The organism is Massilia sp., assembly GCF_046293535.1.
In the GTDB taxonomy this organism is placed as follows: Bacteria; Pseudomonadota; Gammaproteobacteria; order Burkholderiales; family Burkholderiaceae_D; genus Telluria.
Map to the genome: position 1 here is coordinate 1 of NZ_JBKBOV010000025.1, position 56,054 is coordinate 56,054.

At 63.6% G+C, this 56,054-nt stretch carries 52 protein-coding genes (1 of these 52 running past the window's edge); 26 read left to right on the forward strand and 26 right to left on the reverse strand.

The features are described 5' to 3' along the window. Positions 1–482: 482 nt before the first annotated feature. On the forward strand, positions 483–1,907 hold the full coding sequence (locus ACK4S9_RS14165) for a hypothetical protein (RefSeq protein WP_409726607.1): 1,425 nt from the start codon (positions 483–485) through the stop codon (positions 1,905–1,907). Between the two features lie 40 nt (positions 1,908–1,947). On the opposite strand, the gene ACK4S9_RS14170 is transcribed toward ACK4S9_RS14165, so the two are convergent. The 3 genes from ACK4S9_RS14170 to ACK4S9_RS14180 all read right to left on the reverse strand — a co-directional run bounded on the left by ACK4S9_RS14170 (position 1,948) and on the right by ACK4S9_RS14180 (position 7,291). Beyond that, positions 1,948–2,847 (reverse strand): galactosyl transferase, encoded by a 900-nt coding sequence (locus tag ACK4S9_RS14170; protein ID WP_409726609.1) that lies wholly within the window; start codon positions 2,845–2,847, stop codon positions 1,948–1,950. A gap of 222 nt (positions 2,848–3,069) precedes the next feature. Then, positions 3,070–5,148: a M13 family metallopeptidase gene (locus ACK4S9_RS14175; protein ID WP_409726611.1), complete on the reverse strand. Its 2,079-nt coding sequence runs from the start codon at positions 5,146–5,148 to the stop codon at positions 3,070–3,072. 70 nt (positions 5,149–5,218) lie between these two features. Then, positions 5,219–7,291, reverse strand: a complete 2,073-nt coding sequence (locus ACK4S9_RS14180; protein ID WP_409726613.1) for a M13 family metallopeptidase — start codon at positions 7,289–7,291, stop codon at positions 5,219–5,221. Between the two features lie 592 nt (positions 7,292–7,883). Here ACK4S9_RS14180 and ACK4S9_RS14185 point away from each other — a divergent pair. After that, positions 7,884–9,311 (forward strand): S41 family peptidase, encoded by a 1,428-nt coding sequence (locus ACK4S9_RS14185; RefSeq protein ID WP_409726615.1) that lies wholly within the window; start codon positions 7,884–7,886, stop codon positions 9,309–9,311. 113 nt (positions 9,312–9,424) lie between these two features. Continuing rightward, the gene (locus ACK4S9_RS14190) at positions 9,425–10,546 is read left to right on the forward strand and encodes a beta-ketoacyl-ACP synthase III (protein ID WP_409726617.1); all 1,122 of its coding nucleotides are present in this window, start codon (positions 9,425–9,427) and stop codon (positions 10,544–10,546) included. Positions 10,547–10,770: 224 nt separating this feature from the next. Here ACK4S9_RS14190 and ACK4S9_RS14195 read toward each other — a convergent pair whose 3' ends face one another. The 5 genes from ACK4S9_RS14195 to ACK4S9_RS14215 are packed head-to-tail and all read right to left on the reverse strand — an operon-like array spanning position 10,771 to position 16,170. Then, entirely contained in the window at positions 10,771–12,804 is a 2,034-nt protein-coding gene (locus ACK4S9_RS14195) for an FAD-dependent oxidoreductase (protein WP_409726619.1), read from the reverse strand. A gap of 53 nt (positions 12,805–12,857) precedes the next feature. Further along, complete coding sequence (locus tag ACK4S9_RS14200) at positions 12,858–13,310, reverse strand: hypothetical protein (RefSeq protein ID WP_409726621.1); 453 nt, start codon at positions 13,308–13,310, stop codon at positions 12,858–12,860. 7 nt (positions 13,311–13,317) lie between these two features. Next, complete coding sequence (locus ACK4S9_RS14205) at positions 13,318–13,785, reverse strand: DUF2721 domain-containing protein (protein WP_409726623.1); 468 nt, start codon at positions 13,783–13,785, stop codon at positions 13,318–13,320. A 51-nt stretch (positions 13,786–13,836) separates the two neighbouring features. Then, complete coding sequence (gene pip / locus ACK4S9_RS14210; RefSeq protein ID WP_409726625.1) at positions 13,837–14,793, reverse strand: prolyl aminopeptidase; 957 nt, start codon at positions 14,791–14,793, stop codon at positions 13,837–13,839. A gap of 54 nt (positions 14,794–14,847) precedes the next feature. Continuing rightward, the gene (locus ACK4S9_RS14215) at positions 14,848–16,170 is read right to left on the reverse strand and encodes an amino acid deaminase (RefSeq protein ID WP_409726627.1); all 1,323 of its coding nucleotides are present in this window, start codon (positions 16,168–16,170) and stop codon (positions 14,848–14,850) included. 291 nt (positions 16,171–16,461) lie between these two features. Here ACK4S9_RS14215 and ACK4S9_RS14220 point away from each other — a divergent pair, with 291 nt between their 5' ends. From ACK4S9_RS14220 to ACK4S9_RS14240, 5 genes are all read left to right on the forward strand, one after another. Then, on the forward strand, positions 16,462–16,641 hold the full coding sequence (locus ACK4S9_RS14220; RefSeq protein ID WP_409726629.1) for a hypothetical protein: 180 nt from the start codon (positions 16,462–16,464) through the stop codon (positions 16,639–16,641). 1,041 nt (positions 16,642–17,682) lie between these two features. Continuing rightward, positions 17,683–17,904 carry a hypothetical protein gene (locus ACK4S9_RS14225; RefSeq protein ID WP_409726631.1) on the forward strand — a complete coding sequence of 74 codons (222 nt, stop codon included), beginning with the start codon at positions 17,683–17,685 and terminating at the stop codon, positions 17,902–17,904. 78 nt (positions 17,905–17,982) lie between these two features. Next, positions 17,983–18,477 (forward strand): hypothetical protein, encoded by a 495-nt coding sequence (locus ACK4S9_RS14230; RefSeq protein ID WP_409726633.1) that lies wholly within the window; start codon positions 17,983–17,985, stop codon positions 18,475–18,477. Between the two features lie 122 nt (positions 18,478–18,599). Continuing rightward, entirely contained in the window at positions 18,600–19,934 is a 1,335-nt protein-coding gene (locus tag ACK4S9_RS14235; RefSeq protein ID WP_409726635.1) for an HlyD family secretion protein, read from the forward strand. A gap of 134 nt (positions 19,935–20,068) precedes the next feature. Then, positions 20,069–22,156 carry a peptidase domain-containing ABC transporter gene (locus tag ACK4S9_RS14240; RefSeq protein WP_409726637.1) on the forward strand — a complete coding sequence of 696 codons (2,088 nt, stop codon included), beginning with the start codon at positions 20,069–20,071 and terminating at the stop codon, positions 22,154–22,156. 94 nt (positions 22,157–22,250) lie between these two features. Here ACK4S9_RS14240 and ACK4S9_RS14245 read toward each other — a convergent pair whose 3' ends face one another. Both ACK4S9_RS14245 and ACK4S9_RS14250 read right to left on the reverse strand, forming a co-directional pair. Then, the gene (locus ACK4S9_RS14245) at positions 22,251–22,991 is read right to left on the reverse strand and encodes a beta-ketoacyl-ACP reductase (RefSeq protein ID WP_409726639.1); all 741 of its coding nucleotides are present in this window, start codon (positions 22,989–22,991) and stop codon (positions 22,251–22,253) included. A 76-nt stretch (positions 22,992–23,067) separates the two neighbouring features. Next, positions 23,068–24,246, reverse strand: coding sequence for an acetyl-CoA C-acetyltransferase (locus ACK4S9_RS14250; RefSeq protein ID WP_409726641.1), 1,179 nt, complete (start codon positions 24,244–24,246; stop codon positions 23,068–23,070). 277 nt (positions 24,247–24,523) lie between these two features. On the opposite strand from ACK4S9_RS14250, the gene minC reads away from it, so the two are divergent. From minC to minE, 3 genes are read left to right on the forward strand one after another with little or no spacing between them, the layout of a single operon-like run. After that, positions 24,524–25,309, forward strand: a complete 786-nt coding sequence (gene minC / locus ACK4S9_RS14255; protein WP_409726643.1) for a septum site-determining protein MinC — start codon at positions 24,524–24,526, stop codon at positions 25,307–25,309. 44 nt (positions 25,310–25,353) lie between these two features. Beyond that, positions 25,354–26,169 (forward strand): septum site-determining protein MinD, encoded by an 816-nt coding sequence (minD, locus tag ACK4S9_RS14260; protein WP_409726645.1) that lies wholly within the window; start codon positions 25,354–25,356, stop codon positions 26,167–26,169. A 1-nt stretch (position 26,170) separates the two neighbouring features. Continuing rightward, positions 26,171–26,422, forward strand: a complete 252-nt coding sequence (gene minE / locus ACK4S9_RS14265) for a cell division topological specificity factor MinE (RefSeq protein WP_027864594.1) — start codon at positions 26,171–26,173, stop codon at positions 26,420–26,422. Positions 26,423–26,454: 32 nt separating this feature from the next. Here minE and ACK4S9_RS14270 read toward each other — a convergent pair whose 3' ends face one another. Then, positions 26,455–27,015 (reverse strand): hypothetical protein, encoded by a 561-nt coding sequence (locus tag ACK4S9_RS14270; protein ID WP_409726647.1) that lies wholly within the window; start codon positions 27,013–27,015, stop codon positions 26,455–26,457. A gap of 188 nt (positions 27,016–27,203) precedes the next feature. Here ACK4S9_RS14270 and ACK4S9_RS14275 point away from each other — a divergent pair, with 188 nt between their 5' ends. From ACK4S9_RS14275 to ACK4S9_RS14315, 9 genes are all read left to right on the forward strand, one after another. Next, positions 27,204–27,893, forward strand: a complete 690-nt coding sequence (locus ACK4S9_RS14275) for a response regulator transcription factor (RefSeq protein ID WP_409726649.1) — start codon at positions 27,204–27,206, stop codon at positions 27,891–27,893. Positions 27,894–28,000: 107 nt separating this feature from the next. After that, on the forward strand, positions 28,001–29,287 hold the full coding sequence (hemA, locus tag ACK4S9_RS14280) for a glutamyl-tRNA reductase (RefSeq protein ID WP_409726651.1): 1,287 nt from the start codon (positions 28,001–28,003) through the stop codon (positions 29,285–29,287). Between the two features lie 84 nt (positions 29,288–29,371). Then, positions 29,372–30,448 (forward strand): peptide chain release factor 1, encoded by a 1,077-nt coding sequence (prfA, locus tag ACK4S9_RS14285; RefSeq protein WP_409726653.1) that lies wholly within the window; start codon positions 29,372–29,374, stop codon positions 30,446–30,448. Positions 30,449–30,648: 200 nt separating this feature from the next. Beyond that, a complete protein-coding gene (locus ACK4S9_RS14290; RefSeq protein ID WP_409726738.1) occupies positions 30,649–31,122 on the forward strand; it encodes a disulfide bond formation protein B in 474 nt (157 codons plus the stop codon). Continuing rightward, positions 31,119–31,946 carry a peptide chain release factor N(5)-glutamine methyltransferase gene (gene prmC, locus ACK4S9_RS14295; RefSeq protein ID WP_409726655.1) on the forward strand — a complete coding sequence of 276 codons (828 nt, stop codon included), beginning with the start codon at positions 31,119–31,121 and terminating at the stop codon, positions 31,944–31,946. Before ACK4S9_RS14290 ends, prmC begins: the two co-directional genes overlap by 4 nt. 58 nt (positions 31,947–32,004) lie before the next feature. Beyond that, positions 32,005–33,804 (forward strand): DUF885 domain-containing protein, encoded by a 1,800-nt coding sequence (locus ACK4S9_RS14300; RefSeq protein ID WP_409726657.1) that lies wholly within the window; start codon positions 32,005–32,007, stop codon positions 33,802–33,804. Between the two features lie 84 nt (positions 33,805–33,888). Further along, positions 33,889–35,493: a glutamate--cysteine ligase gene (gene gshA, locus ACK4S9_RS14305; RefSeq protein WP_409726740.1), complete on the forward strand. Its 1,605-nt coding sequence runs from the start codon at positions 33,889–33,891 to the stop codon at positions 35,491–35,493. 30 nt (positions 35,494–35,523) lie between these two features. Beyond that, on the forward strand, positions 35,524–36,516 hold the full coding sequence (locus tag ACK4S9_RS14310) for a histone deacetylase family protein (protein WP_409726659.1): 993 nt from the start codon (positions 35,524–35,526) through the stop codon (positions 36,514–36,516). Positions 36,517–36,556: 40 nt separating this feature from the next. Next, complete coding sequence (locus ACK4S9_RS14315; RefSeq protein ID WP_409726661.1) at positions 36,557–37,009, forward strand: GNAT family N-acetyltransferase; 453 nt, start codon at positions 36,557–36,559, stop codon at positions 37,007–37,009. Here ACK4S9_RS14315 and ACK4S9_RS14320 read toward each other — a convergent pair. The 4 genes from ACK4S9_RS14320 to ACK4S9_RS14335 form a co-directional block, all read right to left on the reverse strand. Next, on the reverse strand, positions 37,006–38,067 hold the full coding sequence (locus ACK4S9_RS14320) for a DUF3466 family protein (protein WP_409726663.1): 1,062 nt from the start codon (positions 38,065–38,067) through the stop codon (positions 37,006–37,008). The genes ACK4S9_RS14315 and ACK4S9_RS14320 overlap by 4 nt on opposite strands. 155 nt (positions 38,068–38,222) lie before the next feature. Beyond that, positions 38,223–39,212, reverse strand: a complete 990-nt coding sequence (locus ACK4S9_RS14325; protein ID WP_409726665.1) for a hypothetical protein — start codon at positions 39,210–39,212, stop codon at positions 38,223–38,225. Positions 39,213–39,669: 457 nt separating this feature from the next. Further along, a complete protein-coding gene (locus ACK4S9_RS14330; RefSeq protein WP_409726667.1) occupies positions 39,670–40,107 on the reverse strand; it encodes an FKBP-type peptidyl-prolyl cis-trans isomerase in 438 nt (145 codons plus the stop codon). 128 nt (positions 40,108–40,235) lie between these two features. Further along, positions 40,236–42,113 (reverse strand): potassium transporter Kup, encoded by a 1,878-nt coding sequence (locus ACK4S9_RS14335; protein ID WP_409726669.1) that lies wholly within the window; start codon positions 42,111–42,113, stop codon positions 40,236–40,238. A 163-nt stretch (positions 42,114–42,276) separates the two neighbouring features. Here ACK4S9_RS14335 and rarD point away from each other — a divergent pair, with 163 nt between their 5' ends. From rarD to ACK4S9_RS14350, 3 genes are all read left to right on the forward strand, one after another. Next, positions 42,277–43,170, forward strand: coding sequence for an EamA family transporter RarD (gene rarD / locus ACK4S9_RS14340; RefSeq protein ID WP_409726671.1), 894 nt, complete (start codon positions 42,277–42,279; stop codon positions 43,168–43,170). Positions 43,171–43,260: 90 nt separating this feature from the next. Further along, positions 43,261–44,928, forward strand: a complete 1,668-nt coding sequence (gene ettA / locus ACK4S9_RS14345) for an energy-dependent translational throttle protein EttA (protein ID WP_409726673.1) — start codon at positions 43,261–43,263, stop codon at positions 44,926–44,928. A gap of 166 nt (positions 44,929–45,094) precedes the next feature. Beyond that, entirely contained in the window at positions 45,095–45,628 is a 534-nt protein-coding gene (locus ACK4S9_RS14350) for an REP-associated tyrosine transposase (RefSeq protein ID WP_409726675.1), read from the forward strand. 59 nt (positions 45,629–45,687) lie between these two features. Here ACK4S9_RS14350 and ACK4S9_RS14355 read toward each other — a convergent pair whose 3' ends face one another. Both ACK4S9_RS14355 and ACK4S9_RS14360 read right to left on the reverse strand, forming a co-directional pair. Next, positions 45,688–46,260, reverse strand: coding sequence for an outer membrane beta-barrel protein (locus ACK4S9_RS14355; protein WP_409726677.1), 573 nt, complete (start codon positions 46,258–46,260; stop codon positions 45,688–45,690). 172 nt (positions 46,261–46,432) lie between these two features. Then, on the reverse strand, positions 46,433–47,002 hold the full coding sequence (locus ACK4S9_RS14360; RefSeq protein ID WP_409726679.1) for an alpha-ketoglutarate-dependent dioxygenase AlkB family protein: 570 nt from the start codon (positions 47,000–47,002) through the stop codon (positions 46,433–46,435). A gap of 75 nt (positions 47,003–47,077) precedes the next feature. Here ACK4S9_RS14360 and ACK4S9_RS14365 point away from each other — a divergent pair, with 75 nt between their 5' ends. Then, entirely contained in the window at positions 47,078–47,665 is a 588-nt protein-coding gene (locus ACK4S9_RS14365) for a molybdopterin-dependent oxidoreductase (protein WP_409726681.1), read from the forward strand. On the opposite strand, the gene ACK4S9_RS14370 is transcribed toward ACK4S9_RS14365, so the two are convergent. The 7 genes from ACK4S9_RS14370 to ACK4S9_RS14400 form a co-directional block, all read right to left on the reverse strand. Further along, the gene (locus ACK4S9_RS14370; RefSeq protein ID WP_409726683.1) at positions 47,662–48,024 is read right to left on the reverse strand and encodes a hypothetical protein; all 363 of its coding nucleotides are present in this window, start codon (positions 48,022–48,024) and stop codon (positions 47,662–47,664) included. The two genes, ACK4S9_RS14365 and ACK4S9_RS14370, sit on opposite strands and share 4 nt — an antisense overlap. 122 nt (positions 48,025–48,146) lie before the next feature. Continuing rightward, on the reverse strand, positions 48,147–48,524 hold the full coding sequence (locus ACK4S9_RS14375) for an MAPEG family protein (protein WP_409726685.1): 378 nt from the start codon (positions 48,522–48,524) through the stop codon (positions 48,147–48,149). A gap of 156 nt (positions 48,525–48,680) precedes the next feature. Beyond that, on the reverse strand, positions 48,681–49,508 hold the full coding sequence (locus tag ACK4S9_RS14380; protein WP_409726687.1) for a Rossmann-like and DUF2520 domain-containing protein: 828 nt from the start codon (positions 49,506–49,508) through the stop codon (positions 48,681–48,683). Position 49,509: 1 nt separating this feature from the next. Beyond that, a complete protein-coding gene (locus ACK4S9_RS14385; protein ID WP_409726689.1) occupies positions 49,510–50,088 on the reverse strand; it encodes a DUF924 family protein in 579 nt (192 codons plus the stop codon). A gap of 49 nt (positions 50,089–50,137) precedes the next feature. Next, entirely contained in the window at positions 50,138–50,881 is a 744-nt protein-coding gene (locus tag ACK4S9_RS14390; RefSeq protein WP_409726691.1) for an MgtC/SapB family protein, read from the reverse strand. Positions 50,882–50,890: 9 nt separating this feature from the next. After that, positions 50,891–51,157, reverse strand: a complete 267-nt coding sequence (locus ACK4S9_RS14395; RefSeq protein WP_036216788.1) for a hypothetical protein — start codon at positions 51,155–51,157, stop codon at positions 50,891–50,893. Further along, complete coding sequence (locus ACK4S9_RS14400) at positions 51,157–52,983, reverse strand: aminopeptidase P family protein (protein WP_409726693.1); 1,827 nt, start codon at positions 52,981–52,983, stop codon at positions 51,157–51,159. The genes ACK4S9_RS14395 and ACK4S9_RS14400 overlap by 1 nt, the downstream gene beginning before the upstream one ends. Positions 52,984–53,094: 111 nt before the next feature. On the opposite strand from ACK4S9_RS14400, the gene ACK4S9_RS14405 reads away from it, so the two are divergent. Next, positions 53,095–53,445, forward strand: coding sequence for an MmcQ/YjbR family DNA-binding protein (locus tag ACK4S9_RS14405; RefSeq protein WP_409726695.1), 351 nt, complete (start codon positions 53,095–53,097; stop codon positions 53,443–53,445). Positions 53,446–53,521: 76 nt separating this feature from the next. Next, the gene (locus tag ACK4S9_RS14410) at positions 53,522–54,148 is read left to right on the forward strand and encodes a hypoxanthine-guanine phosphoribosyltransferase (RefSeq protein WP_409726697.1); all 627 of its coding nucleotides are present in this window, start codon (positions 53,522–53,524) and stop codon (positions 54,146–54,148) included. A 33-nt stretch (positions 54,149–54,181) separates the two neighbouring features. Here the strand turns inward: ACK4S9_RS14410 and ACK4S9_RS14415 are convergent, their stop codons facing one another. Together ACK4S9_RS14415 and ACK4S9_RS14420 are read right to left on the reverse strand one after the other, a co-directional pair. Next, on the reverse strand, positions 54,182–55,138 hold the full coding sequence (locus ACK4S9_RS14415) for an NAD(P)H-dependent flavin oxidoreductase (RefSeq protein ID WP_409726699.1): 957 nt from the start codon (positions 55,136–55,138) through the stop codon (positions 54,182–54,184). Between the two features lie 84 nt (positions 55,139–55,222). After that, positions 55,223–56,054 carry the 3' portion of an MBL fold metallo-hydrolase gene (locus ACK4S9_RS14420; RefSeq protein WP_409726701.1) on the reverse strand. 80 nt of this gene lie beyond the right edge of the window, so the window shows 832 of its 912 coding nt (coding positions 81–912); its start codon lies beyond the right edge, outside the window — the gene reads right to left on this strand; the stop codon is at positions 55,223–55,225.

Sequence of the window (56,054 nt, forward strand, 5' to 3'; positions counted from 1 at the left end):
TACGCGGCCGACATCGGTGGTGCCGATGGCGCCAAGGCATGGTCGGTGTTCATGTCGCGCAGCGTGAAGCCGGACTATGCGCTCGGCCCACAGTTCGACATCGTTCCCCGCTAAGCGCCAACAACTGCCAACTGCAGTCCTGCTTCCCTGAAAAGCCCGGCGGATTCCACCGGGCTTTTTACTTTCTGCATCGCAGATGGGCCGATATCAAAGACCCGGCCTACCTTACCGCACCGATTTCAACGCATACCAAAAGTAAGCATCACTCTAGATGATGACAATAAAAAAATGCAATTTGAAAGATGTTTTGGCCATTTTATCGATTGATCATGATTGAAACTCCATCATGACCGTCCTCCATTCGATAAATTAGCGCATCCAGTTCTTACAATTGGTTACTTTATTTCTTGAACGCATAGGTTTAAGCTAGGAAAATGTTTCACAGGAAATCTGCTGCAGTTAACACTTTGTCCACGAGCTCAATGAAAGATATGTCCCAGATGCAAGTCGCACTCCGTACTTCCTTCGCCCTGCTATCCTTGGGTATCGCGGCCTCCGCTAGCGCCGCCACCTTGTCGGTTGGCCCCGGCAAGACCTATGCCCGTCCCTGCCAGGCCATTGCCGTGGCCAAGACAGGTGACATCATCGAGATTACCGGCAATACGACTTATAGCGGCGACGTCTGCGGTATCTATGCCAGCAACCTCACCATCCGCGGCGTCAATGGCCGTCCGAAGATCGATGCGGCTGGCAAGAACGCCATGGGTAAAGGTATCTGGGTTGTCGCCGGCAACAACGTAGTGGTGGAAAACGTCGAAATGTTTGGCGCCAAGGTGCCGGATCAGAACGGCGCTGCCTTGCGCCTGGAAGGAACCAATTTCACGCTGCGCTCCTCTTTCCTGCACAGCAACGAGAACGGTATTCTCACCAACGCCAACCCAAACAGCCACATTGTCATCGAGAAAAGCGAGTTCGGCTACAACGGCTACGGCACCGGCTATACCCACAACCTGTACATCGGCAACGTCGCCAGTCTGACCTTCCGCTATAACTACTCGCACGACGCCAGGGTCGGCCATAACCTGAAGTCGCGTGCTCGCGTCAATACGATCGTCTACAACCGCTTTTCAAGCCTTAACGCGGGGCAGACTGGATCGACGCCAGCCGGCAAGCCGAGCTATGAGATCGACCTGCCCAATGCTGGAACGTCCTACATCATCGGCAACGTGATCCAGCAGCCGTCGGTGCACAGCAATCCGAACCTCATCGGCTACGGCCTGGAAGGCGCCAGTAATCCGGGACATGACCTGTATATCGTCAACAATACCTTCCTGAACGATGACAGCAGCCGTGGCAATTTTGTGGCGGTCGGTAGCGGAGTTACCAAGAAGATCTTGCTACAAAACAATATTTTTGCTGGTACCGGTACCCTGACCACTCAGTCCGGCGCGATCGAGAAAACGAACTACCGCGCCGCCGCACCGGGCTTCGTGAACCGTGCCGCCTATGACCTGCGCCCGACGGCGAACGCCCTGGTGATCGACGCCGGCTCTGCTCCCGGCACCTCGGCCGCAGGCGTATCGCTGGTCCCGACCGCCCAGTACAAGCACTCGGCCATGAGCGAAACGCGGGCTGTGTCGGGGAGGCTCGACATCGGTGCCTATGAAGCTGCGGCCGCGACGACCACGGAAACGTCGAACCCGCCGGATACGAACGTGACCTGGACCGACTGCGCTCCGCAGTATGGTATTTGCGTCGTGCCCGGAACGCGTGAAGTACGCTACGGCGCCGCTGGGAGCTATGCCACCAAGATCGTGACCGGTTCGGTCTTGTGCACCGACGCCGTCTTTGGCAATCCAAAGTTTGGCTACGTCAAATCGTGCAGCTATTCCAGCATCGCACGCTGATTGCTTGCTGGGCCGCCAAGGATCGGCGCCGCGGTGCGGTTCAGGTACTGCGGTCGCTCGTCTCGTAGAGTTCGTCATCCAGCATGATCGGGGCGGCGGGGTGTTCCTGACGTCCGAGTTTCTCCATCTCCCTGTCTCGCCCGAAAAACTCGCTTTGGACTGTGCGCCCCAGATAGCGTAGGCGAAAAAGCCGACGGGTCAATTCGCCTGGGCTTTTCAACAACCAGGCATGCATGAGATAGGTCGACAGGACATCTTTTGAACGGCTATGCGCGCCAACATGCCCTGTGCGATATATAGCGCCGACGAAAGGCAGCGGTGCCAGCGGCGTGCCCTGCTGCAGCAAATACTTCGTAATGAAGATATGGCTACCCAGCATTAATTTAATGTAATCTTCGCTGGCCTCTTCAAAAGTTGCTGGAAGCTCCAAAAGATCTGCCCGAATGATATGCGAGGTTCCACACACCATGGAAAAGTCCGGATGGCGGTACAACAGATTGCCGCCCGGAGTCCAAATATACCCGTTCCGGACGAACCATCCATTCTGGCCACGGTGCTTGCCGACGAAGCCGGTTAGCGCTGTGCTGATCAGATCATCGTCATCGGTGACCATGAAGTAGTCAGTCGCGCCTGCGTCGAGCATGCCCGCCAGAATTCGGCGGCCCTTGTCGAACCTGACTGCTTCAAGAAATTGTTCATGGTGGACCGCTCCCCGTTCGTGGAAGGAATTCGGTGGAAAGTCTACCCATTTCACATGCACCCCTGATGGCAGAGGTGGCAAGTCCGAACCGTGATTGGCAACGACAATCGCGTTCCATCCTTTGTCTGCCTGGCTGCTAATCGAATGCAGAGTCAGTGCGAGGTTGCTTCTTAATTCAGCCCAATCACGTGCATTTGCGGGGTGCCTGACAGGTATGACGAACGTGAGAATTGGTTGCACGATAGATTTTATTAGAGGTCAATTCCCAGAGATTAATGTTTGATTTTCTACAAGTAAACTTATTTAGTAATTTGTGTATTTTTCACCACGATATGTAACTTGTAAAAACCTGTTTGGAACAAAAAAACTAGGGCATTCAAGACAAGGCAGGATTCCACTATTCATAGAACCCGGCCTCGCCATGCACGACACATGTCCGGCTAACAAGCAGGACCGGCATCCTTACCAGATGATCACGCGGTCCTTCGGCGCCAGGTACATCTTGTCGCCTTGCTTCACGCCGAAGGCTTCGTAGAAGCCCGGCTGGTTCTTCAGCGTGCCGTTGGCGCGGAACTGCGCCGGCGAGTGCGGATCGGTCTTGACCTGGTTGATCTGGGCCGGCTCGCGCATCTTCGCGCGCCACACCTGGCCCCAGCCCATGTAGAAGCGCTGGTCGCCCGACAGGCCGTTGATGACCGGGGCCTTCTTGCCCTTCAGGGACAGCTTGTAGGCCTTGTGGGCGATCGCCAGGCCCGAGTTGTCGCCGATGTTCTCGCCCAGGGTCAGCTCGCCGTTCACGTTATACCCGGGCAGCGGGCTGTAGGAGGCGTACTGCTGCACCAGCACCTTGGTCTTCTCGGCAAAGCGCTTGCCGTCTTCCTCGGTCCACCAGTTGCGCATGTTGCCGTCGCCGTCGTACTGCGAACCCTGGTCGTCGAAACCGTGGCTGATCTCGTGGCCGATGACCGCGCCGATGGCGCCGTAGTTCACCGCGTCGTCAGCGGCCATGTCGAAGAACGGCGGCTGCAGGATCGCGGCCGGGAACACGATTTCGTTCAATTCCGGGTTGTAGTAGGCGTTGACCGTCTGCGGCGTCATCATCCATTCATCGCGGTCGATCGGCTTGCCTAGCTTGTTCAGCTCGCGGTTGTACTCCACTTCGCGCGAACGCATCACGTTGCCGACCAGGTCATCGCGCTTGACGCTGAGCGACGAGTAATCCTTCCACTTGTTCGGGTAACCGATCTTCGGGTTGAACTTGGCCAGCTTGGCCTGGGCTTCCTTCTTGGTGGCGGGGCTCATCCAGTCCAGGGTATCGATCGACTGGCGGTAGGCTTCGAGCAGGTTCTTCACCAGGGCCTCCATGCGCACCTTGCGCTCGGCCGGGAAGTGCTCCTTCACGTACAGCTTGCCCACTGCATCGCCCAGGGCGCCCTCGACGGTCGACACGCCGCGCTTCCAGCGCGGTTCCAGCTTCGGCGCGCCGGACAGGACCGTTCCATGGAAGGCGAAGCGCTGGTCCACGAAGGCTTTCGACAAGTAGCTGGCGTAGCCGTTGACCAGGTGCTGCTGCAGGTAGACCTTCCAGGTCTCGAGCGGCACGCGGTTCACGATCTCGGCCATGCCCTTCAGGTAGCTCGGCTGGCTGACGATGACGTAGTCGGTCTTGCCCCCGATGCCGGCGGCGCCCAGCCAGGCGTTCCAGTCGTAGCCCGGCGCCAGTTCGGCCAGCTTGGTCAGTTCCACCCTGTTGTAGGTCTTGATCGGATCGCGGTTCTCGACCTTGGTCCACTGCACGCGCGCCAGTTCGGTCTCCAGATCGACGATGGCCTTGGCGTTCGCGGCAGCGTTCTTGTCGCCCGACAGCACCAGCATCTTCTCGACGTGCTGCTGGTACTTGGCGCGGGTGTCGGCCAGCTTGGCATCGTCCGTCTTCAGGTAGTAATCGCGGTCCGGCATGCCCAGGCCACCCTGGTACAGGTCTGCCACGTATTTGGTCGAATCCTTGGCGTCCTGGTGGATATAGAAGCTGAAAGGCACGTTGACGCCGAGGCGGCCCAGGCGCGCGAAGACCGCCGGCAGTTCGGCCTTGTCCTTGATCGCGGCAATTTTCGCCAGCTCGCTATTCAACGGGGTGATGCCCAGCTGCTCCAGGCGCGCTTCGTCCATGTAGCTGGCGAAGAAGTCGCCGATCAGCTGCACTTCCGAACCCGTTTGGGGGTTCTTGACCGCTGCCGACTTCTCGATGATCGCGCGCAGCTGCGGCTGGGTGTCGTCATGCAGCTTGTAGAAGGCGCCCCAGCTCGACTTGTCGGCCGGAATCTCGACGGTCTTGAGCCACTTGCCGTTCAGGTGCTGGAAGAAGTCGTCCTGCGCGCGCACGGCCGGCTCGACGTATTCGAGCGCGATGCCGGCCGACAGCTTCGGCGTGGCCTTGCCGGCCGTGGTCTTGGCGGCGGCGCCGGATTCCGCCAGGGCCAGCGGCGCCGCCAGCGAAGCGGTCAATGCGAGTGCCGCGGCACTCAACAGATGTCGTCTCATGTTTTCCTCTCGTTTTTATGGGTCGATGCAAAACGGGCCGGCATGATGCCGGCCCGTTTGGGTCAGGTGCTTACCAGACCAGGACGCGCTCTTCCGGTCCGCGGTACATCTTGTCGCCCGGTTTCACGCCGAAGGCCTCGTAGAACTCAGGCATGTTCGCCACGGCGCCGTTGGCACGATACTGGCCCGGCGAATGCGGACCGTTCTTGACCTGGTTAACCATCTGCTGGTCGCGCATCTTGGTGCGCCATACCTGGCCCCAGCCCATGAAGAAGCGCTGGTCGCCGGTCAAGCCGTCGATCACCGGAGCCGGCTTGCCGTTCAGCGAGATCTTGTAGGCCTTGTAAGCGATCGACAGACCGGCGTTGTCGCCGATGTTCTCGCCCAGCGTCAGCTCGCCGTTCAGGTGATAGCCGGGCAGCGGGCTGTACGAACCGAACTGCTTGACCAGCTTGTCCGTGCGTTGCTTGAAGGCGGCGCGGTCTTCGGCCGACCACCAGTCGCGCAGGTTGCCGTCGCCGTCCGACTGGCTGCCCTTGTCGTCGAAACCGTGGCCGATCTCGTGCCCGATCACGGCGCCGATCGCGCCGTAGTTGACGGCGTCGTCGGCACGCATGTCGAAGAACGGCGGCTGCAGGATCGCGGCGGGGAAGACGATCTCATTCATCGTGCTGCGATAGTAGGCATTCACGGTCTGCGGCGTCATGCCCCATTCGGTGCGGTCGACCGGCTTGCCCAGCTTCTCGATGCGGTAGTTGTACTCGAAGGTCGAGGCACGCATCAGGTTGCCGACCAGGTCGTCACGCTTGATGGAGAGCTTCGAGTAGTCGCGCCACTTGTCCGGATAGCCGATCTTCGGGGTGAACTTCGCCAGCTTGGCACGGGCTTCCTTCTTGGTCGCAGGGCTCATCCAGTCCAGGTTGTCGATCGACTGGCCATAGGCGACGATCAGGTTCTTGACCAGTTCTTCCATGCGCGCCTTGCGCTCGGGCGGGAAGTGCTGCGCCACGTACAGCTTGCCGAGCGCCTCGCCCAGCGCGCCTTCGACGGTGGCCACGCCGCGCTTCCAGGTCGGTTCCTGCTCGGTGGTGCCGGTCAGGGCGGTGCCATAGAAGGCAAAGTTTTCGTCCTTGAAGGCCTTCGACAGGTAAGGCGCGTATTCGCGCAACAGCTGCCACTCGAAGTAGGACTTCAGGGTCGCCAGGTCGGTCTTGGCCAGCACCTCGTTCAGGCCCTGGAAGTAGCTCGGCTGGTTCACGATGATGGTGTCGAGCTTGTTGCCCACGCCGGCCGCGGCCAGCGCCGCCTTCCAGTCGTAGCCGGGAGCCAGCTTGGACAGCTCGGCCAGGCTCATCTTGTTATAGCGCTTGACCGGGTCGCGGTTCTCGACGCGGGTCCACTGCACCTTGGCCAGCTCGGTCTCGAAATCGACGATGGCCTTGGCCCGCGCCGCCGCGTCCTTCTCGCCGGCCAGCGCCAGGATCTTCTCGACGTGCACCTGGTACTTGGCGCGGATATCGGCCAGCTTGGCGTCATCCATCTTCAGGTAGTAATCGCGGTCCGGCATACCCAGGCCGCTCTGCGAGATGTACGTGGCATGCTGGGTCGATGCGCGCATGTCCTGGGTAACGTAGATGCCGTACGGGGTGGCGACGCCAATCTTCGACAGGTGGGCGACCAGTGCCGGCAAGCCCTTCTTGTCCTTCAGCGAACGGATTTTTTGCAGTTCTGCGCCCAGTGGCTTGACGCCGAGGGCATCGCGGCGCGCTTCGTCCATGTAGCTGGCGTACAAGTCGCCGATCTTCTGGGTCTCGGTCCCGGCCTTGGCCGCCTTGTCGGCCTGCGCGGCTTCGATGATGGCCTTGAGCTGCGGCGTGGTGTCGTCGCGCAGCTTCATGAAGGTGCCCCAGCTGGACTTGTCGGCCGGGATCTCGGTCTCCTTCAGCCATTTGCCGTTCACGTAGGTGAAGAAGTCGTCCTGCGGGCGCACGCTGGTGTCGATGTATTGGGTGTCGATGCCCGAGATCGGCGCGGCGACCGGCTTGGCAGTGGCAGCAACTGCGGCTGCGGCCGGCTTGTCGGCCGCGTGGGCAAAGGCTGCCGCCAGGGACAGCGTCAGGGTGCTCAGAAGGATTCGCTTCACGGAATGGTCCTCGATTGCTTGGAATACTGGGGTTGAAAAAGCGGCCGGCTCGTGGCCGGTCTGATCGTTGTGCGCCCGCAGCGTTTCACTGTTGGCCGTCTCACCCGCCGTCCTCGACGGTAAGGGCTACAAGCATTCTAGCGGGTGGGCAAGGGGCAGAAAGGGCCTGGAGGGCTTTTTTACTTTTCGATACATGCAGAGAGGGGCATATCGCATATGCATGTGTTGGTACGTCACAACAACGTTGCTGCCTCGGCAGAGCCTTACTCTTGGGAATGTACAATGCCGGGGCCGGGCAGGGAAACGGGCATAAAAAAGCCCGCGGAGGGGGCCGCGGGCAAAGACCACTTCAAAAGTGGAGAGAGAGAAAAACTGAGATTGACTATAGGACCCCTCCCCCCTGTCCGCTTCGACTCTTACAATTGCTTACCAAGCTGGGCAATCCGTAACAAGGTCTTTACATTTCTCTACAGTGTCAGCTTGTCCGCAGATGGTTTGGCCTGCTTCGCAGCGCCCCTTGGCGTTCGGGTTTATACTGGACTTGCGCTACCTCATGTGCAATTACGGCCGCAGCGCTCACATCGGGTAATCCATGGGCTCTACTTTCAAGAATTCCTGTCTCGTCGGCCTGGGCGCCATCGCCGGGGTCGCGGTGACCATGCAGTTTTCCGCGCTGGCCCAGAAGCCGGTCGAAGCCGGCATGCCCATGGCCGAGCTGCGCCAACTGGCCGACGTCTACGGCGTCATCAAGTCCACCTATGTCGAGCCGGTCGAGGACAAGGCCCTGCTGTCGGAAGCGATTTCCGGCATGGTGGCCTCGCTCGACCCGCATTCGGCCTACCTCGACCCGCGCGCCTACCGCGAGCTGCGCGAAGGCACCGAAGGCCGCTTCGTCGGCTTGGGGATAGAGATTTCCGAGAGCGAGGACGGTTTCGTGGAAATCGTCGCCCCGATCGAGGACTCCCCCGCCTGGCACGCCGGCATCAAGGAGGGCGACCTGATCACCCAGATCGACGGCCAGCCGGTGCAGGGCTTGCCGATCGACGAGGCGATCAAGCGCATGCGCGGCGAGCCCGGCACCCGGGTGACCTTGACCATCGCGCGCAAGGCTAGTGCCGTACCGCTGCGCTTCACCATCACACGCGGCGAAATCGTCCAGAAGAGCGTCAAGGCGAAAATGGTCGAGCCGGGCTACGCGTGGCTGCGTATCGCCCAGTTCCAGGAGCCCACCGTGGACGACATGGCGGCCAGGCTGCAGGCCCTGTACCGCGACAACCCCGACATGAAAGGCCTGGTGCTCGACCTGCGCAACGACCCCGGCGGCCTGCTGCAAGGTGCGATCGGGGTTGCCGCCGCCTTCCTGCCCAAGGATGCCGAGATCGTCTCGACCAACGGCCAGCTGGCGGACTCGCGCCAGCGCTTCTACGGCCGCCCCGAGTTCTACATGCTGCGCAGCGGCGCCGATCCGCTGGCCAGCCTGCCGCCCGCCTTCAAGAAGCTGCCGATGGTGGTGCTGGTGAACACCGGCTCGGCCTCGGCTTCCGAGATCGTGGCCGGCGCCCTGCAGGACTACAAGCGCGCCACCATCCTGGGCAGCCAGACCTTCGGCAAGGGCTCGGTGCAGACCATCCGCCCGATCGGCCGCGACGCCGCCGTCAAGCTGACCACGGCGCGCTACTACACCCCGGCCGGGCGTTCGATCCAGGCGCGCGGCATCATTCCCGACCTGCCGGTCGACGAAACGCTCGATGGCGACGGCCTGAATGCGCTGCGCATGCGCGAAGCCGACCTCGAGCGACATCTGTCGAACGACCGCGGGAACGAAGCCGCGACCCGCCAGGAAGACATCGAGGAGCAGATGCGCCTGTGGGCAGACGCGCGCACGCGCAAGCCGGTCGACTACGGCAGCGCCGACGACTTCCAGCTGGCCCAGGCCCTGCGCCACCTCAAGGGAGAAAAGGTGCAGTTGTCCAAGCGTGCCGGTGCGGCCGGCACCACGCTGGCGCAGCACGCACGGTGAGCTAGGTTTACCTCTCTAAACTGTCGTTTTCGACAATTCCCAGGTCCGGTCCGAGGGTGTAGAATCGGCGCATCTCGCGGGCAACTCCCGTTATTTTCTTGAAAGTCCCCCACATGAAACCTGTCGTGATCAGCGGCACCGGCCTGTTTACGCCGCCGTACTCCATCTCCAACGACGAGCTGGTAACGGCGTACAACGCCTACGTCGAGCTGTACAACCAGGAACACGCCGCCGCCATCGCCGCCGGCGACACCACCGCGCTCGAGCCGTCGAGCAGCGCCTTCATCGAAAAAGCCTCGGGCATCAAGTCGCGCTACGTGATGGAGAAGGAAGGCATCCTCGACCCGGCCCACATGACCGCGCGCATCCCCGAACGCGCCGACGAACAGGTGTCGCTGCAGGCCGAGATGTGCGTGGCCGCCGCGCGCCAAGCGCTGGAGCGCGCCGGCAAGCAGCCCTCCGACATCGACATGGTGCTGGTGGCCTGCTCGAACATGCAGCGACCCTACCCGGCCATGGCGGTCGAGGTGCAGGATGCGCTGGGCATCGATGGCTTCGGCTTCGACATGAACGTGGCCTGCTCCTCGGCCACCTTCGGCATCCAGACCGCGGTCGACGCGGTGCGCAGCGGCCGCGCGCGCGCCGTCCTGATGCTGAACCCGGAAATCACCAGCGGCCACCTGAACTTCCGCGACCGCGACAGCCACTTCATCTTTGGCGACGCCTGCACGGCCGTGATCGTCGAAGCCGCGGACACCGCGACCAGCGCCCACCAGTGGGAAATCCTGGACAGCAAGCTGAAGACCAAGTTCTCGAACAACATCCGCAACAACTTCGGCTTCATGAACCGCTTCGACGAAGCCGGCATCGGCGCGCCGGACAAGCTGTTCCGCCAGCAGGGCCGCAAGGTGTTCAAGGAAGTGTGCCCGATGGCGGCCGAGATGATCGCCGAGACTGTGCAGAACGCCGGCCTGAAGATCGCGGACGTGTCGCGCTACTGGCTGCACCAGGCCAACCTGAACATGAACCTCTTGATCGCCCGTACCCTGCTGGGCCGCGATGCCGAGCCGAACGAAGCGCCGGTGATCCTCGATACCTATGCGAATACCTCGTCGGCGGGGTCGATCATTGCGTTCCACAAGTACCAGGATGACCTGCCCTCGGGTTCGAACGGCGTGATCTGCTCGTTCGGCGCGGGTTACTCGATCGGTTGCGTGGTGGTGCGCAAGAAGTAAGGCTACGCTAAAGAACTTGGATCCCCGCCTGCGCGGGGATGACGTTGTCCGCTGCGCGGGGATGACGTTGTCCGCCTGCGCGGGGGAGTCATGGGTGCCAGTGGCGTGCATGACGTTGTTCTAGTGTGCGAGTAAGTTAAGTCAGCGCTTTAGCCCGCGCCCGTAGCACGTCGTCCCCGCGTAGGCGGGGACCAAATTTTGCCGGCGCAGCCACCAACGCAACATCACAAGCGCGCCGCCAGCACCGCCCCCTCCCGGATCGCCCGCTTCGCATCCAGCTCCGCCGCCAGCGCCGCCCCACCGATCTTGTGGAAGCGCGGCCCGCCCTGGACAGGCGCCGCCGGCATCAGCTCGGCCAGGCTTTCCTGTCCGGCGCAGATCACCACGTTGTCCACCTCCAGCAGACGGCGCTCGCCACCTACCGTGATGTGCAGGCCCGCATCGTCGATGCGCTCGTACTGCACCCCGGCCAGCATCTGCACGCCGTTGCGCACCAGCGTCGCGCGATGGACCCAGCCCGAGGTCTTGCCCAGCCCCGCGCCCGGACGCGTGCTCTTGCGTTGCAGGAGCCAGACTTCGCGCGGCGGACGCGGTTTCACGGGCGCCACCAGGCCTCCCGGCGTGGAAGACGATGAATCGACGCCCCATTCCCCCATCCAGTGCGCCTTCGGCACCGGCAGCGGCACGGCTGGGTCGTGCACCAGGAACTCGCCCATGTCGAAGCCGATGCCGCCGGCGCCGATGATGGCCACGCGCCGCCCCACCGGTTTGCCCTCGCGCAGCACGTCGAGGTAGCTCAGCACCTTCGGATGGTCGATGCCTTCGATCTTCGGCTTGCGCGTGGTGATGCCGGTGGCGACGATCACCTCGTCGTAGCCCGCCGCCAGCAGTTCTTCGCGGCTGACGCGCCGGTTCAGCTGCAGGTCGACGCCGAGCAGTTCGATCCTGCGCCCAAAATAGCGGATGGTCTCCGCGAATTCCTCCTTGCCCGGCACGCGCATGGCGACGTTGAACTGGCCGCCGATCCGGTCCAGCGCATCGAACAGCGTCACCCGGTGCCCGCGCTCGGCCGCCACGGTGGCCGCCGACAGGCCGGCCGGACCGGCGCCGACCACGGCGATGCGGCGCGGCCTGGCGCTCTTGCGGAATACCAGTTCGGTCTCGTGGCAGGCGCGCGGATTGACCAGGCAGCTGGCGCGTTTGTTGGAGAAGGTGTGGTCGAGGCAGGCCTGGTTGCAGGCGATGCAGGTGTTGATCTCGTCGGCGCGCCCGCCGGCCGCCTTCGCCACCCAGTCCGGGTCGGCGAGAAAAGGCCGCGCCATCGACACCAGGTCGGCCTCGCCCTGCGCCAGCAGCGCTTCCGCATCGATCGGCATGTTGATGCGGTTCGATGCCACCACGGGAATGCTGACTTCCCGGCGCAGGCGCCCCGCCACTTCGGCGAAGGCCGCGCGCGGCACCGAGGTAACGATGGTCGGCACGCGCGCCTCGTGCCAGCCGTAGCCGGTGTTCAGGATGGTGACGCCGGCCGCTTCGAGGGCCTTGGCCACCGCCACCACCTCGTCCCAGGTATTGCCGCCCTCGACCAGGTCGAGCACCGAATGGCGGACCATCAGGATGAAGTCCGGCCCCGCCGCGGCGCGGATGCGGCGCACCACCTCCACGGCCAGGCGCATGCGGTTCTCGATCGGGCCGCCCCATTCGTCCGTGCGCTTGTTGGTGCGCGCGCACAGGAACTGGTTGAGCAGATAGCCTTCGCTGCCCATCACCTCGACGCCGTCGTAGCCGGCCAGCTTCGCCAGCTTGGCGCAGCGCGCATAGGCGGCGATGGTGGACTCGATGCCGGCGGCGTCAAGCGCCTTTGGCTTGAACTTCGAGATCGGCGACTTCAGGCTGGAAGCGGACACCACGAAAGGCTGGTAGCCGTAGCGGCCCGCGTGCAGGATCTGCAGGACGATCTTGCCGCCCTCTTCGTGCACGGCGCGCGTGACGCGCCGGTGGTTGGGCACGTCGCCGAGAAAATTGAGGGTGCCGCCGAAGGGCAGCAGCCAGCCCTGGCGGTTCGGCGAAATGCCGCCGGTGACGATCAGGCCGACGCCGCCGCGGGCGCGTTCGCGATAGAAAGCGGCCAGCTTGCCGTAGTTGTAGAAACGGTCTTCGAGCCCGGTATGCATCGAGCCCATGATCACGCGGTTCTTCAGGGTCGTGAAACCAAGGTCGAGCGGCGCGAGGAGATGAGGATAAGTGGAGTGCGTCATCCCGGCATTACACCGGGATTTCGTGGAGGTGTGTTACTAAACGCTCGGGATACTCAGGCCAGATGGCTTTCGCGGTCGCGCAGCTCGGCGAAGCCTTCGATGCTGCCGATGTCGACGGTCACCGGGCGCAGGACCGCGCTCGGGGACATCGAGCGCCAGGCGAACTGCCATTCCTTTTCCTGGGCCTGGCCGGCGCCCTTGGTGAAGGCCGCGCCCAGGCGCGAGCGCACGCCGTACTCGACCGGCCCGTCGATGCCGGCCCAGTCGGGCAAGGTACGCTGCACCGCGCGGTGCAGGCGTTCGCCGAACAGCTCGGTGTTGTGGATCACCAGGCAGCTGTCGGCCGGGCCAAGCACGTCGAACAGGCGCTTGTCCCACACGGTCGAGAACGACACGGTCAGGAAGAAACCGCTGGGAACCAGGCGGAACTGGCCGCGCAGCGCGGCTTCGAGTTCGGGGCGCGTCGCGTAGCGGTGCAGGGTCGGGGGACGTTGGTAGTCGTGCATGTTCGGTTCAATCTTTGAGGGTGGTGCGCTGGTGCGGCTGCTGGAGCGAATACGTGTGCTGCATGCGCATGAAGCGCGAAGCGATCAGGACCTCGCGCAGGAAGTAGACGAAGCTGCTGATCAGGCCGATCATGGCGAGCACGAACAGGCCGGCGATGTACTGGTCCAGCGGGATGTTCATGGTATCTCCGAGGAACAGCATCGCGATCACCAGGCAGATCAGGAGGCCGCAGGCGGTGCTGGAGCCGATCGCCGTGTTGACCAGGTGCGAGCGGACGTACAGGATCTCGAGTTCGGCCGAGTATTCGGCGTCCGGCCCCTTGCGCAGGCGGTCTTCGAGCACGCGGGTGCGGTCGATGATGCGCGCCAGCCGGTTGGTCAGCACGGTCAGCTTGGTCGCCACGCCAGTCAGCAGGAATACCGGGGCGATCGCCAACTGGATGACGTGGCCGATGTCGCTAAGCTGGAGATTCATGGGAATGCTTCGTGTTCGTTATTCTAGGTTTTCTTCATAGTGTAACAGTCCTCAATCAAAGCGGCCGTGGCGCTTGAACTGCTCGGTGGCGTTCACCAGCGCGCGGGCGATGCCGGTCTCGAGGGCGCCGTGGCCGCCGTCCGGAATCATGTGCAGTTTCGCGCCCGGCCAGGCCTGGTGCAGGCGCCAGGCCGACAGCGGCGGGCAGATCACGTCGTAGCGGCCCTGCACGATGGAGGCCGGCAGGTGGGCAATGCGGCCAATGTCGCGCACCAGCTGGTCTTCTTCGAGAAAAGCGCCGTGCAGCATGTAGTGCGACTCCAGGCGGCCGACGCCGAGGTCGAGCGCATCCGACGAAGGCTCGTCCGGCTGCGGCAGCAAGAACACGCGCCGGCCTTCGAAGCGGCTCCAGGCGCGCGCGGCCGGCCAGTAGACGGCGGGATCGTGGCACAGCAGGCGTTCGCAATAAGCCTTGAGCAGGTCGCCTCGCTCGGCCTGCGGGATCGGCGCCACGAATTCCTCGTACAGCTCGGGATAGAACCACTTGACCCCGTTGATGAACCAGTCGACTTCGGCCTTCGTGCACAGGAAGATCCCGCGCAGCACGAAGCCGAGGCAGCGCTCCGGGTGGGCCTGGCCATAGGCCAGCGCCAGGGTCGAGCCCCAGGAGCCGCCGAACACCAGCCACTGCTTGACGCCGAACATCTGCCGCAGGCGCTCGATGTCGTCGATCAGGAGCTGGGTCGTGTTGTTGCGCCATTCGCCCAGCGGCGTCGACTTGCCGGCCCCGCGCTGATCGAACAGGATCACGCGGTAGGCGCTCGGGTCGAAGAAGCGGCGGTGCTGCGGCGACAGGCCCGCGCCCGGCCCGCCGTGCAGGAACAGCACCGGGATGCCGTTGGGGTTGCCGACTTCTTCCCAGTAGATCGTGTGCAGCTCGTCGACGGCGAGCATGCCGTGGCGGATGGGCTGGATCGGCGGGAACAGGGACGGCGGTGTGGCAGGCATGGGACTCGGCTCTCTCGGCGGGTGGAAACCGATTGTAGCGTAGAGCCTATTCTTTCAGAAGAAGGTGGTCAGCGCCTCGCGCACGTTGTAGGCGTCGTCCACCGCCAGCATGACTTGCCACTTGTCGAAAGTGGTGCACGGGTGCGAGATGCCGCAGCCGACCAGGTCGCCCACCTGCAGATTGTCGCGAATGTCTCCCTCCGGCAGCGCCAGGTAGGCATGCTGGTCGTTCATCTTGAAGATCGTGCAGCCGGGTGGCAGCGCTGCGGGCGCCGCCGCCTCGCTGCCCGGACGGTGGGTGAACAGCGGCGTCGGCAGCGCTTCGTCGTAGGAGGCGTCGCGCTTGCCCATGGTGAGGATGGCCAGGCCCGGTTCGGGGCGCGACTGCACGCTGCTCCATACTTCCAGCGCCGGGCGCAATCCTTCCACGGTGTGCGCTTCGCGCGCATCGAGCTGGGCCAGCAGGCGCTGGTAGGAACCGTGGTCGCTGGTGAGGTAGCAGCCGCTGCGCAGCACGGGGCGCACCGGGCGCGACAGGCCTTCCATGCCCGCGAACCCGCGCGCCACCAGGTCGAAATAGGACGAGCCGCCGGCCGAAATCAGGATCTCGGCAGCGCCGAACAGGCCCTCGCCATCCGCCGTTTCCACCAGGTCCACCAGCTCGGCCAGGAAGGCTTTCACGGCGCGCAGGTCGGCATCGCGGTCGTCGCTGACCAAGAGGCCTTCGTAGCCTTCGAAGCCCGCCAGGGTCAGGCCATCGGCAGCGGCAATGGCGCGTGCGACCACCATCGCTTCTTCGCTCGTCCGGCAGCCGGCGCGCTTGCCGCCCAAGCCGAGTTCGACCAGCACCGGCAGGGGACGGGCCAGGCCGCGCGCGCTCATCGCCGTCGAGAGGCGCGCCACGCCCTCGATCGAGTCGGCCAGCACGAAGCATTCGAAATCGGGGTCCTCATGCAGCAGCGCCAATACCGCCTCGATGTCGGCGCGCGCCACCAGCTGGTTGGCCAGCAGCACGCGGCGCACGTTGAAGCGGTGCGCCACCTGCACCTGCGTGGCGCTGGCCAGCGTGATGCCCCAAGCGCCGTTGGCCAGCTGGGCCGCGAACAGCTGCGGGCTCATCGTGGTCTTGCCGTGCGGCGCCAGCGTGACACCGTGGCGCGCGCAGAAGTCGCGCATCCAGGCCAGGTTGTGCTGGAGCGCCGACACCTTGAGCACGGCGACCGGGAAAGAGGTGTCGCCGCGCAGCACGTTCCAGCCCTGCACGCCGATCGCGCCCTGGCGCAACGGCTCTGTCAATGGCAAGCCCTTGGTACCGGGTAGCAAGAATTGTTCGTCGAGGCTGGACAGAGCGAGGCCGTCGCGGGGCAAGGTGTGCATGAGAATCCGTTAATTCAATAAAAGCGCTTGTCGGTTTAGTGTTAATTGCATAATTAAGAGAAAGTCTTGTTTACAAGCGATTTGCGATTACGGCAGTGTTTGATCTACTCGGCTTCTGCACACTATAAGATCATTTCTCTTTGAATTTTCTCAATATTTAAATCAACAAAAAGTTGCACTCCATCAATATAGCGATTAGATAAAATTTTATACTAGAAACTGCCAACTGACCATCTACTGATGGCAGGTCACATTGGCGCAAAATTTTAACCACTTCAAACGGAGCATAAAATGCAAAATTTAAGTTCTTCTGAAATTGATAAAATCGGCGGTGGCTATTTGCACTTGACAGATGTCGATGCATTTTTGAAATTGAATAATAATTTCAAGGGGGGCATTTTGCATGTTACACCAAACCCTCCAGTCCGTAAGGAAAGAAATTTTCCGACATCACCAGCATTACTAGATTGACTAAAGAGTGAAATCGGGTTGCGGTTGCTACCCAACCGCAATTTTTAAAGTTTTTGGAGAATTCCTTGAATGGAATTTTCATATAAATCCTAATAATCTAGAATCTACTTAGAGCTTTTATTCATTTGGGCAGTGCCTGGAGTAGTGAGATCATATCCTTCTGCGGCAGACCGTTGCCAAACTATTGAGTCCGTTCGATCCTGATGGGCTTATCGAATGATTCTGGCCGTTCCTGCTTCCATTCCTTGAGTTCAAGAATAGGCTTTTTAAGGTCGATTACATGTTACAAATCATAGTAATTGTACGACTTCAATAGTTCACCAACATGGGCTGCAGGTTGTCCCGTTCTCGAAGCAGGTCTAGTACAGCAGGTCGCATATGCGAAACGTTGAAGAGAGCTCGTTTAGTCCCGCATGTTGCGCCGTTTCACAGCGTTCGCTAATGTAATCATATAGGTCTGACGCTTAATGATTAGCCGCGCCAAATCTTGGTGTCTGCCAAACTCTCGGGTACTACGAACTTGCGCGTGACATTATGAACTCATGCTGAAAACTGCTCTTGATGCGTTTGATGCCGCGTCTATTAACCCAATAAAGTCTTTGCGTGCAAAAAGCCAGTTACAGTAAGTTGAATTAGCACGCGAAACAAATAATCTAATAGGTGAGCTTGCTCGTCAAGAATGTCCAGTCTTCAGCGGATACCTATCCGTTGCTGTTTTCCGCATCCAAATACAACTTTTTGTCAATGCTTACCAAGTCTGAAGGAAAGCCTGTCATGTGCATTGATCACATGATTTGAGCCACGTCATAATAAATACTTGATTAGACAGGAGCAATGCTAACTCGATAGATTGTTCTTTCGCAGAACGCTAACGCATATTGGAGCATGTAAAGTTGGGCTTCACATAAATTTGCATAGCGGATACATATATTGCGCAACTGCAATACCCTGTTATAAATTAGTATTATTATTATCTCAGCCGCGAATTTTATTGTTTGTCGGCTTTAGCAACCTCCCTACCAAATCGATGGAGAAATTAAAATGCAAGTACTTAATGTTGAAGAAATCCAAGAAGTTTCTGGTGGTGTCCAGGATAAAGTCGTACCAGCTGCGTTTATTTCTGCAGGCGGATACCTTGGCAGTTATCTCTCAGCAGCGCGCTTTGGTGCCACACTTGGGGCAGCAGCTGGGCCGATTGGCGCTATCGTTGGCGGCGTAGCTGCCGGCGTGTTCGTCTATTATTACTACGATCAAAAGCGCTGACCGAGAGCCGATTTAGGGCTGCGGTTAACTGAGGAGTCGGCTTAGTGTCGACTCTTCTTTCAATACGGTGAACTAATCATGACAAACTTAAAAGAAATTAATTCCATATCAAAAACCTACTTCCCACTTCCATTGTGGCGCTATATTTTAATTTTCCAATCTTGGCAACAGTTACTATCTTGGATGGTTATTGTTTCAGCAACTGCGTTTTCGGTCTACTTTTTGCTAAATATTCTCGATCCTAGGTCTGTACCAATCGAAGCAATTTTGTTGGGTGTAGCTTTTGGATCTATGTTCTCAGTTATTATGGTTATTCCTGTGGAAATTCATTTCAAAGGTAAAACTAATCGCCTCACATACATTCTAGTTGAAAAGCTTTATAGCGTAGGCTACATTCAAGATTCACAGGCAGGAGAAATTACCACATTCAAACAAAAATTCTCTTCTCGGTTAAAATGGACCGAAGGAAATGTTGTAATTAAAAAACTTGATCATGAAATCGTAGTGACTGGAGGCTGGTTTATTTTGGGAAACTTACGTCGCGCTATAAAAATATCCTATTTTAAAGATTAACCTTTTATTTGTTACTTGATAAAAATATAATATATTAGCTTTATATAACGATATTCGACCTTTTTTAATTATTTGTCACAATGAGAATCCGGCAGCCAGCTTAAAAAGTAAGGAGAGATAACTTGCGCGACGCCGACATCACTTCAGAAAAAACTCGGAAGAGCCTTCTCCCCGATCAAACTTCGGAATCCCCACCAAGAAGTTTGTTTCGTCAGCAAGCTATTGAGCATAGCAAGGTACGCCAATACGGAACGGTCATAGTAACCCGTCCTGTTAGCCATATAGTTCTTACTTTTATATCTATTTTCCTTGCTCTCCTGCTCATCTTGTTCTTCCTCTTTTTCGAAACAACTCGTAAAGTAATAATCCATGGCATGTTAGTCCCTACGGCAGGGGTAATCAGAGTTTTTCCTAATCAAGCGGGTATCATCAAGGAGGTCCGTATCAAGGAAGGCCAATTCGTGCGTGAAGGTGATATCCTTTTCATTGTCTCCAGTGAGCGTAGCAATGCCGAAGCTAGCTCTACCGAAGCCTTGATTTCTGACTTACTAATGCGACGACGCGAAAGCTTCCAAGCTGAGCTGCTCCAAGCTAAGGTGCAGGTCGGACAGCGCCGCGCGGCTCTTCGGCAGCGTACACATGATCTCCAAGAAGAACTCAAGCGACTTGAAACCCAGGCGCATATTCAGAAGCAGCGCATCGCCTTAACCGAGCAGGCAGTGGCGCGTTTTACGCAATTGAAGGCGACCAATTACATATCAGCAGCGCAACTGCAAGAGCGCGAAGCCGAGTTACTCGACCAGCACCAGCGCCTGTTCGAGATTGAGCGCATTCGCTCTAGCACCCAACGCGACCTAGCCAGCACTCAGGCGGAAGAACTTGATGTCGCAGTGCAGGCCCTGCGCGACGAAAACGTTCTCCGCCGCAATGCTTCCACGCTCGAACAGGATCTGACCGAGAACGAGGCGCGACGCGAAGTCTCAATACGGGCGCGCCAGAGCGGAACAGTTACGGCAATAGCCGCCAATCTCGGCCAAACCGTCGGTATTTCCACTGCTCTAGGATCGATCCTGCCTGAGGGAAACAAGCTGGAAGCGGAAATGTATGTGCCATCGCGCGCAGTCGGCTTTATCAAACCAAGAATAACGGCCCTGCTGCGCTACCAGGCTTTCCCATATCAGAAATTTGGCCAGCATACCGCACGCGTGCGCGAAGTAGCCACGACCTCGGTGCGGCCCGAGGAACTCCCAACTTCAGCTGCGACGTTGCCGGGCGCTGCCCAATCCGAGCCGGTATATCGTGTACGGCTCGAGCTCGACCAGCAAACTGTGCGCGCGTACGGGACTGCGATGCCGCTACGTTCTGGCATGCTAGTCGATGCCAGCATCATGCTCGAACGCCGCAAGCTCTACGAATGGGTGCTGGAACCATTGTTCAGTATTTCGGGCCGATTGTAAGCGGGCAAAGCTCGTTCCCATAAACTAGTGGCGGTAATGAGTTTTTACGGCCAGCTCATCCTGATAATAGTTAAATTATGCTATTTCCCATTCTTTCCCAGCTCACGTTCTTGAACCGCCGTAGGCTACCCGTTATGCTGCAGACCGAAGGGGCAGAATGTGGCTTGGCATGCTTGGCAATGGTCGCCAGTTATTGGGGCCATCGAATAGATATTCCAAGCATGCGTCGCCGCTTCTCGGTATCGATGAAGGGCGTTAACCTGAAGGGCATGATGGCGATGGCAAACGGCCTGTCCCTGCAGACCCGCCCGCTCAAGTTGGACCTTCAGCACTTGCCTGAATTGAAGTTACCCTGTGTAACGCACTGGGACCTGAACCACTTTGTCGTGCTCAAGTCAGTCTCGGCAAAGCATGTCGTCGTACATGATCCAAGTATCGGCGAACGGCGTATGCCACTCGAAGAATTTGCCAAGCACTTTACCGGTATCGCGCTCGAGCTGACACCGAGTGCACAGTTCGAGGCCAAGGAAGAACGTCAGCAATTTTCTCTGTTCTCGTTGATGGGAAATGTGGTCGGTCTGCGCCGCAGCTTGCTCCAAGTGCTGGCGCTCGGTCTGGCCCTTCAGATCTGCGCCCTGATCGCGCCCTTCTATATGCAGTGGATTGTCGACGAAGCCCTGCTGGCGTCGGACCGCGACCTGATCAAGGTGCTTGGCTGCGGCTTCTTGCTCCTGGTACTGCTTCAGACCACAATCGGCGCCGTCCGCTCATGGGTTACCACCGTGCTAGCCACCAGCCTGAACCTACAATGGCTGGGCAACGCCTTTGCCCATCTAATAAAGCTACCATTGCCCTACTTCGAGAAGCGCCATACCGGCGACATCGTCTCACGCTTCGGTTCAATCCAGCAGATTCAGACGAGCCTAACGACACAGTTTGTCGAAGGCATCATCGACGGTGTACTGGTGCTGGGCACCCTGATCATGATGCTGCTATATAGCCCCAAGTTGGCTGCAGTGGCCTGCGTTGCAGTACTGTTGTACGCGCTACTGCGTTTGGCAATGTTCCGCCCACTGCGCGATGCGAACGCCGAAGAGATCATCCATACCGCGAAACAGCAAAGCCACTTCATGGAAACTGTGCGCGGTATGCAAAGTATTCGCCTGTTCGGGCGCAGCGAAGAGCGTCGTTCAGCCTGGATAAACTCGCTGACCGACGAGTTCAACGCTCAGTTGCGTATCGCGAGGCTGGCCGTCTCGTACCAGACATCCAATACCCTGCTATTCAATGGGGAGCGCGTGATCGTGATCTGGCTTGCAGCCCTCTCCGTGCTCAGTAATGAATTCTCGGTCGGAATGGTATTTGCATTTATTAGCTACAAGGATCAGTTTAGCCAGCGAATGGCCAGTCTGATCGACAAACTGTTCGAATTACGGATGATGCGCTTGCATGGCGAGCGCGTGGCCGATATCGTGCTGGCCGAAGCAGAACCGGACGATGACGTCGTCGAAGTCGACGCAAACCAGATCATGCCTTCAATCGAGATCAAAAACCTGAGTTTCCGTTATTCCGACAGCGAGCCCGAAGTCATCCGTGAACTCAACCTGAGCATCCCCGCTGGGCAATGTGTGGCAATTACTGGACCTTCTGGCTGCGGGAAGACGACATTGATGAAATTGCTGCTGGGCCTGCTCGTACCAACCGGAGGTGAAATTCGCATCGGGGGAGTACCCTTGGGTACACTCGGCCTGTCGAACTATCGCCGACTGCTAGGCACGGTGATGCAGGATGATACATTGTTTGCCGGATCGATCTCAGACAACATTAGTTTTTTCGATCCCCTGATCGACATGCAACGCGTCCATGTGTGCGCTGAACTAGCCGCCATCGAGCCTGAGATCTCTACCATGCCGATGGCCTTCAACACCCTGGTCGGCGATATCGGCACCGGCCTGTCGGGCGGACAGCAGCAGCGCGTCCTTTTGGCACGTGCACTGTACAAGAACCCGAAAATCTTGGTGCTTGACGAAGCGACCAGCCACTTGGACGTGTGGAATGAACAGGCTGTCAACGCAGCCATCCAGAAGATTCCACTTACCCGAATTATCGTCGCGCACCGTCCAGAAACGATCCAAATGGCAGAGCGTGTGATCGTCCTGCATAACGGTCAAGTTGCCCAAGATGTGACTAAGTCGACTCCCGAAGATAAGCAGGCAGCTTGACGAGGACAGTCTGCTAAAAAAAATGGCCCGGACGATTACTCGTCCAGGCCAGCTTTTGCAACTCAAGCGTCTTGTCTACGCGCTTGGTCGATAATCACTGCATGTGCTGCCCACCATTGATGGCAATGTTGGCGCCAGTCACGAAGGCCGCCTCTTCCGACGACAGGTAAGCAACCAGGCCGGCGACTTCTTCCGGCTTGCCCAGGCGGCCCATCGGAATCTGCGGGATGATCTTGCTTTCCAGCACTTCGCTCGGGATGTCCATCACCATCTTGGTGCCAATGTAGCCCGGCGAGATGGTGTTGACGGTCACGCCCTTGCGCGCCACTTCCAGGGCCAGGGCCTTAGTAAAACCGTGCATGCCGGCCTTGGCCGCCGAATAGTTGGTCTGGCCGAAGGCGCCCTTCTGGCCGTTCACCGACGAGATGTTGATGATCCGGCCCCAGCCGCGCTCGACCATGCCGTCGCAGACCGGCTTGGTCATGTTGAACACGGAATCCAGGTTGGTCTTCATGACCGCATCCCAGTTCGGCTTGTCCATCTTCTTGAAGGTCATGTCGCGCGTGATGCCGGCGTTGTTCACCAGCACGTCGACCGGGCCGACTTCCTGCTCGACCTGGCGCACGCAGGCCTGGGCCGAATCGTAGTCCGACACGTCGCAGGGATAGGCCTTGAAGTCGTAGCCCTGCTCTTTCATCTGGCTCAGCCAGCTTTCCGCCTTCGTGTTCCCCGGCGAATACGTAGTGACGACCTTATAACCCAAAGCTGCCAGCTTGATGCACACCGCTTCGCCCAGACCGCCCATGCCGCCCGTCACCAATGCTACTCGTGCCATTGTCTTCTCCAGTTTTATAGTCAATCACTTCCTGCGAACCGGGCAGCCGCGCCGGGCTGCCCGGACACAAGCTTTCTTAATCGCGCTCGACCGCCAGCGCCACGCCCATGCCGCCGCCGATGCACAGGCTGGCCAGCCCGCGCTTGGCGTCGCGGCGCACCATCTCGTGCAGCAGGGTGACCAGCACGCGGCAGCCCGAGGCGCCGATCGGGTGGCCCAGCGCGATCGCGCCGCCGTTCACGTTGATCTTCGACGTATCCCAGCCCATTTCCTTGTTGACCGCGATGGCCTGGGCCGCGAAGGCCTCGTTGATTTCCATCAGGTCGACGTCTTCATGGGTCCAGCCGGCCTTCTGCAGGCACAGCTGGGTGGCCGAGACCGGGCCCATGCCCATGATCGACGGATCCAGGCCGGCCGAGGCGTAGGCCTTGATGCGCGCCAGCGGGGTCAAGCCCAGCTCTTTCGCCTTCGAGGCGCTCATCATGATGACGGCCGCGGCGCCGTCGTTGATGCCGGAGGCGTTGCCGGCGGTGACCGTGCCTTCCTTGTTGAAGGCCGGACGCAGGCTGCTCAGCGCTTCGAGCGTCGAGCCGTGCTTCGGGTATTCGTCGGTGTCGAAGACGGTCGGGCCTTTCTTGGACGGGATCTCGACGGGGATGATCTCGTCCTTGAACTTGCCTTCCTTCTGGGCCGCTTCGGCCTTGAGCTGCGACTGCAGCGCGAATTCATCCTGCTCGGCGCGCGACACCTCGTACTTGCGCGCCACGTTCTCGGCGGTCACGCCCATGTGGTACTGGTTGTACACGTCCCACAGGCCGTCGACGATCATGGTGTCGACCAGCTTGGCGTCGCCCATGCGGAAACCGTCGCGCGAGCCGTTGAGCACGTGCGGCGAGGCGCTCATGTTTTCCTGGCCGCCGGCGATGACGATCTGGGCGTCGCCGCACTTGATGGCCTGGGCCGCGAGGTGGGTGGCCTTCAGGCCGCTGCCGCACACCATGTTGATGGTCTGGGCCGGCACCATGTCGGGCAGCCCGCCCTTGATGACGGCCTGGCGGGCCGGGTTCTGGCCGGCGCCGGCGGTGAGGACCTGGCCCATGATCACCTCGCTGACCGAGGCGGGATCGATGCCGGTCTTGGCCAGCAGTTGGCGAATCACGTGCGCGCCGAGCTCGGCGGCAGGTATCTTGGCCAGCGTGCCGCCGAATTTACCGACTGGCGTGCGGCCGGCGGCCACGATGACGACGTCTTCCATGTTGCTCTCCCTAGTTCCGGTCTGGCCGGGATTGTTAAGAACCATGCATCTTACGGTTTGCGCAATGCCCATGTTTAAGCGAAATCAATCTTATCAGCTTATTCACCGATTACAACCGCACGATGACAGGCTGTCACGTTCTTGCTTACTTATTTTTGAACGTGCATCGACTGGTCGTGGCAACACCCATTTCTACTAGGAATCATGCGTACGCAAATGTCCTTTCGGTCAAATTTCACAGTAGAATGCACGAGCGCAACGCCAACCAGACCGTTTTATGCTGAAGACCCCATCCTCGCTGCCCATCGAAATCAAGATCTCCACGGTTGTCGCCATTTCGACGATCCTGCATTCGGCCGACCCGGTCACGATCGACGCGGCACTGAACCAGATGACCGGCGGGGTCTCGGATTTCTTCGAGGACGAGTTCGCGGTGATCGACATCGCCGCCATCGCCCACGAGGCACCCGTCATCGACTGGCCGGCCCTGGTGGCGCTGCTAAAGAAATACCGGCTCAATGCGGTGGCCGTGCGCGGCGCCGGACCGGAGATGGCGGAGGCGATCCGCGCCCACGGCCTGTCGCTGGACGACGGCTCGAGCGGCGTGCGTGCGCCGGAGAAGGAAGCGCCGGCCGCGCCGGCAACCGCGCCCGAACCCGAGCCCGAGACGGCCCCGGCGGCCGCGCCGCCGGCGCCCGCCCCCGCCCCGGCTTTGATTCCCGCGATGATCATCGACACCCCGGTGCGCGCCGGCCAGCGCGTCTACGCGCGCGGCACCGACCTGATCATCACCGCGGTCGTCAACAATGGCGCGGAGATCATCGCCGACGGCAGCATCCACGTGTACGCGGCCCTGAACGGCCGCGCACTGGCGGGCGCATCCGGCAATCCGGAGGCGCGCATCTTCGCCCTGTCGATGCAGCCGGAACTGGTATCGATCGCGGGCGTGTACCGCACCTTCGACGACGGCTTCCCGAATGACCTGACGCGCCAGCCGGCGCAGATCAAGCTGGTCGGCGACCGGCTGGCGATCTCGTCGCTGGCGCCGGCATCCCGCGCATAAACCCTTCGACCGCAGATACTGCTAGAACTGTAAAGGACCTTTTTGTGGCAAGAATTATTGTTGTGACGTCCGGCAAGGGCGGTGTGGGCAAAACCACTTCGAGCGCAAGTTTTTCCAGCGGCCTGGCCCTGCGCGGCCACAAGACCGCGGTCATCGACTTCGACGTCGGCCTGCGCAACCTCGACCTGATCATGGGTTGCGAACGCCGCGTGGTCTACGACCTGATCAACGTGATCAACGGCGAGGCGACCCTGAACCAGGCGCTGATCAAGGACAAGCACACCGACAACCTGTTCATCCTGCCGGCCTCGCAGACGCGCGACAAGGAAGCGCTGAGCGAAGAAGGCGTCGAGCGCGTGCTGAACGAGCTGGTCAAGATGGGCTTCGAGTTCATCATCTGCGATTCGCCCGCCGGCATCGAGCACGGCGCGCTGATGGCGCTGACCTTCGCGGACGAGGCGATCATCGTCACCAATCCGGAAGTGTCCTCGGTGCGCGACTCCGACCGCATCCTCGGCATCCTGCAAGCCAAGTCGCGCCGCGCCCAGAGCGGTTCGGAGCCGGTCAAGGAGCACCTCCTGATCACCCGCTACTCGCCGAAGCGCGTGGAAGCCGACGAAATGCTGTCCTACCAGGACGTGCAGGAAATCCTGCGCATTCCCTTGATCGGCATCATTCCGGAATCGGAATCGGTGCTGCACGCCTCGAACCAGGGCAACCCGGCGATCCATTTCAAGGGCACCGACGTGGCCGATGCCTACGAGGACGTGATCGCCCGCTTCCTGGGCGAAGAGCGTCCACTGCGTTTCACCACCTACGAAAAGCCGGGCCTGTTCCAGCGCATTTTTGGAGCCAAGTGATATGGCACTTCTCAACTTTCTGTTCCCGGAGAAAAAGAAGAGCGCGTCAGCCGCCAAGGAACGCTTGCAGATCATCATCGCCCGCGAGCGCAGCAGTGTCACCGGTCCGGACTTCTTGCCCGCCCTGCACCGCGAGCTGATCGAGGTCATCTCGAAATACACCAAGGTCAGCGCCGACGACATCAAGATCTCGCTCGACCGCCAGGGCAACCTGGAAGTGCTCGACGTGAACGTGGTGCTGCCGGACGCGTAAGCGAATCCCCACCCCGATAAACAAATGCCCGCTCAAGCGGGCATTTGTTTATCCACCTGTGCCGTTCCCGCATCGATTGCGCGCAGTTTCTGCAGTTCGCGCGCCACCTTGGCGCAGGCGTCCACGTGCTGGTAGCCCATCTTGCGAAACAGCGCGAAGCCGATCGCCGCCGATGCCACCTGTCCCGCCAGCGGCACCACCTTGGCCACCGTCTTGGCCGCGATCCTCACCCCGGCGCGCTTGAACAGCACCAGCACCAACCGCTTGGTCACCAGTTTCCCGACCAGCATGCCGCCGACCGAGGCCGCGGCCTGGTAAGCCAGGACCCGCAGGCGTGGATGCAGGCGCTCGATCTGCTGCTGGCTCAGGCCGAACTCCTTGTTGACCTCTTCCACCAGCAAGGTAAAGGTGCTCAGGTCCGACAGCACGTCCACGCCCGGCAAGGGCACCGCCGCCACTCCGGCCGAGACCAGGGCGCGCTTGCGTACCATCTCGCGGCAGCGCTCGCGCACCACCTCGATCTCGGCCCCGCTCACCGGCGTGGCTGGCGCTTCAGCCGCGACGACATCCTTCTTTTTGCGTCGAAACAACATATCGTCCCCCGGTTACTTCGTACTGACAAGTGTATCGCGGGGCCCGTGTTCTCCTGAACACAACAGAACCGCATTTCCTGAAAAAAATACCTCATTTTGCTGTAGCGCTATTTTGTGAAAGTCTGCTATATTCGGTTTAACCCTTGTAGGAGCCTTCCTACAAGGCTAACCTGACCAGTAGATGTCCCATGAAGATTGCCGTTCTCGAACAAGACCGCAGCCAGGCAGAACTCATTTGCCAGGTGCTGACCGCCGCCGGCCATAGCTGCCAGCCGTACGACAGCGCCAAGGAATGCCTCGCGCAACTGCGCAAGGAAAATGCGGACATGCTGGTCATGGACTGGAACGTCCCCGACCTCGACGGCGCCGAAGTGCTGCGCCGCGCCAAGGAAAAGATGGCGGCCAGCGCACCGGTCATTTTCCTGGTCGGTAACAATGCCGAGGACGACATCATCGCCGGCGTCACTGCGGGCGCCGACGACTACCTGGTCAAGCCGCTGCGCCGCGGCGAGCTGGTGGCGCGCGTCTCGGCCCTGCTGCGCCGCGCCTATCCGTCGCAGAACAGCGCCGAGCAGCTGCAGTTCGGTCCCTTCACTTTCGAGACCCGCCCGGGGCGCCTGCTCAAGGACGGTTCGATCATCGACGTGACCCAGAAGGAATTCTCGCTGGCGCTGCTGTTCTTCCGTAACATTGGCCGCCCGCTGTCGCGCGCCTACATCCACGAATCGGTCTGGGTGCGCGATACCGACGTGCCTTCGCGCACCATGGACACCCACGTCTCGCGCGTGCGCAACAAGCTCAGCCTGCGCCCGGAAAACGGCTTCCGCCTGGTGCCGGTCTACAGCTATGGCTACCGTCTGGAAAAACTGGGCGCCTGAGTCCTTGTTAGCCTTGCGCTAACACGGTCGGGCGGCCCCGGCGGCCCGCTGAAACCCTGCTCGCGTAAGGGTATAATGAGCGCACACCCGTTCACCCCCGCCCCACCATGCAACTGCTTGCCGTTGGCCTGAACCACACGACCGCCCCGGTCTCGCTGCGCGAGCAGCTGGCGCTTGCGCCCGACCAGCTCGGCCGGGCGGTGCAGGCGGCGCGCGGCTGGTTCGCGCGCCAGGGGGCGCACGGCGGGGCAGGCGGCGGCAACGAAGCGGCCATCCTGTCGACCTGCAACCGCACCGAGATGTATGCGGCCAGCGACATCGCCAATCCGCTCGACGCCTCGGCCCAGTTCCTGGCCCACTATCACGCGCTGAACTTCGCCGAACTGCGCCCGCACCTCTACATGCTGCCGCAAGACAGCGCGGTGCGCCACGCCTTCCGCGTCGCCTCGGGGCTCGATTCCATGGTGCTGGGCGAGCCGCAGATCCTCGGCCAGATGAAAGACGCGGTGCGCACCGCCGAGCAAGCCGGCGGCCTGGGCACCTACCTGCACCAGCTGTTCCAGCGCAGCTTTGCCGTAGCCAAGGAAGTGCGCAGCACCACCGAGATCGGCGCCCACAGCGTATCGATGGCGGCCGCCGCGGTGCGCCTGTCGCAGCGCATCTTCGACAGCATCGCCGACCAGCACGTGCTGTTCATCGGCGCCGGCGAAATGATCGAACTGTGCGCCGCCCACTTCGCCGCGCACAACCCGAAGTCCGTCACCATCGCCAACCGCAGCATGGAGCGCGGCCAGCTTCTCGCCACCCGCTACAACGGCGAAGCGATCCGCCTGGCCGAGCTGCCCGAGCGCCTGCACGGCTTCGACATCGTGATCTCCTGCACCGCCTCGACCCTGCCCCTGATCGGCCTCGGCATGGTCGAACGCGCGGTCAAGGCGCGCCGCCACCGTCCGGTGTTCATGGTCGACCTGGCGGTGCCGCGCGACATCGAACCCGAAGTCGCGCGCCTGGACGACGTGTTCCTGTACACCGTGGACGACCTGGCCCAGGTGGTCCAGACCGGCATCGAGAGCCGCCAGGCCGCCGTGGCCCAGGCCGAAGCCATTATCGAAACGCGCGTGCAGTCCTTCATGCACTGGATCGGCGACCGCGCCATGGTGCCGGTGATCCGCGACCTGCACGAGTCGAGCGAGGCGCTGCGCCTGGCCGAACTCGAACGCGCACGCAAGCTGCTGGCGCGCGGCGACGACCCCGAGGCCGTGTTAGAGGCGCTGTCCAAGGGCCTGACCGCCAAGTTCCTGCACGGCCCGCAGCAGGCGCTGCACCATGCCCAGGGCGACGAGCGCGCCCGCCTCGCCAGCCTGCTGCCCCAGCTGTACCGCGGCCGCCGTTAGCGGCCCTTCCCTTTTCTTTCGTCGTGCGCTTCGCTGGAAGCGCGTCCCGGCCGCCCCGCGGCTACCCAGACTATACGAACACCCATGAAACCATCCATGCTGGCCAAGCTGGACCAACTGGCCAACCGACTCGTCGAACTGGACGAACTCCTGATGTCCGAAGGCGCCACCGCCAACATGGACAGCTACCGCAAGATGACCCGCGAGCACGCCGAGCTCTCGCCGCTGGTCGCCCTGTACCGCCAGTACGGCGCGGCGCAGGACGACATCGCGGCCGCGCAGGAGATGGCGCAGGACCCGGAGATGAAGGACTTCGCCCAGGAAGAAATCGAAGAAGCCAAAGCACGCCTGGCCGCCCTGGAGCTTGATCTCCAAAAAATGCTGCTGCCGAAGGACGAAAACGACGAGCGCAACATCTTCCTCGAGATCCGCGCCGGCACCGGCGGCGACGAATCGGCCCTGTTCGCCGGCGACCTGCTGCGCATGTACACCCGCTTCGCGGAGCGCAACCGCTGGCAGGTCGAGCTGGTGTCGGAATCGCCCTCGGACCTGGGCGGCTACCGCGAAGTCATCGTGCGCATCATCGGCAACGGCGTGTATTCGAAGCTGAAGTTCGAATCGGGCGGCCACCGCGTGCAGCGCGTGCCCGCCACCGAGACGCAAGGCCGCATCCACACCTCGGCCTGCACGGTCGCCGTGATGCCGGAAGCCGACGAGGTCGAGGACGTGAACATCAACCCGGCCGACCTGCGCATCGACACCTACCGGGCCTCGGGCGCCGGCGGCCAGCACATCAACAAGACCGACTCCGCGGTGCGCATCACCCACCTGCCCACCGGCATCGTGGTGGAGTGCCAGGACGACCGCAGCCAGCACAAGAACAAGGCGCAGGCGCTGAAGGTGCTGGCGGCGCGCATCAAGGACGTGCAGCTGCGCGAGCAGCAATCGAAGGAGGCGGCCACCCGCAAGAGCCTGATCGGTTCGGGCGACCGCAGCGAGCGGATCCGCACCTACAACTTCCCGCAGGGCCGCCTGACCGACCACCGCATCAACCTGACCTTGTACAAGCTGGACTTCATCATGGACGGCGACCTGCTGGAACTGACCAATGCGCTGTCGGCCGAGCACCAGGCAGAGCTGCTGGCCGCCCTCGGCGACTGATGTTGTAGGGTGGACGGCTTCGCCGTCCGCGCGGTGATAGTTGTCTGCCCCGCTCTCGTGCGGGATGATCTTGCCGCTAACTATCACCGCGTGGGCGGGAAGACCCGCCCACCCTACGGTTAAGCAAAGAATAAAGTAGCCATTCGGGCTTCATGCGAGAATTGCCCCGTCTTCGTACAACACCTATAACAACCATGATGCTGCCCTCCAACCGCCAGATCCTGTTCGCCATCTCCTCGATCTGCTTCGCCCTGATCGGCGTCGCCCTCTACCTGCAGCACGTCCACGACATGCTGCCTTGTCCGCTGTGCGTGATCCAGCGCTACATGTTCCTGGGCGTCGGCGTGGCCAGCCTGGTGGGAGCCATCAGCGGGAAGGTGCGCGAAGGCACGGTGCTGGCGCTGCTGGCGGCGCTGGGCGGCCTGTATACGGTCGGCAAGCACCTGTACGTGATCGCCAACCCGGGCTTCAGCTGCGGCATCGACCCGATGGAGACCTTCCTCAACAAGATCCCCACCGCCGAATACCTGCCCTGGCTGTTCCGCGCCGACGGCCTGTGCGCAGGCGCCACCGACGGCATCATGGGCCTGGCGATCCCGCAGTGGTCGGCGATCTGGTTCGTGGTGCTGACCGTGCTGCTGGCCTTCGTCCTGCTGCGCAAGAAGCGCGCATGACGCACGCCATCCAGGCCGGGACGACCATCCGCCAGCTGCTGGCCGCCCTGCCGCTCGACCCGCTCGAAAACCGCATCCTGCTGTGCCACGCGCTGGGGATGTCGCGCGTGGCCCTGATCACCCAGTCCGAACGCACACTGGATGAGGATGAAGCGGCGCGTCTCGGCGCGCTGGTGCGGCGGCGCCTGGCCGGCGAACCGATCGCTTACATCGTCGGCGAACGCGAATTCTTCGGCCTGTCCTTCCGGGTCGGCCCGGGTGTCCTGATCCCGCGCCCCGATACCGAACTGATCGTCGAGCTCAGCCTCGAGCGCCTGCCGCCGCGCGGCCGCCTGCTCGACATGGGCACCGGCAGCGGCGCCATCGCCGTGGCCTGCGCCCACTCGCGCCGCGATGCCAGCGTCACCGCGCTCGACCTCAGCGAAGACGCGCTCGCCATCGCGCGCGCCAACGCCGCGGCCAATGGCGCGCAGGTGCGCTTCCTGCGCAGCGACTGGTTCGCCGGCGTGCAAGGGGAACGCTTCGAACTGATCGCCTCCAACCCACCCTATATCGCCGCCGGCGACGCGCACCTGTCGCAGGGCGACCTGCGCTTCGAACCCGTCGGCGCGCTCACCGACCACGCCGACGGCCTGTCGGCCCTGCGCAACATCGTCGAGGGTGCCCCCGAGCACCTGGAAGCGGGCGGCTGGCTGCTGCTCGAGCATGGCTACGACCAGGCCGGGGCCGTGCGCGCCCTGCTGGCGGCGCGCGGTTTCCTTGACGTACAAAGCTGGCGCGACCTGGCCGGCATCGAGCGTGTCAGCGGCGGCCGCCTATCCTGACGGGCGCGCCGCCGGGACCGATCTTGCTAAAATGACCAGCCCACACCTTGGGCCCGGCATGCGCAAACTGTTCGTCTCGATCGTCCTGCTCGCTCCCTTCGTCTGCGGCGCCGCCGACACGACGACCGACGCCGCGCGCCTGCTGTTCGAGCGCGAATGGCAGTGGCAGCTGCGCCAGCAGCCCGAGTTCGCGACCGCCATCGGCGAACACCGATTCGACGCCACCCTGAGCGACACCAGCCTGGCCGCACGCGCCGCGGCCGTCGAGCACACGCGCCAGGTCTTGCAGGAAGTACGCCAGCTCGACCGCGCCAAACTCGCCGACCAGGACCGGCTCTCCTACGACCTGTTCATCGCCCAGCGCGAACAGCGCCTGGCGGCCAATGCCTTCACGCCCTTCGATCCGCAAGCGCTCAACGGCGTCGACGGCCTGCATGTGCGCCTGCCCCGCCTGGTCGCCGCGATGCCCTTCACCAGCGAACCTGACTACCGCAATTACCTGGCGCGCCTCGCGGCCCTGCCCGCGCACGTGGACGGCCTGGTCGAGCAGCTGCGCGCCGCCATGCACGCCGGCTGGACCCAGCCGAAATCCGTGATGGCGCCGGTCCCGGCGGCCCTGCACGCGCTGCACGAGGAGATCGCCACCGGCGCCCTGTTCGCACCTTTCCTGCGCATTCCCGCGACGATCGAGCCGGAGGCAAGGGAAAAGCTGCTGGTGGACGGCATCTCGGCGCTGGCGAATGCCGCCCAGGCCCTGCACCGGCTGGAGGAGTTCGTGCGCCTGGAGTACTTGCCGGCGGCGCGCGAGACCATCGGCGCGTCCAGCCTGCCGGGCGGCGCCGACTGGTACGCCTTCCTGGTGCGCCATGCCACCACCACCCGCCTCACGCCGGCCCAGGTGCACGCGATCGGCCTGCGCGAAGTCGCGCGCCTGCGCGCCGAGATGGCCGCGCTGGTGCCGCGCACCGGTTTTCGCGGCAACCTGGCGCAGTTCCTGAGCTTCGCACGCACCGACCGGCGCCTGTTCTTCCAGGACCAGGAAGCCCTGCTGGCGCGCTACCGCAAGGCGGTGGCGCGCGCCAGCGCCAAGCTGCCCCAGGTCGTGACGACGGTGCCGGAGGCCGGCATCGCGGTCAAGCCGATGTCCGCGGAAGGCCCGGGCCAGCCGCTCGCCTATTACGAAGGCGGCAACGCAAGCCGCAGCGCCGCGCTGGTGGTGAACGTGGCGCAGCCCGGCCAGCGGCCGGTGTGGCAGGTCGACAGCGTGGCCCTGCACGAGGCGCTGCCGGGCCACCACCTGCAGGTGGCGCGCGCCCAGGAGCTCGCGTTGCCGGCCTTCCGCCGCCACGGCTGGTACCAGGCCTTCGGCGAAGGCTGGGCCACCTATGCCGAGGGCCTCGGCCCGGAACTGGGCTTCTTCCAGGACCCGTTCTCGCGTTTCGGCCACCTGAACGAAGAGATGCTGCGCGCGGCGCGCCTGGTGGTGGACACCGGCATCCACCTGCTTGGCTGGTCGCGCAAGGGCGCGCTCGACTACCTGAACGCCCACACCGCCAATCCGCCGCTCGACAACGAGGCGGAAGTCGAGCGCATCATCGCCCAGCCGGCGCAGGCGCTCGGCTACAAGATCGGCCAAATGCGCATCGCCGCGCTGCGCGAGCGCGCCGCCGGCGTGCTGGGGCGGCGTTTCGACCTGCGGCGCTTCCACGATACGGTGCTGGGCAGCGGCGCCCTGCCGCTGGACGAACTGCAGCGCCAGGTCGAGCGCTGGATCGCGGCCGAACAGGCGCCGGCGAAGGCGCCGGAAACAGCGAAACCGCCGTCGCCTACCCCTGTCCCCGGCTCCCCCAAAGAATGAGGCGGTCGCCGACGCTTTCCGCGTTTTTCGGTTACTCTCTGCTCCAATCGAATTGGTAGTACAAGAAAGGAAACACCCGTGGGTATGCAACCAGAGCCGAACCAACTCCAGCGCCGCCTGGCCCTGCTCGACGACGATGAGCACCGCGCCCTGCTCGGACAGGGCCTGCGCGGCATCGAACGCGAAACCCTGCGCGTCGACCACGGCGGCCACCTGGCGCGCACCCCGCATCCGGTCGAGCTCGGTTCGGCACTGACCCATCCGCAGATCACCACCGACTACGCCGAAGCCCTGCTGGAGTTCATCACGCCGGCCGAGCACGACATCTCGGTGGTACTGAACCACCTGGACGCCATCCACCGCTTCGCGCATGCGCGCCTGAAGGGCGAGATGCTGTGGAGCGTCTCGATGCCGGGCGAACTGCCGCCGGAACAAGACATCGAGATCGCCTGGTACGGCAAGTCGAACATCGGCATGCTCAAGCACGTCTACCGGCGCGGCCTGGCGCTGCGCTACGGGAAGGCGATGCAGTGCATCGCGGGCATCCATTACAACTACTCGCTGCCGGAAAAGCTGTGGCAGCTGGTGGCCGCCAGCGAAGGCATCGCGGAAGAACGCCGCCATGCGCTGCGCGACTTCCAGTCCGAGAGCTACATCGCGATGATCCGCAACTTCCGGCGCTACAGCTGGCTCTTGATGTACCTGTTCGGCGCCACCCCGGCCCTGAGCACCAGCTTCCTGCGCGGCCGCCCGCACAAGCTGGAAACGCTGTCCGACGACACCCTCTACCTGCCCTACGCGACCAGCCTGCGCATGAGCGACCTGGGTTACCAGAACGACGCCCAGTCCGGCCTGCGCCCGCACGAGAACAGCCTGGAGAGCTACGTCACCAGCCTGATGGCGGCCGTGAACACGCCCTATGAACCGTATGCGGCGCTCGGCACCAAGCGCGATGGCGAATGGATCCAGCTGTCGACCAACGTGCTGCAGATCGAGAACGAGTATTACTCGACGATCCGCCCGAAACGCGTGATCCGCACCGGCGAGCGTCCGGTGCAGGCGCTGTGCAACCGCGGGGTGCAGTACATCGAGGTGCGCTGCCTCGACGTCGACCCGTTCGAGCCGGTCGGCATCAGCCTGGAAACCGGCCGCTTCCTCGACGCCTTCCTGCTGTTCTGCGCCTTCGAAGAGAGCCCCCTGATCAGCGCCCACGAAGGCCAGGTCCATGCGCGCAACTTCGCCCGCACCGTCAAGGAAGGCCGCGACCCGGCCTTGACGCTCACCCGCGACGGCATCGAAGTGCCGCTCAAGGACTGGGCGCTGGAACTCGTCGAGCGCATCCGCCCGGTGGCGCAGCTGCTCGACGACCAGCACAACGACGGCAACGTGCACGAGTCTTCGCTCAACCTGCAGAAGGCCAAGATCATCAACCCGGCGCTGACCCCGTCGGCGCGGGTGCTGGAAGAGATCCGCAGCCTCGGCTCGGCCACCGCCTTCGGCCTGCGCCAGAGCGAGCTGCACGCCGCGAGCTTCAAGGACAGCCCCTTGATGCCGGCCGAGGAAGCCCTGTTCGACGAACTGGCCCGCAAGTCGCTGGACGAACAGGCCGCGATCGAACAGCAGGACAGCGGCAGCTTCGACGATTTCGTCGCCGCCTACAACAGCAGCAAACTGTGCAGCAACCAGTAAAAGCGCTCCAAGGCCGATATCATCCCGCGCATGCTCACGTTCTACAACGAACACCACGCCCGGCAAGGCGCCTGCGCCGAGCCGGCGCCGTGGGACGAGCAGCCTGACGCGGTCGCGCTGACGCTGGCGGAACTCGAGCGGCGCGGCCTGGGCCGCATCGTCACCCCGCACGGCGTGCCGCTGGTCTCGCTCGAGCGCGTGCACACGCCGCGCTACCTGCACTTCCTGCGCACGGCGTGGAACGCATGGAGCACCTTTGACGCGAGCGCCGATGCCGGCAAGCCGCTGCTGCCGGCCCTGTGGCCGCCGCGCGGCGCGCCGGGCGAGCCGGAGCCGGAGGACTTGTTTGCCCGCCTCGGCCTGTTCGCGTCCGACGCCCGCACGCCCATCACGGAAGGCAGCTGGAGCGCGGCCAGGCTGGGCGCCGACTGCGCCATCAATGCCGCGCACGCGCTGCGCCTGGGCGAGCGCGCCAGCTTCGCGCTGACGCGGCCGGCAGGCCAGCATGCGCGCGCCGAGGGCTTCGGCGGCGGTTGCTTCCTGAACAATGCCGCGCTGGCGGCCCAGCACCTGCTGGACGACGGCCTGGGACGGGTGGCGATCCTCGACATCGCCCGCCACCACGGCCACGGCACCCAGGACATCTTCTATGCGCGCGCCGAGGTGCTGTTCGTGTCGATCCACCTCGACCCGCGCCAGGCCTACCCCTTCTATGCCGGCCATGCCGGCGAACAGGGCGCGGGCGCGGGGCTGGGGGCCAACATGAACCTGCCGCTGGCCCCGGATTGCGGCAGCGCTTCTTGGTTCGCGGCGCTGGAAACGGCCAGCGTCAAGCTGGCGATGTTCCGGCCCGAGGCCCTGGTGGTCTCGCTGGGCGGTCCCGCACCCGGCTTCGGACTGCAGGGGGGCGACCTGCTGCGCATCGGCGAGCGCATCGCCCATCTCGGCCTGCCCACCATCTTCGTGTTCGAAGGCGGCGCCGGCACCGTCAACGTCCTCGAAGGTTTCGAAACCGCCGCGTGAGCACCCCGCCGCGCGGCCCCTCACCATCCCGACTTATCCCATGATCGACTGGCAGTTCTCCCATTTCAACGACCTCAGTCCCGCCGCGCTGTACGAGGTGCTGGCCCAGCGCCAGGACGTGTTCATCCTCGAGCAGACCTGCCTCTACCCCGACATCGACGGCCTCGACCCGGTGGCGCACCACCTGCTGGGCTGGCGCACGGTCGACGGCGAGCGCCGGCTGGCCGCCTACCTGCGCGTGCTGGGCCCGGGCGTGAAGTACCCGGAGATGTCGCTTGGCCGCGTCATCACGACCAAGGCCGCGCGCGGCAGCGGCGCCGGCCGCGCCCTGCTGGCGGAAGGCATCGCGCGGGCCGAAGCGCTGTATCCAGGCCACCGCATCCGCATCGGGGCCCAGCAATACCTGGAAAAGTTCTACCAGGGCTTCGGCTTCGAGACCGTCTCGGCGCCGTATGACGAGGACGGCATCATGCACATCGACATGCTGCGTTAAGCAGGCTGGGAAAAGCGCAGGCTGTCGCGCCTGCCCGTCCTGCGCCGCCCCGCCAGCAGGACCAGCCCGGCCGTCAGCAGCGCATAGCTGCCCGGCTCGGGCACCGCGGAGACCAGGTCGAGCCGCACCGACAGGCACTCGTCGTCCCGGCAGGCCTTGCCGAGGATCTGCCGGGCGTCGTTGATGTCGTAGGCTTCGACGATCCTCCAGCCGTCCGCGCCCTCGACCAGCCGATCCAGGCTGATCAGATCGCCGCCGGTGTAGAGAAACGCGTCCTTCGGCTCGCCCACACCGGACTGCGTCCAGCCGACTACCATCCCCGCGTTGTTGATGGCAATGGCTTCGCCTCCGGCATAGTAGTCGTAGCGGCCCAGCAGGCGCATGGCGCCGTCGGCGTAGATGAAAGGCAGCCGGTCTTGCGTTTCGTCCGTGGTCCAGCCGACGACCTGGCCGGCATCGTTGATGTCGTTGGCAAAGCTGTCCCAGCCTCCGAGAGTGCCGAGGTCGACCATGGTTCCGTCCTGGTACAGGAAGGCGTGTCCGGTCCAGCGGTCCTGGGCCCCTGCGTAGGTCGAGCCGCCCACGACCTGTCCGCGCTTGTTGATCGCCGCCGCGACCGACCAGGTCGGCATGCCGCTCAAGGTGCCGAGCATGCGTACGCTGCCATTCGCATCGACCCAGGCATGCCCGCCGCCTCCGAGGGTGGCGTATTCGCCGGCCACCTGGCCCAGGTCGTTGAGAGCGTTGGCGCGCCCGGCCTGGAATTCGTCGAGCTCGGGCCCAGCATGCCGCACCAGGCCGGAGGTATGGAGGAAGGGCCGGCCATACTCTCCGTACAGGGAGCCGGCGACATCACCACGGTTGTTGATCGCGTAGGCGTAGCTGTCCGGCCCGAGTCCGAGATCGATGAGCGCACTGCCGTTCCAGATGCCCGCGCCCGCACTGCTGTTGCCGACAATATGGCCGGCGCCGTTCATGGCCCTGCCATCGAAGCCCGCCGGCAGGAAGGACATCGAGTAGATCGGTTCCGCCAGCGCCACGAACGGGCAGGCCAGCATTGCCAGCAAGCATCCACGAAAAATTTTTCCAATCATGATCGCCTCTTGGCCTTATCGGAAGAACAAGCTTGAGGCATGCATGAATGGAGACTCTGCGCTAGCTCAGGCGGGCACGGGAAGCGCCGGCGCAGCGGCGCCTCCCGATGGCGGAGGGATCAGAGCTCGAGCAGCACCGCGCGGCATTCGCCGTACAGGGTGCAGGCATAAGCCGCGATCTGCTGGGCGTCGTTGATGCCGACCGCATCGAGCACCGTCCAGATGCCGCGCTTGGCGACCAGGTCGTTCAGGTCATGCATCACGCCGTCGCGGTACAGGAAGGCGTGCGAGAAACTCGCGCCGGGCACGTGGTTCGCCTGGGTCGAGTAGCCGACCACCATCCCGGCATTGTTCAGGGCCCGCGCGTCGGTGTAGGGACCGCCGAGCGAGCCGATGTCGACCATGGCGCCGCCGCGGTACAGGAAGGCGTGTTGGACGTCGTCGTTGACGAAGCTCATGCCGGCCACCTCGCCGCGCTCGTTGATGGCCGCGGCCGTGCTGGTGGGGCCGCCGAGCGTGCCGAGGTCCTTCATCACGCCTTTCGCGTACGTGAAGGCGTGCTGGGCCGTGAAACCGCGCAGGAAGGACATGCCGACCACCGTGCCGGCGCCGTTGATCCCGGTTGCGCGTGCGACGCCGCTGCCGAGGCTGCCGATCGCGCTCATCTTGCCGCCGGAGACCACGAAAGCACGGTCGTTGCCGTTGCGGTCCAGGGCGTAGCCGGCCACCTGGCCGCTTGCATTGATGGCCGTGCCGAAGCTCGGCCGGCCGTTCAGCATGCCGAGGTCGCGCAGCGCGCCGCCCTGGAACACGAAGGCGTGGGACACCCCGTTCTTCGCCTCCGAGGAACCGGCGACCTGGGCGTTGGCGCCGATGGCCGACGCCGTGCTGCCGGCGCCGCCGAGCGTGCCCAAGCGCGTGATCACGCCGCGCGCCCACAGGAAACCGCGCCCATCGGCCCCGACGCCCACGATGCGCCCGTTGGCATCGATCGCGTGGGGTGTGGTGTCGCGAGGGAGAAACGTCATTTTGTAGAAAGGCTGGCTGTGCGCGGTGAGCGGAGCGGCGAGCGAGGAGGACAGCAGGAGGGCGAGCAGGGAATGACGCATGACGTACCTTTGATGCTTGAGTGAAGGGGACTTTCAGCATCTCGAATAGCCGAGCCAGCAGGTTTGAGATAGATCAATGTCCAAAATCTCATTTCCTCAGGCAGTTTCAAGCACGCGTTTCATGCTCCGGCTGAGTAGCGTAATAGCTACTCAGCCGTGCCTGTGCGCCGCCAGCCTTCCCGCCATGCACACGATCAGTCCCGCCAGCAATAACCAGCCATCCGGCTCGCCTTGTGGCGCGGGCAGTACCGTGCAGGCTGGAGGCACGGTGGGGGCTGCGGCGCCGGCGAGCGGGGAACAGAAGAGGAAGACGAGGAAAAGAAAGGCTCGCATGATGCACGGGAGGCTGGTCGGGATCAGCAGCTTCGGGCATGAAGCGGACCCGGCCTGTGCGCCAGCTCAGGCGTGCGCGCGAAAAAAAACCGGGGCAGCGCCCCGGTCCTTGCATGCCCTTGTTTTATTCGATCTTGGTCAGGCTGATCTCGAAGACCAGGCCATTGTTGGGCGGAATGCGATCGGAACCGCGCTCGCCATAGGCCAGGCTGGCCGGCACCTCGATGGTACGCTTGCCGCCCACCTTCATGCCGAGCACACCCTGCTGGAAGCCGGGGATGACGTTGGTCGAGCCCAGCAGGAAGGAGAAGCTGTTCGATTCGAGCTGGACGCCCTTGTGGTCGGCGGCGCCGGCGCTGTACAGCCACAAGGTATAGGTCACGGTGGCGGTCTTGCCGTTGACGGCCTCGGCGCCGGTGCCCAGGACGTTGTCGGTCTTGACCAGGGCGGTCGGGTTGTTCGGGTTGACAGCCGGCGGGCTGGAATCGCCGCCGCCACCGCCGCAGGCGGTCAGGCTCAGGATGGCGACGAAGGCGGCGATCAGGGGGAACTTCAGTTTCATGGGGCGGATCCTCGGGTACGAAAGTGCGGAAAGTTTATGCAGCGAAACTCCGCACCTTACCCCAGCCCTCCATGGGCGTCTGTCCCCGACTGTCCGCCTTTTGTATTTTTCTGTAATGAACTACTCGCCTAGATTTCCACCTGGGTGCCGAGCTCGATGACCCGGTTGGGTGGAATCTGGTAATAGTCGGCCGCGGCGCGCGCATTGCGCGACAACATCACGAACAGGTGCTCGCGCCACGGGGCCATGCCGCCTCCCGGCGTCGAGACCACGGTCTGGCGCGCGATGAAGAACGAGGTCTCCATCATCTCGAAGTTCAAGCCCAATCCGCCGCACTGGCGCAGGATGCCGGGAATGTCCGGCTCGTCCTTGAAGCCGTACTGGACGTTGAGCTGGAAGCAGTTGTGGCCGAGTTCCACCACCTCGACCTGTTCTTCCGCCGCCACCCAGGGCACTTCGCGCATGTGCACCGTGAGGAAGACCACGCGTTCGTGCAGGACCTTGTTGTGCGACAGGTTGTGCAGCAGCGCATGCGGCACGCCGTCGCTTTCGCCGCGCAGGAACAGCGCGGTGCCGGGCACGCGCGCCGGCGGCGCCACGAACAGCGACTCCATGAAGGCGTCGAGCGGGATCGCGTGCTTTCCCAGGTTCTCGAACACCAGTTCGCGGCCGCGCTTCCAGGTCAGCATCAGGGTCAGCAGGACGGTGCCGAGCAGCAGCGGGAACCAGCCGCCGTGGAACAGCTTGAGCGTGGTCGACGAGAACAGCAGGACATCGATGACCAGGAAGAAGCCGGTCGCGCCCAGGCACACCACCAGCGGCAGCCGCCAGCGGTAGCGGGTGACGAAGAAGGTGAGGATGGTGGTCGCCATCATGGTCGCGGTCACGGCGATGCCGTAGGCGCCGGCCAGCTCGTCCGAGGAACCGAAGCCGATCACGGCGATCAGGACGATCGCCAGCTGCAGCCAGTTCACCGCCGGGATGTAGATCTGGCCGATCTCGCTTTCCGAGGTGTGCAGGATGCGCATGCGCGGCAGCAAGCCCAGCGCGATCGCCTGCTTGGTCATCGAATAGGTGCCGGAGATCGTGGCCTGCGAGGCGATCACGGCCGCCATGGTCGACAGGATCACCAGCGGGATCACGCTCCAGGTGCCGAGCTGGTGGAAGAAGGGATTTTCGACCGCGCTCGGGTCCCCGATCAACAGGCCGCCCTGGCCCAGGTAGTTCAGCACCAGCGCCGGGTAGGCGATCGCGAACCAGGCCAGGCGGATCGGCTTGCGGCCGAAGTGGCCCATGTCGGCATACAGCGCCTCGGCCCCGGTGATCGCCAGCACCACCGCGCCCAGCGCGACGAAGGCCAGCAGCTTGTTCTCGAGCATGAAGTGCAGCGCGTAATAGGGGTTGAGCGCATTCAGGATCACCGGCGTCTGGATGATGTTGATGACGCCCAGGACGGCCAGCGTGACGAACCAGACCAGCATGACCGGCCCGAAGAAGCGGCCGATGCCGGCGGTGCCGTGGCGCTGCACGCTGTAGAGAAGCACCAGCACCACCACCGCCAGCGGCACCACGTAGTGCGACATGCCAGGCGCCGCCACTTCCAGGCCCTCGATCGCGCCCAGCACCGAGATCGCGGGCGTGATCACGCTGTCGCCGTAGAACATGGTGGCGCCGACCACGCCGATCACCAGCAGCGGGAAATGCCAGCGCGAGGCGCGGGTGACGGAATTGGTGGCCAGGGCCATCAAGGCCATGATGCCGCCTTCGCCGCGGTTGTCGGCGCGCAGCACCAGCGTGACGTACTTGAGCGAGACGATGACCGTCAGGCTCCAGAAGATCAGGGAAATGACGCCGAGGATGTTGGGGGTGTTGAGGGGAAGGCCGTGCTCGTGGTGGAAGATCGCGCGCAGGGTGTAGAGAGGGCTGGTGCCGATGTCGCCGTAGACGATGCCGATGGCGGCCAGCGTCAGCGCCGCGACGCTGCTCTTCTTGTTTTCGGTACTCAAGTTTGCACCATGGTTTGTTATTGGTGCAGCGCACCATAAAATAACAGCAAGAAAATTGCAAGAAGATTTCGTATTGATAGTACACCCGCTAAAAAACCGTTTGCGCCAGCAGAGAAATTGCGCATCAGGGATAATGTCACCCCAGCAATCGCCCTCCTCTCCCATGCGCTCCGGTATCCTGTCTGCCGCCCTCGCCTTCCTGGCCTGGGGCCTGTTCCCTATTTATTTCCATGCGCTGGGCGACGTGCCGCCGGTGCAGATCCTGGCGCATCGGGTGCTGTGGTCGCTCGCTTTTCTCCTCCTGGTGCTGGGCTTCCGGCGCCAGTGGAAATGGCTGGCGCTGGTACGCCAGCCGCGCGTGTTCTGGAGCTTCGTCGCCTCGGCCCTCCTGCTCTCGGCCAACTGGCTGGTGTACATCTGGGCGGTGAAGAACGGGCACGTGATCGAGGCCAGCCTCGGCTACTTCATCAATCCGCTGGTCAACATCATGTTCGGGTTCCTGATACTGAAGGAACGCATGCGTCCGGCGCAATGGGGCGCCATCGCGATCGCCGCGCTGGGCGTGGGCTGGCTCACCTGGCAGTCGGGCTCGGTGCCCTGGATCGCGCTGTTCCTGGCCGCGTCCTTCGGCGGCTACGGCCTGCTGCGCAAGACCGCGGCGCTCGGCGCGCTCGAGGGCCTGTCCTTCGAGACGATGGTGCTGTTCCCGTTCGCGGCCGCCTATGTCGGCTGGCTGACCGTGACCGGCGACAACGTTTTCCTGAACGCGCCGCTGGACGCGACCCGCATCCTCCTGATCATGGCCGGCCCGATCACGGCGATCCCGCTGCTGCTGTTCGCCACCGGCGCGCGCAAGATCCCGCTGTCGATCCTGGGCCTGCTGCAGTACCTGTCGCCGACCATCCAGTTCCTGCTGGGCGTGTGGCTGTTCCATGAAGCCTTCAGCAGCGACCGCCTGGTCGGCTTCCTGATGATCTGGGCCGCGCTGGCGCTGTTTGCCGGCGAAGGCCTGTGGCGCAACCGGAGCGCGGCAAGCCGCGCGGCGCAGGCAGGCTGATTCCGCCCCGCGCCCGGACAGACGAAAGTCCTATCTCGGGCGCGGGTTCTGTCGTATCCTCTGCACCTTAAACAACACCAGAGTTAAAGCATGGCCAATTACGTCTATACCATGAATCGCGTGGGCAAAATCGTCCCGCCAAAACGTCAAATCCTGAAAGATATTTCCCTGTCCTTCTTCCCGGGTGCGAAGATCGGCGTGCTGGGCCTGAACGGCTCGGGCAAGTCGACCCTGCTGAAGATCATGGCCGGCATCGACACTGACATCCAGGGCGAAGCGCGCCCGATGCCGGGCCTGAACATCGGCTACCTGCCGCAGGAACCGCAGCTCGATCCGGAAAAGACCGTGCGCCAGGAAGTGGAATCGGGCCTGGGCGAAGCCTTTGAAGCGCAAGCCAAGCTGGAAGCCGTGTACGCCGCCTATGCGGAAGAAGACGCCGACTTCGACGCCCTGGCGAAAGAGCAGGAGCGCCTGGAATCGATCATCGCCGCGGCCGACGGCGGCAACCTGAACCTGCAGATGGAAATGGCCGCCGACGCGCTGCGCCTGCCGCCGTGGGACCAGAAGATCGGCGTGCTGTCGGGCGGCGAGAAGCGCCGCGTGGCGCTGTGCAAGCTGCTGCTGTCCAAGCCGGACATGCTGCTGCTGGACGAACCGACCAACCACCTGGACGCCGAATCGGTCGAGTGGCTGGAGCAATTCCTGCTGCGCTTCCCGGGCACCGTGGTGGGCATCACCCACGACCGCTACTTCCTGGACAACGCCGCCGAATGGATCCTGGAACTGGACCGCGGTTCGGGCATCCCCTGGAAGGGCAATTACTCGTCCTGGCTGGACCAGAAACAGGCGCGCCTGAAGCAGGAAGAAGCGACCGAGTCCGCGCGCCAGAAGGCGCTGGCCAAGGAACTCGAGTGGGCGCGCCAGAACCCGAAGGCACGCCAGGCCAAGTCCAAGGCGCGCCTGGCCCGCTTCAACGAGCTCTCCGAATACGAATACCAGAAGCGCAACGAGACCCAGGAGATCTTCATTCCCGTGGCCGAGCGCCTGGGCAACGAAGTCATCGAGTTCAAGAACGTCTCCAAGGCTTTCGGCGACCGCCTGCTGATCGACAACCTGTCCTTCACCGTGCCGCCGGGCGCGATCGTCGGCATCATCGGCCCGAACGGCGCCGGTAAGTCGACCCTGTTCAAGATGATCGCCGGCAAGGAACAGCCGGACAGCGGCGAAGTCGTGATCGGCAAGACCGCCAAGGTCTCGCTGGTGGACCAGAGCCGCGACGAACTGGCCAACAACAAGACCGTGTTCGAGGACGTCACCGGTGGCGCCGACATGCTCAGCGTGGGCCGCTTCGAGATGCCGTCGCGCGCCTATCTCGGCCGCTTCAACTTCAAGGGCTCGGACCAGCAGAAGGTGGTCGGCAACCTGTCGGGCGGCGAACGCGGCCGCCTGCACCTGGCCAAGACCCTGCTGCAGGGCGGTAACGTGCTGCTGCTGGACGAACCGTCGAACGACCTCGACGTGGAAACCCTGCGCGCGCTGGAAGACGCCCTGCTCGAGTTCGCCGGCAGCGTGATGGTGATCTCGCACGACCGCTGGTTCCTGGACCGCATCGCGACCCACATCCTGGCCTTCGAAGGCAATTCGCAGGTCACCTTCTTCGACGGTAACTACCAGGAATACGAAGCCGACAAGAAGAAACGTCTGGGTGAAGAAGGCGCCAAGCCGAAGCGTATCCGCTACAAGCCGCTGACGACCTGAGCTCATCAGTAAGTGTTTGTTTCGTAAAAGAAAAACCCCGCATCAGCGGGGTTTTTTACTAGCGGAAACGAACGCAGCCAAGTCCACCCCATGTGTAAAATCCTTGGCGTTGGGCCGCTGGCCCGGGATGTCCGCTGCCTTTGCAAGGCAGGCGTTGACGGAGCCTATGATTGATTACCGCAACAACCGTGTCCCAGGCGGGACGTTTTTTTTCACGGTGCGCCTGCTCCAACGCGGGAGCACTTTGTTGACAGACCATATCTCCGCCTTCGGCGAAGCCATGCGCCTGGCGCGCGTGCGCAAGCCCTTCCATGTCGATGCGTGGATCGTCCTGCCGGACCATGCGCATGCGATGTGGACCTTGCCGCCGGGCGACCACGACTGCTCGAGCCGCTGGCGCGCGGTCAAGATCGCCTTTTCCAAAGCCTTGCGCAAGTCCACCGTGCCGGAGGCGGCCGATGGCACGATCTGGGAACGCCACTACCAGCACTACCGGGTCGGGGACGACGACGAATACGCGGCCCTGGTCGACTACACCCACCTCGATGCGGTCCGGCACGGCTTCTGCACCCATCCCCACGAATGGCCGTGGTCATCGCTGCACCGCTTCGTCAGCGCCGGGCATGCGATGCCGGCGCCGGAACTGGTGGTGCCGCCCTGGGTACAGCGGCCGCAGTCGCACGGCTACGCGCGGCTGTAAGCTGGCGCGAGAAAAACAAAAGGCCCCGCAGGGCCTTTTTGGTTCCGAGTGAAGCGCGTTTAGAAGGCGTACTTCGCACCGATGGTCAGGACGTCGGCCTTGGCGCCGAAGTCCTTGCTCTTGCCATAGCGCTCGTATTCGCCGACCAGCGACACGTTCTGGTTCAGCTTGTACTCCGCGCCGAGTGCGCCGTAGGCTTCGGTCTTGCTACGGCTCATGTTTTGCGAAGCATTGATCAATTCCAGCTCGCTTTTGGTGCGCGCAGCGCCGAGCTTGCCGTAAACCGAGAACTGCTCGTTCACCGGCAAGGTCGCCTTGCCCGCCAGGTAGAAGGCGTGGCCATCGGTCTCGCCGCGGTTGTTCACGCCGCCGATCGAATAGCTGACGTCCGCCTTGCGGAAGTCGGTATAGCCCGCTTCGACACCCCAGTTCTGGTTGAACTCGTAGCCGCCGAAGATCTTGCCGGAAGCCTTGTAGCCTTCGACATCGACATTGGTCGCGCCTGCCGCCTTGAATTCATGGTCGACGCTGGCCACGCCGGCGCCCACATAGGCGCGCGGTGCGGTGGTCTGGGCCTGGGCAGCCGACATGGCGGCAGCGGATGCGATCAGTGCAACGATGAGCTTTTTCATGCGAATCCTCTTACTAGACTGGTTCGCGATTCCCATTGAATCGCGATACTGCCAAGGTAGCATCGGATTTCATTTATTAAAGTCCCAAGTCCGTAAAAACTGTAAGCAGTTGTAAATTACTGACTCGTGCGTAAGATATTTATCGGAAAAGATACGGAAAATAGCCTGCTGCTTAAACGATGTTGCGGAAAGTTAGATTCACACGCGGTCCGACCGGCCTCGCCGTTTTGTTGATTCCATGCATCCAGTTGGCCTGCATGGCGCCGGCCATGAACAGCAGGCTGCCGTCCGTCAGCGGCAGCCTCAAGGTTTCTTTCGTGATTTTGTGGCGCAGGACGAAGGGCCTGGTCGCGCCGAAACTGAGCGAGGCGATGGCGGGCTCCGCACCGAGTTCCGCTTCGTCGTCGCTATGCATGCCCATGCTGTCGCGGCCGTCGCGGTAATAGTTCAGGAGCACGCTGTTGTACTCCCGGCCGGTGACAGCCTCGGCGGCCTGGCGCAGGGTGTCGAGCAGCGGCGTGAACGGCAGCGGCGCCAGGCTCAGGCCGGAATAGCGGTAAGCCTTGTCGCCATGCCAGGCGCTCAGGCGCGGTTGCAGGTGGCGCTTGCCGTAGACGATCACGGATTCCTCGCGCCAGGCGGTTTCCGCGATCAGGCGCGCCAGCACCACGGCGTTCGGCCAGGGCAGCGGCAATTGGGACAGGAAGGCCAGTTCACCATCTCGGATGGGGATGGGCGTCAACGTGGCTGAGGTAAACAAATCCATTGTGCGTTATATGGCTATGATGAGGCTTTCCCGTCACCGGCCTATTTTCGCATGGACAAACGTCACTTCCTGGGCGCGGCACTTGCCTCCAGCACCCTGCCCGCCATTGCCGCAGCTTCCTCGCCCCCCGCGCGCGGGCCTGCCCTGCTCACGATCACGGGTGACATCAAGCGCAGCAATCGCGGCCCCCTCGATCCGGTGCGCGACCAGATGATGTTCAAGCAAAAGCTGGCATTCACGCGGGCCTTCACGCTGGATTTCGCCGCGATTGCGGCCCTGCCACAGCAAACCATCCGGCCGACGCTGGAATACGACGGCAAGCCGCATACGCTGCGCGGGCCCTTGCTGGCGGACGTATTGGCCCTGGCCGGCACGCGTCCCCGCGACACCAGCCAACTGCTCCTGCGTGCGGTGGACGGCTACGCCGCCGCCGTCCCGATGGGCCAGCTGCGTGCCTGGAAATTCATCGTCGCGACCCACCTCGACGGCCAGCCGATGGCGCTGGGCGGACTGGGGCCCTTGTGGGCGCTGTACGACGCGGACCGCGTGCCGGAGATGGCGGCGCGGCCGGTCAGGGAACGCTTCGGCGCCTGCCCCTGGGCGCTGTACCACATCGAGGTACAGGCTTCACCCGGTTAAGCGTAGGCTTCGGCCAGGCTCATGACGCGTGGCGTCACCGTGATGCCGACGTTGCCGAACAGCGCCTCGATTGCCGCCAGGTTGGCCGTGCATTCCTCGGCTTTCCAGCCGTTGAACAGGTCGGTGCCGTCCTTCTGGAAGTGCAGGTCCAGCACTTTGCCCTTGTCCTTGTGGACATAGCTCTGCTGGTGGGTGTTCTTGAAGCCGAGTTCGGCCAGGCCCGCCAGCACGGTTTGCGGCGGATTGTCCGGATCGGTTGCGAGGAAGACGCCGAAGGTCTTGCCCGGCGGTTTGGCGGCAACATCGACTTCATAGATGCCCGGCGCCTTCGTGGCGCTGGTGCTCTTCAGGAACAGCATGTGGTCTCCTTCTTCTGTTGCCCGCTCGGCCATGGGCGGCGGGCGGATCGCTGATGGGTGTCAGCGTCCTAGCTTATTGCTCTCCGGGAACTTTGTCGATGACTGTATGCACTTTTTTGGCGTTAGCGCAGCAACAGGCCCCACATGGTGCCGCCAATTAACAACGCGCAAGCGAGCATGCCCGTGATAAAACCGAATTCGCGCCGGGCCGGATCGCGGTAATAGCCGAGCGCATAGGCGATGCGGCCCAGGCACCACAGCATGCCGCCGGCCGCCGCCCACAGGTCGCCCAGATAAAAGGCGCACAGCCACAAGGGCACCAGCACCAGGGGCAGCTGTTCGAGGGTATTGGCCTGTACGCGCTGGCAGCGCAGGAATTCTTCCGGCCCCGCCATCGAGGGCGCCGGCACATGGTGGCGAATGCGGGCGCGACCGGCATTCACGCCGGTCCAGAAATACACGCCGAGCACGGCCAGGGTCGCCCAGGCCGTGAAAAACATCGGAACATCTGTGGATAAAGCTTGGGATAAGAACATGGAAAAGCCTTGGAAAAACCCTGGAAAAGGGCTTGGATAAGCCCTGAACAAGTGCTGGACAAGCCTTGTATAAGGGGATGGATATCTACGGGAAAAGCGTTGGACAAGCCCTGGATAAGTTCAGGCTTGCCCGCGCTTGCGGCGCGCCAGCTCGGCGGTCGGCGGCACCAGTGCTTCGTACAGGCGGCCGGTGGCGGGATCCCAGCGCGTCACGGCGTCCTGCTGGCGCGCCACGGTGGCGAAGTCGCCGCGCGCGACCGGACCGCTGAGCGCCGCTTCGGGGCCGAGGCGGAACACGTTGGCCAGGGCTTCGGTAGCGAGCGGCTGCGCCAGTTCGCGCGCCACGCTTGCCGGCACGCCGGCCGCCTCATAGGCGCGCAGGGCGGCGTCGACCACCGTGACCAGGTAATTCGACGCGAACACGGCGGCCGCGTGGTAGACCGTCTTGGCGGCCGGGTCGATGCGCACCAGGCGCGCGCCGATCGCCGCGAAGGCCGGCTCCAGCAGCGCCAGCGCGCCCTGGTCGCCCTCGATGCCGCAGAAGGTGCCGGCGAAGTCCGCAGCGACGGCTTGCGGGTCGGCAAAGCTGCGCACCGGGTGCACGCTGGCGACATGGGCGCCGGCCGCGCGCGCCGCCTGCAGTTCGCTGGACGCCTTGGCGCCGCTGCAATGGAACACGACCGCCCCCGCCAGCCGCCCCTCCTGGGCCAGCGCCGCGCAGGCCGGCGCGATGGCGTCGTCGCCCACCGCCAGCATCCACACCTCGGCCGGGCGCATCTGCGCGAGCGTGGCGCAGGCATGGCCGGCGCCGATGAAATCCACCGCCTCCCGGGCGCTGGCCGCGTTACGGGTCAGGACGTCCTGCACGGCAAAAGCGCCGCTGGACGCGAACAGGCGCCCGAGCGCCCGGCCGACGTGGCCGGCGCCCACCAGGTTCAGCGTCGCCACCTCAGAAACCGGAGCCGGGCAGCGCCAGGTAGGCCAGCTCTTCCGGGCTCGAGGCGCGGCCGAGGATCGGATTGCGGTGCGGGAAGCGGCCGAAGCGGGCGATCACGCCGCGGTGGCGGTGGGCGTAATCGAGCGCCTCGGCGAAGCCTTCGTGCTGGGCGGCCAGCTCGGTGAACAGGGTCACGGCCTGCTCCTGCATGCGCGCGTCTTCCGCGTGCTCGAAGGGCATGTAGGCGAACTGGCGCTCGACCGGCGACAAATCCAGGTGCGCGCCCGCCTCCACCAGTTGCTGCGCGCTGGCCAGCGCCAGCGTGTCGCCGGCGAAGGATTCCGGCTTGCCGCGGAACGCGTTGCGGGTGAACTGGTCGAGCACGATGATGCGCGCCAGCGTGCCGCGCGGGCCCAGCTCGTCCCATTCGCGCAGCCCGCCCGCCACCGCCTGGTGGATGAGGGCGCCGAAGCGCTCGCGCAGCGCCGCGTCGAAGGCCTCGTCCTTGCGGAACCATTCGATGCGCTGTTTGCCATGGCCCTCGGCGCCTTGCGGCAGGAACCAGAAATCGAGAACGTCTTGTGCTTGCATTGATGACCCCCAGTTCTGAATAAACCGATTTATTGTTGTTGGATTTTTCTTAATTACGGGCGTGCGACAGCTGGAAGGCTTCCAGTCCCTCGAAGGCGGCCAGTTCCTGTGCCAGTTCCGACAAGGGTGCGCCGCTGCGGTTCGACAGCGCCAGCGCCACGAAGCGCCATTCCTGGCGGCCTTCGTCGCTGCTGATGGTGAGCGAGCTGCCCGCGATCTCGTAGCCGCGCTCGAGCGCGGCCTGGCGCAGGATTTCTTCGCGCGGCATCACCTGCGGCTTGAAGCGCATGCGCACCGCCACCGCGTGGCGCGAAGGCAGGATGGTCTCCAGGCGGTTCAGGTAGATCATGATCATGCCGGCAAAGAAGGCCAGGCCCATGGCCGCCAGGTAGAAGCCGACCCCGACCAGGATGCCGATCGCGGACGAGGCCCAGATCGAGGCCGCCGTGGTCAGGCCGCTGATGTTGAAGCCTTCGCGCATGATGACGCCGGCGCCGAGGAAGCCGATGCCGGTGACCACGCCCTGGATGATGCGGGTCGGGTCGACCGGCGCCAGCACGCCGCCATGGCCGCCGTACCAGAAGTCCGGGTAGCCGGCCAGGATGGTCAGCGCGGCCGAGGCCATGCACACCAGGCCGTAGGTGCGCATGCCGGCGGCGCGGCCGTGGTAGGCCCGCTCGTAGCCGACCAGCAGGCCGAGCGCCAGCGCGCCGGCCAGGTGCAGCAGGATCAGGCCGTTGGTGATGATGCTGGGTTCGGACCAGTAGGCGGCCAGCAGGGCGTTGGAAGGCATGGCGGGTCGTTACGCTCCCGGCTTCTTGCGCACCAGCTGCTTTTCGAACGCCTCGTCGTGCTTGCTGATCCGCTTGACCTCCTGCGGGCCGAGGCCGTTCACGAAGGCGACGAAGTCATCCAGTTCGAGCGGCGCATTGAGCGCGGGCGCGCCCGGGGCTTCGGACAGGTAGAACAGCCCGTCGCCGGTGCGCGCCATCGAATACGCGGCATTCCCGGTGCGCTTCTTGAGACGCTCGACCGCCGCGCTGGCGCGGGTGGAACGGGAGCTCGCCATCAGATCGCCTCCGTGCGTTTCAAGAGCCAGTCGCGCGCCGCGCCCGTCACATGCTGCTCGAGGCGTGCGCGCACCGTGGCGTGGTAGGCGTTCAGCCAGGCGACTTCGTCCTCGCGCAGCAGCGAGCGATCCAGCGGACGGGTGTCGATCGGGCACAGGGTGAGCGTCTCGAAGCCCAGGTATTCGCCGAACTCGGTGCTGTCCACGACCTGGTTCAGCACCAGGTTCTCGATGCGGATGCCCCAGCGTCCCGGGCGGTAGATGCCCGGCTCGATCGAGGTGATCATGCCCGGCTCCATCGCGGTGTGCGGGTCCGGCGGCACCGCGGGCGAAATCGTCTGCGGGCCTTCGTGCACGTTCAGGAAGTAGCCGACGCCATGGCCGGTGCCGTGGCCGTAGTCGATGCCGGCGGCCCAGATCGGCGCGCGCGCGATCGCGTCCAGCATTGGCGAACGGGTGCCGCGCGGGAAGCGCGTCGCCGACAGGTTGATCAGGCCCTTCAGCACCAGGGTGTAGTCGCGTTTCTGCGCTTCGCTCGGGGTGCCGACCGGGATCACGCGCGTGATGTCGGTGGTGCCGCCCAGGTACTGGCCGCCCGAATCGATCAGCAGCAGGCCGTCGCCCTCGATCGTCGCGCAGGTTTCCTGCGCGGCGCGGTAGTGCATGATCGCGCCGTTGCTGTTGAAGCCGGCGATGGTCGAGAAGCTCGGGCTGATGAAATTCGGCCGGCGGCTTCTAGCTGCGGTGATGTGGGTGTCGATCGCCACTTCGTCCAGCGGGGCGCGCCCCGGGTTGGCCAGTTCGGCTTCCAGCCAGGAGAAGAATTCGCACAGCGCGGCGCCGTCCTGCTCCATGGCGGCGCGCACGTTGACCGCTTCGCTGTCGAGCTTGCGCGACTTGGCGAAGGTGGTCGGGTTGATCGCTTCCACCACGTTCACGCCCTGGGCCACCGCCGCGCGCATGCCGGCCGTTACCCGGCGCGGGTCGAGCAGCAGGGTGGCGCCGTCCGGCAGCGCGCTCAGTGCGGTGGCGGCGTTCGCGTACGGCGCGAGGTGCACGCCGTCGGACTCCAGGCGCGCACGCACCTCGGCGGACACCTTGCCCTCGCCGACGAACAGGGTGGCGTCGGCGCGGCCGATCAGCGCATGCGCCAGGAACACCGGATTGAAGCTGACGTCGGCGCCGCGCAGGTTGAACAGGTAGGCGATGTCGTCCAGCGTCGAGATGAAATGGAAGCCGGCGCCGTGGTGTTCCATGGCGGCGCGGGTGGCGGCCAGCTTCTCAAGGCGGCTCATCGTCGCGTAGGGCGGCAGGTGTTCGAACACCGGGTCGGCCGGCAATGCGGGCCGCTCCTGCCAGACCTCGTCGAGCAGGTCGAGGTCGGTGCGCAGCATGATGCCCTTGGCCGACAGGGCGTCCGAGAGCAGGCGCGCGCCGGCCAGGCCGAGCACGCGCGCATCCACCGCCACCGTCTGGCCGGCCGCCAGGTTCGCCGCCAGCCAGTCCACGTGCAGCTGGCTCGCCGCGCCCGGGATCTTCATCAGGGCGATCTCGCTGCCGGCCAGCTCGGTCTCGGCCTGGGTCCAGTAGCGGCCGTCGGTCCAGACACCGGCGAAGTTCGCGGTGGCGATGAAGGTGCCGACCGAGCCGGTGAAGCCGGACAGCCACTCCCTGCCCTTCCAGTGGCCCGGCAGGTATTCCGACAGGTGCGGATCGCTCGACGGCACGACATAGGCGTCGATGCCGGCGCGCGCCATCGCGCTGCGCAGTTGGGCCAGGCGGCTGGCAATGGCGGACAGCGGGGCTGGTTCGAATTCGGTGCACATGGCTTGGTCGTTCGGTTGTTATCCAAGCCACGTATCATACGCCGAACGGCGCGTTAGAATGTTGTCTGAGACGAACAAACGACCGGCGCTCACGCCGGCACAGGAGACCAGATGGATTTCGAAGCGGCCAAGACCTTGTGCCGCAGCTTCCCGGGCTGCACTGAAGACACCAAGTGGGACCACGACACCGTCTTTTCGGTCGGCAGCAAGATGTTTGCCGTGACCAACAAGGACGGCCCCTCGACCGGCTTCAGCCTGAAGGCCGACGACGCGCGCTTCCTCGAACTGACCGACCGGCCCGGCATCGTCCCGGCCCCTTACCTGGCGCGCGCCAAGTGGGTCTTCGTGACGCCCGAGGCCCGGCTCGACGACGCGGAGTTCGCGGCCCTGCTGCGCCGCTCGTACGAGCTCGTTTTCGCCAAGCTCACCCGTAAGCTGCAGCGCGAAATCGGGGGCGCCTGATTCCAACAGGAACGCGCCCACGCACCCGATTGGCGCATAATCGGTACGCCATCCTGACACCAGAAGACAGAACGACATGCAAGACTACCACCATGACCGCGCCCGCGCGCTGCTCGCCAACGCCACCCAGATCGTCACGCCCGAGGAAGTCCAGGCCGCGGTGGCGCGCGTCGCCGCCCAGCTGAACGCGCGCTTCGGCAATCCCAACGAGAAGTCCTTCCCGCTGGTGCTGGGCGTGATGGGCGGCGCCGTCGTGTTCACCGGCCACCTGCTGCCCCAGCTCGACTTCCCGCTCGAATTCGACTACATCCACGTGAGCCGCTACGGCGACGCCGACCGCGGCGGCCAGATCGTGTGGAAGGTCATCCCGCGCCAGGACGTGGCGGGCCGCACCATCGTCGTGGTCGACGACATCCTCGACGAAGGCGAGACCCTGGCCCACGTGAAGCAGCGCCTGCTCGACATGGGTGCGGCCGAAGTGATCGTCGCGGTATTCGCCGACAAGGACCTGAAACGCGCCAAGCCGATCAAGGCCGACCTGGTCGGCCTGACGCTGCCGAACGAGTTCGTGGTCGGCTTCGGCATGGACGTGTACAACTACTGGCGCAACCTGCCGGGGCTGTGGTCGATCGATCCGGACGACCTGAGCGCGGCGGAACCGCCGCCGCCGTTCCCCACCCCTGACGCGAAACGCCTGGATTAGTAGGGTGGACGGCGAAGCCGTCCACCCTACGATTCAAACCAGCGCCAGGCGCGCCCGCGCCGCCGCGTATTCCGCCTTCAAGCGCTCGACCATCTCGGCCACGCTCGGCACGTCATCCATCAAACCCACGCCCTGGCCCGCGCCCCAGATGTCGCGCCAGGCCTTGGCGCTGCCCGCGCCAAAGCTCATCTTGCTCTTGTCCGATTCCGGCAGGTTGTCGGGATCGAGCCCGGCGGCGACGATCGATTTCTTCAGGTAGTTGCCGTGCACGCCAGTGAACAGGTTGGTATACACCACGTCGGCCGCCGCCGATTCCACGATCGCGTCGCGGTAGGCGTCGCTGACGTTCGATTCTTTCGTTGCCAGCCAGCGCGAGCCGATGTAGGCGAAGTCGGCGCCCATGGCCTGGGCCGCGAGGATCGCGTCGCCGGTGGCGATCGAGCCGGACAGGGCGATCGGCCCCTTGAAGAACTTGCGCACCTCGCCCACCAGCGCGAAGGGCGACAGCGCGCCCGCATGGCCGCCGGCGCCGGCCGCCACCAGGATCAGGCCGTCCACGCCGGCCTCCAGCGCCTTTTCCGCGTGGCGGATCGAGACCACGTCGTGCATCACGATGCCGCCATAGGCGTGCACCGCATCGAGCATCTCCTTCGGCGGCGCGCGCAGCGAGGAGATGATGATCGGCACCTGGTGCTTCACGCAGACCTCGACGTCGTGCGCCAGGCGGTCGTTCGAGGCATGCACGATCTGGTTCACCGCGATCGGGCCCACCTTCGCGCCCGGGTTGGCCTCCTGGTAGGCGGCCAGTTCGCGCTGCAGGTCGGTCAGCCAGGTGTCCAGCAGTTCGGCCGGGCGCGCGTTCAGGGCAGGGAAAGAGCCGACGATGCCGGCCTTGCACTGGGCCGCCACCAGCGCGGGACCGCTGGCGATGAACATCGGCGAAGCGATGACAGGGAGGGACAGGTCTTGCAGCACGGGTGGCAGCGTCATGGATGGCTCTCGATGGTCGGTTGAACAAACGTATTCAGGGCATTATAGCCCTGAAAAAAGAACGATCGTGCTAGATTCTGGACTCTAAACGTCGGTCAAGCGGTCGCCGTCGATCCGGGCGGCGCCGGCGCGCACCAGTGCCGCGCAGGCCCACTGCGCCAACTCGTCCGCCTCCATGGCCAGCACCTTGGCGCGCACCCGCTCCACCAGCGGAATCGACGTCAGCAGGCCGGGAAGCGCATCCAGCGCCAGCGTGCGCCGCTCCAGCAGCAGGAATTTCAACAGCACCTTGACCGCGTTCTGCGCATTGCGCACCGGATCGGCGCTCAGGTAATCGAGACGCGACCTGGCGCGCGCCAGCGCTTGGGGGACGTCGCCGAACAGCGCGCCGTGGCCGGGAATGACCACGCGCGCATCCAGGGTGGCGATCAGCTCGAGGGTCGCGGCGACCTCGCCGAAGCCCGCCTCTCCCGCCAGTTCCGGGAACACCACGCCAAAGCCGTTTTCCCACAGCGCGTCGCCGGAAACCAGGATACCTTCGCTTGCGCAGAAGAACAGCAGCGCATGCGGGTCGTGCCCGGGCGCCGCCAGGACCTGCCAGCGCAGGTCTCCCAGCACCAGGGAGTCGCCCGGCGCCAGGGTGGCATCGAAATGAAAACGCGCGCACTGCTGGCCGGTGGCGCGGTAGCTGAGCGCCTCTTCGTCCCATGCGGCCACCTTGGCGGCGTCAAGCCCGGGGATCGCGATGCGGCAGCCGTAGGCCTGCGCCAGCAGGGCATTGCCGCCGCAGTGGTCCGAGTGCAGGTGGGTGTTGAGCAGGCGGTCGAGCGGGCGTCCGGCAAGCGCATGGCGCACCAGCGCCAGGGTCTGCGCCGCATGCGTCACGTAGCCGCTGTCGACCAGCGCCGTTTCGTCA

Bases quoted from the DNA above. Each gene is read 5' to 3' on its own strand.
- ACK4S9_RS14165 (WP_409726607.1), top strand. From the start codon at position 483: ATGAAAGATATGTCCCAGATGCAAGTCGCACTCCGTACTTCCTTCGCC.
- ACK4S9_RS14175 (WP_409726611.1), bottom strand. From the start codon at position 5,148: ATGAGACGACATCTGTTGAGTGCCGCGGCACTCGCATTGACCGCTTCG.
- ACK4S9_RS14185 (WP_409726615.1), top strand. From the start codon at position 7,884: ATGGGCTCTACTTTCAAGAATTCCTGTCTCGTCGGCCTGGGCGCCATC.
- ACK4S9_RS14190 (WP_409726617.1), top strand. From the start codon at position 9,425: ATGAAACCTGTCGTGATCAGCGGCACCGGCCTGTTTACGCCGCCGTAC.
- ACK4S9_RS14195 (WP_409726619.1), bottom strand. From the start codon at position 12,804: ATGACGCACTCCACTTATCCTCATCTCCTCGCGCCGCTCGACCTTGGT.
- ACK4S9_RS14200 (WP_409726621.1), bottom strand. From the start codon at position 13,310: ATGCACGACTACCAACGTCCCCCGACCCTGCACCGCTACGCGACGCGC.
- ACK4S9_RS14205 (WP_409726623.1), bottom strand. From the start codon at position 13,785: ATGAATCTCCAGCTTAGCGACATCGGCCACGTCATCCAGTTGGCGATC.
- pip (WP_409726625.1), bottom strand. From the start codon at position 14,793: ATGCCTGCCACACCGCCGTCCCTGTTCCCGCCGATCCAGCCCATCCGC.
- ACK4S9_RS14215 (WP_409726627.1), bottom strand. From the start codon at position 16,170: ATGCACACCTTGCCCCGCGACGGCCTCGCTCTGTCCAGCCTCGACGAA.
- ACK4S9_RS14220 (WP_409726629.1), top strand. From the start codon at position 16,462: ATGCAAAATTTAAGTTCTTCTGAAATTGATAAAATCGGCGGTGGCTAT.
- ACK4S9_RS14225 (WP_409726631.1), top strand. From the start codon at position 17,683: ATGCAAGTACTTAATGTTGAAGAAATCCAAGAAGTTTCTGGTGGTGTC.
- ACK4S9_RS14230 (WP_409726633.1), top strand. From the start codon at position 17,983: ATGACAAACTTAAAAGAAATTAATTCCATATCAAAAACCTACTTCCCA.
- ACK4S9_RS14240 (WP_409726637.1), top strand. From the start codon at position 20,069: ATGCTGCAGACCGAAGGGGCAGAATGTGGCTTGGCATGCTTGGCAATG.
- ACK4S9_RS14245 (WP_409726639.1), bottom strand. From the start codon at position 22,991: ATGGCACGAGTAGCATTGGTGACGGGCGGCATGGGCGGTCTGGGCGAA.
- ACK4S9_RS14250 (WP_409726641.1), bottom strand. From the start codon at position 24,246: ATGGAAGACGTCGTCATCGTGGCCGCCGGCCGCACGCCAGTCGGTAAA.
- minC (WP_409726643.1), top strand. From the start codon at position 24,524: ATGCTGAAGACCCCATCCTCGCTGCCCATCGAAATCAAGATCTCCACG.
- minE (WP_027864594.1), top strand. From the start codon at position 26,171: ATGGCACTTCTCAACTTTCTGTTCCCGGAGAAAAAGAAGAGCGCGTCA.
- ACK4S9_RS14270 (WP_409726647.1), bottom strand. From the start codon at position 27,015: ATGTTGTTTCGACGCAAAAAGAAGGATGTCGTCGCGGCTGAAGCGCCA.
- ACK4S9_RS14275 (WP_409726649.1), top strand. From the start codon at position 27,204: ATGAAGATTGCCGTTCTCGAACAAGACCGCAGCCAGGCAGAACTCATT.
- hemA (WP_409726651.1), top strand. From the start codon at position 28,001: ATGCAACTGCTTGCCGTTGGCCTGAACCACACGACCGCCCCGGTCTCG.
- prfA (WP_409726653.1), top strand. From the start codon at position 29,372: ATGAAACCATCCATGCTGGCCAAGCTGGACCAACTGGCCAACCGACTC.
- prmC (WP_409726655.1), top strand. From the start codon at position 31,119: ATGACGCACGCCATCCAGGCCGGGACGACCATCCGCCAGCTGCTGGCC.
- ACK4S9_RS14300 (WP_409726657.1), top strand. From the start codon at position 32,005: ATGCGCAAACTGTTCGTCTCGATCGTCCTGCTCGCTCCCTTCGTCTGC.
- gshA (WP_409726740.1), top strand. From the start codon at position 33,889: ATGCAACCAGAGCCGAACCAACTCCAGCGCCGCCTGGCCCTGCTCGAC.
- ACK4S9_RS14310 (WP_409726659.1), top strand. From the start codon at position 35,524: ATGCTCACGTTCTACAACGAACACCACGCCCGGCAAGGCGCCTGCGCC.
- ACK4S9_RS14315 (WP_409726661.1), top strand. From the start codon at position 36,557: ATGATCGACTGGCAGTTCTCCCATTTCAACGACCTCAGTCCCGCCGCG.
- ACK4S9_RS14320 (WP_409726663.1), bottom strand. From the start codon at position 38,067: ATGCTGGCCTGCCCGTTCGTGGCGCTGGCGGAACCGATCTACTCGATG.
- ACK4S9_RS14325 (WP_409726665.1), bottom strand. From the start codon at position 39,212: ATGCGTCATTCCCTGCTCGCCCTCCTGCTGTCCTCCTCGCTCGCCGCT.
- ACK4S9_RS14330 (WP_409726667.1), bottom strand. From the start codon at position 40,107: ATGAAACTGAAGTTCCCCCTGATCGCCGCCTTCGTCGCCATCCTGAGC.
- rarD (WP_409726671.1), top strand. From the start codon at position 42,277: ATGCGCTCCGGTATCCTGTCTGCCGCCCTCGCCTTCCTGGCCTGGGGC.
- ettA (WP_409726673.1), top strand. From the start codon at position 43,261: ATGGCCAATTACGTCTATACCATGAATCGCGTGGGCAAAATCGTCCCG.
- ACK4S9_RS14350 (WP_409726675.1), top strand. From the start codon at position 45,095: ATGATTGATTACCGCAACAACCGTGTCCCAGGCGGGACGTTTTTTTTC.
- ACK4S9_RS14355 (WP_409726677.1), bottom strand. From the start codon at position 46,260: ATGAAAAAGCTCATCGTTGCACTGATCGCATCCGCTGCCGCCATGTCG.
- ACK4S9_RS14365 (WP_409726681.1), top strand. From the start codon at position 47,078: ATGGACAAACGTCACTTCCTGGGCGCGGCACTTGCCTCCAGCACCCTG.
- ACK4S9_RS14370 (WP_409726683.1), bottom strand. From the start codon at position 48,024: ATGCTGTTCCTGAAGAGCACCAGCGCCACGAAGGCGCCGGGCATCTAT.
- ACK4S9_RS14375 (WP_409726685.1), bottom strand. From the start codon at position 48,524: ATGTTTTTCACGGCCTGGGCGACCCTGGCCGTGCTCGGCGTGTATTTC.
- ACK4S9_RS14385 (WP_409726689.1), bottom strand. From the start codon at position 50,088: ATGCAAGCACAAGACGTTCTCGATTTCTGGTTCCTGCCGCAAGGCGCC.
- ACK4S9_RS14390 (WP_409726691.1), bottom strand. From the start codon at position 50,881: ATGCCTTCCAACGCCCTGCTGGCCGCCTACTGGTCCGAACCCAGCATC.
- ACK4S9_RS14395 (WP_036216788.1), bottom strand. From the start codon at position 51,157: ATGGCGAGCTCCCGTTCCACCCGCGCCAGCGCGGCGGTCGAGCGTCTC.
- ACK4S9_RS14400 (WP_409726693.1), bottom strand. From the start codon at position 52,983: ATGTGCACCGAATTCGAACCAGCCCCGCTGTCCGCCATTGCCAGCCGC.
- ACK4S9_RS14405 (WP_409726695.1), top strand. From the start codon at position 53,095: ATGGATTTCGAAGCGGCCAAGACCTTGTGCCGCAGCTTCCCGGGCTGC.
- ACK4S9_RS14410 (WP_409726697.1), top strand. From the start codon at position 53,522: ATGCAAGACTACCACCATGACCGCGCCCGCGCGCTGCTCGCCAACGCC.
- ACK4S9_RS14415 (WP_409726699.1), bottom strand. From the start codon at position 55,138: ATGACGCTGCCACCCGTGCTGCAAGACCTGTCCCTCCCTGTCATCGCT.